Genomic DNA, 57671 nt, shown 5'->3' on the forward strand with positions numbered 1-57671 from the left:
CATTATTGTATTTCCACAGACAGGTCCGCCCTCTAAGCACCATTCTTTTTTTCGAAGCAAAGATTTACTTTCAGATCATCACTTTCACCAATGACAAAATCCATACCACAATCTTCCATATCTTTTTTTCTTCTTACTAAGATATTTATATGCGGCTTTAGGATCTGAGCTTAAAAATAGCATGTTCTCATTATATAAACTCCAACCCAAATAAGGTAGCGCAGATTTAAATCAAACTAGTTATAAGAGCTACTATTTAAAAAATAAAATTTGTATAAGACAAACAATAATCCCTATAACAATACCTATTTTTATAGAAGGATTTCTAAGAAAATAAAAACCTTTTTCCTTTGTTGTATTTTTAAATAAATATTCATCATCAGAATGGATATATGTATCCTCTAAAGAGTTATATGTCTCCCCTTCATCTCCTCTAACTCTAGTACCATCATTTAACTTTTCAGCAATAGAAATTAGCTTTTCTATATGCTTATCATCCGTGGTATTAATGTAATATTCACCTTCAATACCTTCAGTATAAAAAATAGTAAAAGAAGGATCATTTTTATCATAATAGAATTCCAAAACTCCATTTTCATTTAACTCTTCCTTCATATTGAATTTTCTAAATAAAAACTCTCTAAACTTTTCTTTATTCATGATTAGTTTAGAAGAAATATCTTTTTTATCCGTATTAACTAAAGAAACATGATAAGCCATCATTTATCCTCTTTTTTACTGTTATTACTATTTATAATTGTAGTTGGTGCCGATATAGAAGCTCCTGCAAATGGTCGAATTGGATTATAATTAACCACGCCTTTTCCTCTCTCATAAATAATAGGGATAGACGTACTACCAAACCCAGACTCCCAACGATGGCGCGCGTTTCCTAACGCGTGCCAAAAACATCAATTTCGTTTGATTCAGATTTTCACTATTTTTATTAACAACTTCATTCAGTTTGTCTATTTTTAGTTAGATATAAGCACGTGTAAGGAGATGTGTGCTATCTGGCGGCAGATCTTGCCTTTAGAAAAGTACGGTCAATATTCAAGAGATTTTAAAATTCACTGAATATTGACCGCACTTTATATCTTTCAAATTCAAATTGTCATTTGAAAAATACTTACTATCTAATAAAAATACTAATTTCTGGATAAAAATTTATTGTTATAATCAAGTTATCAGATAACTTAAATGACAGAGAATCTCCATTTTCATCTAAATAAAGTTCTAATAGATCCTCTCTATAAAGATCAAATACAAGAATATCATTTCTGTAAAACCGAAGTCTTACAGAGTTTACAGTAATATCAAAACTCAAATTAACTTTCTCATCACCATGCTCAAACTTGAGAATCTGGATAACATCATCCATTTCACAATCGAACCCATAGATAGACATAAAATCATTACAACTTGGAATCACTAATTTAGTATTATTCATTTTAATTTCCTCCTTTGAATATTATAGTAGTAAGACGTCTAGAACCATCATTCATTATCTCAAAATGACTTTCAACTTTTCTAATCCCGAAAGGTCCTGCAATTATACCTTCTATAGCTTCAAACCTTTGATATTTCCCATCTGCATTTTTAGAATATGTATTTATTACACTATTTCTAATTGATAAGGCCTCATTTAACGATTTATTTATTATTTCTCTTCCATTTTTATCATTATAAATCCCTATTGAAGCTAATTGTTGTTGATTTTGTAATGCTCTAGGTGTGTTATGAGGAGCACTCTTAACGTTTCCAAATAAATAATTATATTTTTTATTATCTATTATCAACTTTGGTGCTACAACATAACGTTCATTTTGAGTTACTTTATTGTTTAACTCACTATTAAACTTAGCATTTTTCACTCCTAGATTTGCTACGTCTTTCGAATAATCTTTATTCTCACTATGTACGCTTGTTGCCTTAGGTTTATTTGGTTTCCCTCCCGAAACAGCATTCTCTGCTTGGAAAAATCTCATCACCTTAACAGCCAAAGCAATATGTTTTTCCACATCACTCTTACTGTTTTCTATAGCCTCAAGCGTTTTACTATTTTCTGATTGAACAAGCATATCAACACGTGAACGCTGATCTGCCGGGATTTTCGATAAGATACTACCTATCGCAATAGCCTGCTCTTCTGAAAAATCATTTGCAGCCATTAATAAACTTGGCACTACTTGTCGGCATGCTGCATCACAATCTGCAAGTAACTTATCTCGTTGCTTTTGGCTTAAATGTTCTAAATCACGGAGAACAACTTCAATATCTTCACCATTCAACAAACGTTGATAAGCACTATGAATATCGCCTTGAGTAAGCGCATTATTCTCCACCGCATCTTTCGCTGTTTTAGCTGCAATAATTGCCCCATCAGAGCTATCTGATAAAGTACCACCAGCAATACCTGCTGCTACCTGGCTTAAAGAAGATACCGTACGTTTTTCTTCTTCGCTGAGCTTTTCAGGTGATTTATTGTAAAGTGTCGAGGCAAGGAAATGAGCAGCCACCTCTCCGCCTGCTGCCCCTGCCGCACCAGCAGCAACATTACGGTTGCCCGCATAAGCCTCTACCGCGCCCCAAAGTGCATGAGCAGTCAAATTGAGCGCGGTATTCACATTGCCTTTTGCATCTGTTGTCGCTTTCTTAATTTGATTATTCACCGCAGGTGATAATCCTGAAGCCACCACTTCTGCTGCCGGTCTGCCGGCTAAAGCGGTGCTGATAACATTTAATGCTGAATCAATGACAAGACGTTGATTTCCACCTGTTTCCCATTCTTTGGCTTCGCGACTCGCTGTCTCAAAATTATCTCGTGCTTGTTTGACTAAAGCTTGGTTAATTTCGTTGTTGTTTTATGCCTTGGCTTTTTCTGCTTCTTCTAACGCAATTGCGGCTTCATTACGTTTCGCTTTCGCTTCTTCGCCAAATTTATTAGCAAGCAAACTTCCTGCTTCCGCGACATTTGGTCCAAATTTCTCTGTCACCTCACGTTGGAAATCAAGCTCTTTTTGAACATCATCTTTATTAAAACGATTCTCTAATTTGCCACTTTGACTTGGTGCACTCTCTGTAGTGATATCTGTTTTTATCGCAGCAATTTCTTCTTGTACCGTTTTGCCTGTACGTTTTAATTGCTCAGCTTCATCTTTAATAATGATATTTTGTGTATTAATACCACTTTTTGTTGTGCTAGATTGGCTATCGGAATCTTTACCATAGCCCATGCCATAAGAGAATTGGAGAGACTCCTTGCCTTCAGCCAATTTCTTAGTGTTCTCTTGTCCATCCACTCCTTTAGAATTAACGGTTGTATTGCCATTTTTATCGGTATAAAGCAGATTACCATCTTTATCCGTGGCTTGTTTTGTACTTTGAGCTACACTATTTTCACCAAATGGTGTTTTAAAGTTAGCTGACACACTGCCACTTACACCAAAACTGCTGCCACTATAATTTGAGTGATTTTCAATATCTGAATGAGTAATGCTGCCAGTGCTAAAATGGTTTTTACCATCTGCTTCTGCCTTTTGTGTAGAAGTAATCAATGCACCTTTAAGATCGGTATGCTTATTAACATTAATATCATAACCTTCATCTCCAGCATAAATTCCAGCTTGTTCATTCACGCTTGCATGATCAGCATTGATTTTTGATTTATTGAAACCACCACCTGCGGCAAAACCATAGCCTACTGTCACACTACCACTTGCATTCATTTGTTTACCATGGTAGCGAGATTTATCTTGCAAACTTTCGATATTCAGGTTTTCCGCATCTAATTCGACACCTTTACCTTTACCTTTAACTTGACTGCCCGCAAGAGTGACATCACCACCTGCATTAATCACGGTTTTACTTTGACTATCACCTACATGGCTAGCGATATAAGTAGTTTCATCACCATTACCGTAACCTTTTCCGTAATTACCGCTGAAAGTAGCCCAGCAGCTACACCACTGCCAACTTTAATAGCAACTCCTGCATTAAAACCACTCGATTTATTGGTGTTGCGCTCTTTGTGCGTTTGTTCGGCTGCCGTGATGTTGATGTCGTTCTCTGCCCCAAGAAGGTTCCTTGTTTACCGGACACATCCGAACCGTTAATGGTGATGTTGGATGCTTTGCCTGCCCCTGTAGCAACAATATTTACTTTGTCTCCGGCATTCACTTGAGATTTGGCCGCGGTTTTTCCTTCAGTATGCATACGTGATTCGCTCTTTTGTTGGCCGTAAGTTATTTGTAGTCCCACGACGGAATCCATATTTCTATTTTTCATCGCCTCTTGTCTGGCTCGATAGGCATCCATCGCCGAGTTCGTCGCCGCCATGGCGTTGACTCGGTCATTTTTGCTTTGACCGACGCGCTCAACGGATTTCATCGTCCCTTGCACGTCTTGTAAAGCAGACAGTATCGGAGAAGTAACGGCAAGGGTTACCCCTTTTTGCTCAAAGGTTTGTTTGGTGTGTAAATGCTTGAGTCTTCAGCTAAGTCATAATTGTGCCTGTGGCAGCAGATCTTGCCTTTAGAAAAGTGCGGTCAATATTCAAGAGATTTTAAAATTCACTGAATATTGACCGCACTTTTAAGCACCTTTGTTAATTACTGCCAAGGTTTAACATCAGGTCTGCTGTGTTTTCTTCGCCATTGGATACATATTGGACTATCCCACATTGTTTTTTCTTCACAGATCGGCCCACCTTCTAGATACCAACCTTTTTTCTCTAAACAAAGATTGACCTCCGGATTATCACTTTCACCAATGACAAAATCCATACCGCAATCCTTCATATCTTTTTTTCTTCTAGCAAGATATTTAGTTAAAACATCAGGATCTGAGTTCGGAAATAATGCTGTCTCATTATGTAGCTGCCAATGATCATGTGGTGGAAGTGGTTGAAACCATCCACTACAGCTTGTAAGCAATAAGATTGAGGGTATTAAGAATAAAAATCTTATTTTCATTTTATTTCTCCTTCTCTTTATTTAATTCAAAAATAGTTCTTTCATTACCCATTTTAAGATCTCTCTTCGTTCGATATCCATCAATAACGCATTGTCGTTGCCCTAAGCCATGGCAATTATGTACGGATAAACGTTCATCACTAAACATATCTACTGTTCGCTGTAACCAGCTTTTATTCAGATTATTTTCAGATGTTGTTGCAGGGTTTCCTCCCAATAAAATCGGCATACTACCTACTGGGTCACTAGTATGATTCTCAATCCGAATTGAACCATCTGAAGTGGTTCTTTCTTTACCCGTTTGCAATTGACTTAAATAGCCATCCGCTCTTGTTACATCTTCCGTGATAGTCTGCGTGAGCATGTTTAATACCGGTGCCAACCTCAACTCGAGCTATCGTGCCGGTGCTAAGGTCACTAATTGCCTGATAACCCTGTAAGGCAAGCACCGCGCTGGCGAGCGTCATCATAGGGGATAATAAAAAGTGCGGTTCAATTTTTACGCGTTTGATAAAACACTGCAAAATCTTACCGCACTTTGACGACGCTTAATGTTTATGTTTTGCACGCTATTCGCAAACAAAAACATAAGTGTTTTTTTCCTCCCACTCGACTTTACTATCTAACCCCAAATTCCTTTTCCTTTTTTCTTAAGCATTTGATTAATTCCAGGTTCGATTTTTCTCTTTCCTCTTCAGTATTTTCCGGTAAATATTTTGTTTCTTCATAACAAATATCCCGTATTTTTTTCTTCATCAGATAATTTAGTTGGAATGTTACCATTCCACCATCTGACAAGATAAGAATCTTGCTCTAAGCCGCAACCGGATAAAGTAAGAATATATATAATAGAGAGTGTAAGTTTTTTCATAAAAGAAATCATTATTAATACCTTTTTTCTTTCATACAGCTATCTACATATTCCATACGATCATAGTATCCTTCTTTTTCGTTAGGATATATTTCATAAGCCTTATCAAGACATTTTTTAATTGCACTCATCTTAGATTCGGAAGGACGAATACCATCATTCCAAAACCTAACCATGGGATCATTGACATCTGAAATACAAGAAGTCAGTAATATAAATAAAGGTATTAATATTTTTTTCATTTTCTTACTCATTATTTTATTGCTTGAGGCTTAACTTCAATTGGTAAAGACGGATTTGGATTATTTTTTGTTGGTTGCCACTTTTCCTTAAACTCTTCCCCCACGATGGCGCAAGCGTCTTCGCTTGTGCCTATTAACTAAAAGTGCGGTCACAAAATCCAAAGAATTTTGAACATTGGTTCTCCCAACATTTATGGGTAAAATTCGCAATGTTTTTATTAAACAGCACCAGCGTGGACGCTGGCGCTATCATTGGGGAATTTAATTTTGTTAGCATATTTCTTGAAATATCATCTATACTACCAGTATCCTTCTTGTTCCATGCAAGCTCTTGTATATGGAACTCTTTTCGAGCCATCAGGATCTATTGATTGAGGATACATTTCTTCAGATTTACGTATACATAGACTATATGCCTCCATTTCATTTTGAGATGGCATTACTCCGTTATTCCAAAATCTTTCAATGGGGTCATCAAATAACACTCCACAGCCAGATAAATAAAATATTAAAGGTAAAATAAAAATAACATAAAATATTTTATGCATTTATCCTCCTATTTAGGCTTAACTATTTGGGGTAGTGATGGATTATCATTTTCGTTTATAGGAACCCATTTCTTATTAAATTCTGCACTATATTTATTGGTAACTTTATTATCTTCAGATAACGACTATTCCCTTATCATTGATATACTAACCTTGTTCATTTATTAAGTGTGGATTAGGAACTTCCGCAAAATAACTACTGTGAGAATAAGTAAACCAAGTATTTTCCACTCCGCCTATCGGTTCATTACCTCCTACAATATATTTACTACGCAAACCAATTAATGGTGTTCTTCCCACAAAGTCGGTGTAATGCACTGCGGATTTTACTGTGCCGTTACTTGTTTTCTCTTGGTTATTTTTATCTAAATAGCGATAGCTTCCGTTAACATGTGCAAGTTGATTGGCGTAATCCTGCACATTCGTCCCCACGATGGCGCAAGCGTCCTCGCTTGTGCCTATCAACTAAAAGTGCGGTCACAAAATCCAAAGGATTTTGAACATTGGATCTCCCAACGTTTACGGGTAAAATTCGCAATGTTTTTATTAAACAGCACCAGCGTGGACGCTGGCGCTATCATTGGGGATAATAAAAAGTGCGGCTCAATTTTTACACGTTTGATAAAACACTGCAAAATCTTACCGCACTTTGACGACGCTTAACGTTTATGTTTTGCCCGCTATTCGCAAACAAAAACATAAGTGTTTTTTTCCTCCTACTCAACTTTGCTATCTAATCCCAAAATCCCTTTTCGTGTAAGCAGTTATTTAATTCCATGTCCGCTTTTTCCTTTTCTTCTTTAGTGTTTTCCGGTAAATATTTTGTTTCTTCAAAACAAATATCCCATATTTTTTCTTTTTTATCAGATAATTTAGTTGGAATGTTACCATTCCACCATCTGACAAGATAAGAATCTTGCTCTAAGCCGCAACCGGATAAAGTAAGAATATATATAATAGTTAATATGATTTTTTTCATAATTAATTACTCCGGTGTTACTATTTTAGGTAATGATGGATTTAAATTATTTTTTGTGGGTTGCCATTTATCATTAAACTCCTTGCGATATTCGTTGGCTACTTTATTTTTTTCTTCAACTTTATAACCTTTTTCATCAATATAGTCTCCTTTTTCATTGATAAGATCTTTATTAGGCACTTCCGCAAAATAACTACTATGTGAATAAGTAAACCAAGTATTTTCTACCCCTCCTGTCGGTTCATTACCGCCTACAATATATTTACTACGCAAACCAATTAATGGTGTTCTTCCCACAAAGTCGGTGTAATGCACTGCAGATTTTACTGTGCCGTTACTTGTTTTCTCTTGGTTATTTTTATCTAAATAGCGATAGCTTCCGTTAACATGTGCAAGTTGATTGGCGTAATCCTGCACATGTGTTGCCGTACCATAAAAACGCGATTCTCGAATCGGAATATTGGTTAAACCGTTTCTATTGGCATATTGTAACGCCACACTTGCTGTTAGACCGCCTCGGCTGTGATTACTAAGATCAATTTGATACTTGTTGTCTTTAGCATATTGGTAAAGTTTCACATTCGCTTTTTCTGCTGTCGTTAACGGCAATCTTCCCCCCCAATAAATCATTGGTTTTATCGTAGGCAGCATAAAGCAATTCCGAAATCAGGTTACTTGTAGGTCGGTTATAAACCACTGCAACACCTTCTTTATTAGTTTCCCATTTGTTCTGTTTTATCGCATTTTTTAATGCGTCATTTAAAGGATTCATAATACCGTTATTAGAAATGGTAATAACATTATTTGAATCACTTGGCTTCAATTCGGTAATATCAAAAATTTGACGTTTATTTCCTATTTCTGCCTTACCTTTTTCTGTCGGACGTTTTGACCCATCCTTATTGAAATTAGAGCAATACAGTGAATCTTGTTTACAAGTTGTTAACCAAATTTGTTCAGGTGCGGTAGCGGCTCTGACAACAGGGTCTGAAGCAACAGCTGTTCCGACGTATTTTGTTGCATCAGCATTGCCCCAACCTTGTAAACCTCCAAGTGCCAAATCTACATAAAAAGCAACTTTCTCAAGTTTATTTGCACTATTATCTAATGCCAGAGATTCATCAGTGTTATAGCCTGTTTTACCGTCTTCTCCGCGAGTATTTCTACGGATTTCAACGGCTTCAGCTCGTTTCTTATCTGCGATATTATACAGTTCTTTCTTAATATCTTGGCGGGTTCGGTCAAATTCTTGAGTCACATTTCTTTGTAAATCAATTTCTCTTTGAACCTCATCTTTATTAAAACGGTTCTCTAATTTACCACTTTGACTTTGAGCACTATCAAGCGTGATATCTGTTTTTATAGCAGAAATAGTTTCATTAACCGTTTTCCCGGTGAGAGACTCTTGTGTACTGGTATTACGAATTTCAATATTCTTTGTATTAATACCACTTTTTGTTGTGCTCGATTGGCTATCCTTGTCATAACCAAATCCAACGCTATGTGTTATTTCTACAGAATCCCATCCAGCTGCTAAAATTGGATTATCCGTTTTTACTGTAGTTTCTTTACCGTTCGCATCTCTATACAAAGGCTGGCCTTCCGCATTTTTAGCCTGAACGCCACTTTGTGCTTGACCATCTTTACCAAATGGTGTTTCAAAATTAGCCGATACACTACCACTCACACCAAAACTGCTGCCACTATGGTTTGAGTGATTCTCAATATCTGAATGAGTAAGGCTGCCAGTGCTAAAATGGTTTTTGCCATCCTCTTCTGCCTTTTGTGTAGAGGTAATCAATGCACCTTTAAGATCGGTATGCTTATTAACATTAATATCATAACCTTCATCTCCGGCATAAATTCCTGCCTGTTCATTCACACTCGCATGATCAGCATTGATTTTAGATTTATTGAAACTACCACCTGCGGCAAAACCATAGCCTACTGTCACACTACCACTTACATTCATTTGTTTACCATGGTAGCTAGATTTATCTTGCAAACTCTCGATATTCAAGTTTTCAGCATTAAGTTCTACTCGTTTGCCTTTTACTTGGCTACCAATAATATTGGCATCACCACCGGCTTGAATCACTGTTTTACTTTGGCTATCTCCCACATGACTAGCAACATAAGAGGTTTCATCACCATTACCGTAACCTTTTCCGTAATTACCGCCTACAGTAATACCTGCCGCTACGCCATTGCTGACTTTAACAGCAACACCAGCATTAAAACCACTTGACTTGTTGGTGCTACGCTCTTGATGGTTTTGTTCTGTGGCTTTGATATTTACTTGATTATCTGCAATCAATCTAGTGCCTTGTTTACCAGAAATATCCGAACCTTCAATATTAATGTTGGAATCCTTTCCTGCGCCTGTCGCCATAATATTCACTTTGCCGCCAGCATTAACTTGGGATTTATAGGCTGTTTTTCCTTCAGTATGCGTGCGAGATTCATTTTTTTGTTGGCCATAAGTTATTTGTACACCAATCACAGAATCTACATTTCCTGTGTCACTCATAAATTTTCCGACATCATTTGCAGCTTGTCCGACAGATTGAGCTGCCCGATAAGCATCAAAACCAGCATTAGCTGCTGCCATAGCATTCACACGACCATGCTTACTTGCACCTACTTGTCTAGTTGATTGCACTGCGCCTTGTACTGCTTGAACAGCAGAAATAACAGGAGAGGTAATAGCAATAGTTAAACCTTTTTGCTCAAATTTTTGTTTGGTATTGGTTTCATATTTATCATCTGCAGCTTTAATATCGACTTTTTTCGCCAGAATATTCACATCGCCGTCTTTGATTGCACTCACCTTACTAGCGGTTTGAGTATAAGTGTTTTCTGCAATCATCGTCGTATTGCCGTTTAAGCTGCCCACTTGGCTACCTTGTGCATAAAGCTTAGTCTGATCACTTTCCGTGGTTTGTTTTTGAGAACCAAAGGTTACTCCAATACCACCTCCCAACATGCCTGATTTTTTCTTACTATAATAATCATCAGAATAAACTCGGTTCTCAGCTTCGCGAATATCAATATTATTTGCTTTAATAACCAATCCATTTTCAGCTACAGCATTTGCCCCCTGAATATCGACATTACCATTATTCGAATGAATATAAATTTTATCTGCATCTAAGGTTGAGCCTTGAGCAATATCATAATTGTGATTATGGCGACGAGTTTCTCCTTTTGATTGGAATACACCACGTTTAGTCCATTTCGTCGCCTCCGACAAACTTTCTTGTTGGCGACTTTCACGAATATTAATATCTCCCTCTGAAAGCACGCTCATTGTGCCATTACTTACCGAAGAAACTCCGCTCATTTCAACAGAATTTTTACCCACAAAACGAGCATCGCCTTCAATATTAAACTCCGAACCAACTTCATTACGCTGTTCAAGTTTATAGTAATTATTGCTGTTTTTAATATAGTGCTGCTTATTTTCAGTTTCTACTGTACCAAGAGAAAGCTTGTTATTTGCGTGGAAATTTGCTTGACCTTTTACATCAACTTTCGCTCCTTTAAAAGTCATATCCTCTTTAGCGTGAAGTGATACTTGACCTTGATTATTTTTATCTCCTACATTAATAGAAGCCACTCTATTGATCGATTTATGTTTAAAACGATCATTATCTGCCGTTTCAGAAAGTGAGCTTTCAATATTAATAGTTTTTGCAATACCAACAAGATTATCCGTCGCATTTAATGCACCACCTAAATTATTAATGCGATTTTTTGCGAGCATATATAAATCTCGTCCCTGAAGTGTACCTCCAGTGTTTTCAATATTATTTGCACTCAAATGTGTTAAATTACGTCCAGAAATCACACCACTATTTTTTACGTCACCTTGCGTATCAATAATAACGTCATTTGCTGAAATCACAGCTCCTCTGCTATCAATATCTGCATTACGACCGACAACATAAACCTGTGGTGCAAGTACTTCTGTTTTCGTACCATCTTTTAACGTAACTTCACGTTTCACCATCCATACCATGTCTGAAGTGAGCTGTTTCATCTGCTCAGCCGTCAATGCTACACCAGGAATTAAATTAAGTTTCGTTGCATATTGCGCACCATTATCCATCAAGGCTTTATACTGTTCATAATCTGACGAATACCCCTGAAGGAAACGTCTGCCAGTAAGTTGATTAATTTGTTCATTAACTAAACGTTGTTCATAGAAACCATCCCCTAAACGTTTCAGAATATTTTTCGGGTCGTTATGAATCTGTTTAAACATATAGTCACTGCTAAGCCATTTTGATCTCTGTGTAAAACGCGGATCTGTTTCAACTAAAAACTGTCTAGATGCTGCAGGATTGATTTTATAAAGGCTTGCTTGCGGTAAATTAATATTAGGTAAATGAGTTTTAATACCAAGATCATCTTTGTTTTTAACCACACCAGAAGTTATCGAATCTAGATTCACACGATGCGCATTCAAATCCGTGTTTAAAGGTGTTTTTTCAGCTACAGAAACACCTTGGAAATCAGATTTGCCATCAACACTTACCCCTGTTTTTTCGACTGGTTCAGCAATTGTCAATAATTTCAAACCAAAACTAAAATCTTGGGTTGGATGAACATCAGTAAAATCACTATAATTATGATAGTGATGATGCCCCTTTCTACCGCGTTTACGTCTCACTTTATATTCTTGAACAAATTGACCTTCATCAGTGATATCAATCGTACCGTGTATATCATCATTATCTAATTTAGAAATTGCGCCACTTAAACGTTCATTTGTTGATTGAGTAAAGACCTTATCGTCGAGTAATAATTTTTGCCCTACAAAAATTTGACTTTGTTTATTATTCAGATCTTCACCTGAAAGGTGTAATTCTCCACCAATTAATATTTTTGCTGGATCCTGATGTTCTATTGTTGAAGTAGTAGTTGTTCTCGTATAGCGCCATTCTTTCCAACCAAATCCTTCTATACGTGTTCCATTGTTTAATTGGAAATATGAATTTGGATTACGACTACCATTATTCAGGTTATAATAGCCGTCAACACCACCTCGATAACGATGTGAATCACTTCCTAATGAATATTCATTAATCTGTTCTTTTTCTACTTTTTTACCTAATTTTAAGTGTAAATCTTGGTTTAAAAGATGATGTGTCTTAATCCAACCACTTCCTAAAGCTTCAATGGTCGCACTACCGTTATCAATGCTATTTGCATAACCAGTTGCTTGATTATTTTCATTTAACTGTCCACCAATATAGATATTACCTAAACTCATAATAAGTGAATGGTTACGGTTTACTAAATTACCGACACCTAAATCAAGTCTCTCACGAGCAGCAATAGTGGCTGCAGTTCCATCAGCATTCTCAAGATTATTTAAATTGTTTGCTTGAATTGCAAGGTGCCCTCCATAAATACGTGCCGTACCAATGTTATTTACATCATTGGCTTTAATCACTGTGGTATCGCCATCAATTAAGCCAAAGTTATTTAGCTTATTAGTTTGAATATGTGTATTTATTGAAGAAATTTCTGCATTAGCATTATTTTGAATAGTAGATCCTTCAACTGATGCTGAATTACCTACCACAAGGTTGGAGTTATTAACAAAATCACCTTTTGTTTTAAAAGTAAGATTATTGCCTACACCAAAGGTTTTATTTAGGGTAAAGCTATCATTTAACTCAATGCCTAAATCACCTTTTGTTCTAATCGAACCTTCATCCACTAATGTTTTGGCTTGTAATGTTGTGCCAATCACAGATTCAATTTTTCCTAGTGCATTATTTACAACTAAGGTCAAATTTGGATTTACAATATCAACTCGACCAGCCGATAAAATCTCACCTTTTTGATTATCAAGAGATTGATTAATTGTAAGATTTGCTGATTTTCCTACATAAATGCCGCCAGATTGGTTTTCAATATGATCCGCATTCATTACTAAATTAGCTGTTTGAATACCTTGGGTAGGAGTATCTTGTTTAGATTTTGTATTTTTATTATTTACATTTGTGACATTCAACACCAAACGATTTGTTGCACTGACTAAAGAACCTTTATCATCTTCAGCTTGGTTATCAAGTGCGGTAAAATTTAATGTTGAATTTGCACTTTGAATAATTCCACCTTTGTTATTTAAATCTGTACCATATAATGTTAAATCCTGAGCTGAAATTACACCTTGTGCATTATTTATTGCAGCAGAAGAAATCGATGCTGTTTTCGCTGAAATATCACCTTGTGTATTATTCAAATTTGGGGTTTGAATCGCTAAATCAGACTCTCCCTGAATCACCCCTTTAAGGTTATTTAAATCATTTGCAAGCAATGTCGCACGAGAAACCGATGAAATAATGCCATCTTGATTGTGTAAATTCTCTGTTTTTAACGATAATTGACCCTGGCTATAAACAATACCATGTTGATTATTAAATTGATTGACTGATAAATCCGCACGATTTCCAGCAATCAGTTTTCCATCTTCATTATTAACTTGCTGCGCAGTCAATAAAACTTGTCCACCTAACATTTCACCTTTCTGGTTATTTAATGTTGAGGTACTAATATCAAGGCTATTTTTCCCAAATAAATAACCAAATTGAGATTCAATATGTCCCGCATTCGTATTAAGTTTCACACCTTGGTTTGACCAAATCACACCTTGATTGTTTTGAATTAACGGACTTTGAATAGAGATCAAACCTTCAGCAGCAATCTTCCCTTCAGTATTATCTAACCCTTTTTTCAAATTCAATGAAAAGGCTTCTTTACCACGTTGAATCCAGCTACTCTTCTTATTATTAAGTTGTGCAGTATCTATCACAAAATGCCCTGCATTTAGGTTAGCATTCTCCGCTAGAATAGCGTTTGGACTGATTAATGTGGTATCCCCCTCACTGTATAATGTTGCTTGCTTCAAATTTAAAGGTGAGTAAGTAGATTGGAAAGCAATACTATCAGCTGTTGATTGACTTTCAGATAAATCAAGGGTATCTGCTTTAGCATTAATTTGACCACTCGCTCGATGCTTAGCTTTAGATGAAATAGACTTTTCAGCTGAGAGTGTAATACTAGCACCTTGGGCACTTTGACTATCTAATGAACGAGTCTCACCTTGTGTAGTTTCTTGAGCAGTTACACCTGCGGCAATTAATGCACCTTTACTAGCCTCAATATTCTTCGCTTGGTAAGCAACATTACCCTTCACTACAGTTTCACCTGTTTGAGTGAGATTATCCTTAGCTTGAACTGAGATCCCACCCTGACGCGAAACAATCGAACCATGTTGTGCCACATTAGCTTGAGAGCGTAATGAAACATTACCTTGCTTAGTTTCAATTTTACCTGTATTTTCAATGGATTTTTTGGCGTTAATATCGGCTTGTTGCGTTGAGCTGATAGTGCCAGTATTGATAACTTTTCCTTGGCTATCAATCTTCACATCACCTGCAGCAGCACCAATATGCCCCGCATTACGTACACCAAGCCCCTAACCATTGTCCACTAAATGAATTTTCTCTGCATACATTCCACCTAACTGACCCACATCTACACTGTAAACTTGAGCTTGGTCATTTGTGCTCTCTAAAGTGCGGTCCGTTTCATTCGTATTTTTATCACCAACATAAACCACTGAATCATTGGTACGGTCAACTTTGTTTTTACCTGTGGTAACCTTAACTTTATTACCCCACACACCACCTTTGATTTCAGCCTTATCTGCAATAATATCGGTGTAATCGGCTTTAGAGGTATCCATCCCCTTTTGACCTACAGAGACCTTACCTCCCTGTACGCGATAGCCTTTCAACTCGCCATTTTCTACTTCTGCTTTACCGGTTGTTAGCGTGGTACGTCCAGCATTAATCACACCGCAGCCATCACATTGGATACCACTTGGGTTAGCAATGACGACATCTGCTTTTTTACCAGCCACTTCTACATAACCTTTTAAACGGCTTGGGTTAGCAGAGTTTACCTCGTTAAGAATGACTTTCGCTTCACCGCGAGCAAGATTCGGGTTACCTTGCACCCAGCCCGCCATTTACGTTTGTGCCGCTTTACGAGCATTGTTTAACACAGCGCCTTTTTCTGCCACATCAAATTGTGAATATTGGTTACGTGATACCCCTCCTGCACTTGGTGTTTGAATATTTACTTGCGGTAAACCATTCGCTGTTTGAAGCACCGTCGGTTGTTGATTACCTGGTGCTGATTTATCGGCTCGAATGGCCATATCTTCAGCTTGAACTGAAGGTGAAAGGAACACAAAGCCTAATGCCAGCATTAAGCTAAAATGGATAGGGTTGAGAGAGAGTGCGGTTGAAAACAACCCTGTTTTTTCTTGTTCTGAGCTCACATTTTCACTTTGTGCTTTACCTTGAGATTTTGCCAACTCAGATACCACCACTAGCTGGTTTAATATACGGCTAAAAATCACTTTATAATGACGTTTATTCATTTTTTAATTTCCTTTAAGCTTTAAATCTAAAATCTTGTTTAGTTTTAATTCATTCACTAATCTGAAAGCATAAGCATTAAAAACGGTAGCCCACATTAAACCCGGTTGTCACATGACTGGTTCTAAATCCTTCCGGCTTTTTAATTGGAACACCTACGAAATAATCATAGTTAATGCCCCATAATTTACCGCGAAGTCCAATTACGCCCCCCATTAAGCTATCACCAATTTGAAGCTCTTCTTGGCTAGAGTGCACTTTACCTCGGTCAATCCCTAAATAAAGCTCATGTCCCTTATTGGCGATATTCCAACCTAATTCATTTCGCCATAACCAACCTTTTTCACCGGAAAGTGATAGCTCGCCATCAAACCCTCGCACGGTATAACGACCACCAATACTAAATTTATCTTGTTGTGTTAAAGGTGTGCCGTTCCATTGTCCATTCCAGCTGGTGTTAAAGCGGAAAGGTTGATTGCCGATAGTGAAAGGATAGGTAAAATCAACGCCTGCAGTAAAAATCTGCATGCGGGAAGTCCCTTCACCAAACGCTTCTTCCGGAGCGGGTAAGGATTTATTCCCACCCGTACCACGTTTATAGTTCGCAAACAGTTGTAACACTGTTTCACCAATGTATTGAGTGTGATTAAGCCCCACTTCCCAACCAGCTATTCGACGACGTTGCACTTCAATTTCGGTGTCATTGATATAGTTATGGGATTTTTTCGTCCATAACGCGGCATTCACATAGGTTTTGTGAAGACTTCCACGAGATAATAAGCGACTTAAGTTCGCTTTCATTTGTTGGCTTTCACCTGAATAGGTATAAGACTCAAACGCGCCCGCTACCGTTTGGTGATAAGAATATTTTGAACCGGAAAGGATTAAGAGATAGTTCTTCCAAGGAATAGAATAATAGAGACTAATATTTTTACTACCATAATCCCCTTCTGCATCATCGCTATTACGCTTAAAGGTGCGTGTGCCACTGATATAGAACATATCATTAAGTGTTAACACATTATCCCAAGAAAACGTGGCTGAACCCTGTAAACGACCAGTAGATTTACTGCCTGAGTCATCTAACCCTAAGGTTAAATGAAAAGGTAAGCGTTGCTTATAAGCAATCACCACGTCTGTTTCACCTACCGCATCAGTTGGCACAAGCTCCATATTCGCATCAGCACTCGGTACGCGTTTTAAGTTTTCTAAACCTTGTTCAATATTGCGAATATTTAATATATCCCCCTGCGCCATTGGCATGGCAAACCATAAGGTGCCACGGGTGGCAAACGGAATCGCACTTTGGTCTTGTAATTGAATACGGCCTACTTTACCCGGAATCAGGGTTAACACGAGCATGCCTGAACGCAAATCCTGCGGCTCCACCACCACTCGCGTGGTGACATAACCCAAATCAATTAAACGATTTTGAATACGGCGAAGTAATACGTTAATCCCCTCAGAGCCAATACAGGCAGGCAGCGCAAAATCACGCTCAGCATAAACTGACTTTAACGCCCAAGAGAATCGACTTGGTTGGATTAATTTAAGGGAAGAGGCTGATGAATTTTCTGCTTCAGCTTGATAATCGGTCAGCACCAATTGATTGATAGGAAAGCATTGTGATTCATTCTGAGGGAAGCTAAGCGAAGCCTCTTTTTCACCCTCTAAACGCACATTCGCGGATTGCGTTTACTGCGCTAAAATGGCGGCATCTTGTTCCGCTTGTTGCTTTTGTTGTTGGGCATCAATTTGTTTTTCTATCATTAGTATTTGGCGAGCCTGGCGCTGCCAAAACAAAAGGTGAAATAAATAATAAACTAGAAAGAAAAGCGCGTGGTAAGTTCTTCATTATACTGCAGAGATTAAGTTGTTGATAAATTTGCAATATGATACTAAGAGCTGTTTAAAAAATCTACAAATTTTATATTTTCAATACAAAAAGTGCGGTTAATTTTGAGAGATTTAAAACACTTTGAAAATTGACCGCACTTTGTATCTGGTTAAAGCGTATTCTGTTTAAAATACTTTTGTATTATTTATCCCCAAGGCTTAGGCATCAGGTTTGTTGTGTTTTTTCACCATTGGATACATATTGGCCTATTCCACATTGTTCTTTCTTCACAAATTGACCTCCTTCCAGATACTATCCCTTACTTTCCAAGCAAAGAATATCATTGAAGTATTCTGATCTGACCCCTCCCACCTTTAGGGAAAAGTAGAGAGGTCTATGCTTAATGTGGATTATAAGATTCGCCTACCATAATCCTGTTCGGATCAGTTTGATAATTTTCAAACGAAATTGATAAGAGTAGGACATAATCTGCACCTCAAATTAGGTGTCCAGGTTTTGGGGTGCAGATCACTTTTTGTTTTGTGTTTCTTGCAGTATCATACGCACAATTTACTTGATGAAGGAAAACCTAATGACAACTGATATTCAAAAACTTGATCCCGATGCAGCGATTGATCTTGCTTATGATATTTTCTTAGAAATGGCGGGCGAAAATCTCGATCCTGCAGATATTATGCTATTCAACCTGCAATTTGAAGATCGTGGTGCGGTTGAGTTTGTCGAAACGGCAGATGATTGGGAACAAGAAATTGGGGTATTAATCGATCCTGACGCTTTTGCTGAAGTTTGGGTGGGATTAGTGAATGAGAAAGATGAAATGGATGATGTGTTTGCAAAATTCTTAATTTCACACCAAGAAGAAGATCGTGAATTCCACGTTATTTGGAAAAAATAACTACCCTTCTCGCACATATCAATTCACAAACTAAAACCGGTTTAATTTAACATTAAACCGGTTTTTGCTTAACAGATTCGTGGTAAAGGTTCGTTACGCGGTAAGTCTAACAAGCGACTTTGACCGAAAAGCCCAACAGCACGAACTTTCCCATCAGTCGTTACCTCGCCGATTACGGCCGCATTTTCACCTAATGGATGGCAACGAAGCGCGGTCAGAATTTCAGCTGTTTTTTCTTTATCCGCCACAATCACTAATTTACCTTCATTAGCAAAATTTAACGCATCTAAACCGAGTAATTCGCAAATACCGCGTACTTCCTGACGAATTGGTAATACCGTTTCATCAATTTGAATCCCTACTTTCTGAGCCTGTGCAAATTCATGCAGTACTGCATTCACACCACCACGGGTCGCATCGCGCACGGCTTTCACCCCTTCAATCGGACGAATACAATCAATAAGCGGGGCAAGCACAGCACAATCACTGCGTAAGTCCGTTTGAATACCAAGATTTTCGCGTAAATTCAAAATGGTTGCACCATGATCACCCAAAGTACCACTCACGATAATCTGATCACCTGGTTGAATGCGATGTACACCCCAGTCGAGTCCGTTTGGAATCACACCAATGCCTGCCGTATTGATAAACACTTTATCTATCGCGCCTTTTTGTACCACTTTGGTATCACCGGTTACCACTTGAATACCGGCTGACTGGCAGGCTTTTGCCATAGATTGAATCAATTTTTTTAAAGTTTCTAATGGTAAGCCTTCTTCCAGAATAAACCCACAGGATAAATATTTTGGTACGGCACCACATACCGCTACATCGTTAGCGGTACCACACACGGCGAGTTTACCAATATCACCACCCGGGAAAAAAATCGGATCAATCACAAAACTATCGGTAGAAAATGACAGAGTCCCACCTAAAGCATTCAACTCTTGTAAAGCAATGCGAGCCTGATCTTCGCCTTGTGAAAGTATTGGGTTATCAAATGCCTCGACAAAATAATCGCGGATCAACTCTTGCATTGTGGCACCACCATTTCCGTGTGCCATTGTAATAAAATCAGTCATTGCTTTATTCCCGTCTGTATTGATAATAGGCCGCACATGCCCCTTCGGAAGACACCATCAACGCACCATAAGCATTGTCTGGATTACATTTTTTAGCAAATAATGGGCAATCAGCCGGCTTACATTTGCCGATTAATACATCACCACAGCGAGAATCTGGATCATCAGCAACTTGGTGTGGCTGACAAGCAAAATACGCTTCTGCATCAAAGCATTGATAATCATCTGTCAGTTCTACGCCAGACTCTGCAATTTCGCCCAATCCACGCCATTCGCTGCTGGCTTTCAAGCGGAATACTTCACTGATTGCCTGTTGAGCCAACATATTGCCATGCTGGTGTACAATGCGTTTATACTGGTTTTCCACTTCACAGCGTTGTTCAGCAATCTGTGTTACCAACATTAAAATTGCTTGTAGGATATCTAAAGGTTCAAAACCAGTGATCACAAAAGGCTTATGATAGGTGTCACACAATTCTTGGTAAGGTTCAGAACCAATTACCATGCTGACATGACCGGGCGCAATAAAGCCGTCAATTTTGACTTGTCCTTGCGACAATAAGCTGTGTAATGTCGGGATGATAGTAATATTTTGGCATACCACAAAAAAGTTTTTTACCTGTTGTTTTTTCGCTTGTTGCAAGGTAATTGCGGCACTTGGCATAGTCGTTTCAAAACCAAGTGAAAAGAACACCACTTTTTTGTCTGGATTATTTGATGCGATATTCAATGCATCAAGCGGTGAATAAACAATTCGAACATCTGCGCCCTGTGCTTTGGCTTCTAATAATGAGCCTAAACGTCCGCGTACTCGCATGGCATCACCGAAAGTACAAAAAATGACTTCTGGGCGACGAGCAATCTCAATACAAACATCAATTCGCCCCATCGGTAAGACACATACTGGGCAGCCTGGACCGTGAATAAACTCAATACTTTTGGGTAATAGACGATCTAGTCCAAATTTAAAAATGGTATGCGTATGTCCGCCGCAGACCTCCATTAGATATAACGGATTTTCTGGCGTAAAGTGCGGTTGTTTTTCCATTATTTTTTGTAGTCGCTGCAACAGACTTTTTGCCAGTTCAGGATCACGAAACTCATCAACAAACTGCATTTGATGCTCCTATCGTTCTTGCGCTTTTAACCAGTCTAGCCACTGCTGTAATCCTTCTCCACTTTGAGAAGACAATTGGATGACCTGAATTGTTGGATTCACTTGTTTTGCATAAGCAATACATTTTTCCACATCAAAATTTAAGTACGGCAGTAAATCAACTTTATTTAAAATCATTAATTTAGAAGCCGCAAACATATGCGGATATTTTAGCGGTTTATCTTCACCTTCTGTCACGGATAAGATCACCACTTTGGCGTGCTCGCCTAAATCAAATTCTGATGGGCAGACTAGGTTTCCGACATTTTCAATAAACATCAGACTATTTTCCTGTGGCTGCAATTTCACTAATGCATTACCAATCATTTGTGCATCTAAGTGACATCCTTTACCTGTATTGACTTGAATTGCCGGCACACCGGTTTGACGAATACGATCCGCATCGTTTTCTGTTTGCTGATCCCCTTCGATCACATAACAAGGATAGTCATTTTTTAATGCATTTAACGTAGTCGTCAATAAGGTTGTTTTGCCTGAACCAGGACTTGAAACAAGATTAAGTGCCAAAATATGCTGATTGGCAAAAAAACGACGATTCATATCGGCTAATTGATTATTTGCGCCGAGAATATCTTGCTCTACTTTCAGCAATCGTTGTTGAGTTTCATCTTGTTGTGGAGAGTCTGGCATACGGAAGGAGGAGTGAGAAAAATTAGGCAGTTTTGTTGCATGTTGCGCATTGGAATCATGATGAACATGCGGTAATTCTCCGATTCTGACTTGGTCTGGATGGCCACAGCCACAGGTTGTACACATAAGTCACCTCAATAATTTTTCGTTTATTCTGTAAATACTTAGAATCTATGGTAATTCACATGCGTTAGAATACCATATTCTCTATCTTAAATATATTCTTTGAAGAGAGATAAATACATACTATCAAGTAGTTAGCGTATTTTATATTCAAAAGATCAGGTTAAATTTGCCAATTTAGACGTCTTGCTATTTTACGGCAATTTCTTTCACTCTAAATTCGGTACCACTTCGACGTTGTAAACATGCACTGTGACAATGTGGACAGCAATCTTGATAGGCTTCAATCTCAACTTCCTTTTGACATTGCCAGCACCATGCAATCGCAGGTAAATGAATAAAATGTAACTGACAGTTTTCAGCAACGGTATCTTTGCGCATAATTTCAAAGCAAAATTCTATCGCACTTTGCTCGACACAAGACAGTGCCCCAATTTCTAGCCAAATATCTGTCACTTCATGGATTTCATGCTTTTTCTGTTGTTGATCAATAATTTCCATAATATTCTGACAGAGAGACATCTCATGCATGATTTTCTCCTTAAAATAAAAAAGCAGTCTGTTCCAATTCTACTCTTTTTTGATGTTTATTTTCAGCTTTCCTATGTTTCGCTGTTCGATATTTAAACATTATTTGAAAAATTTTTACTGGTACTCGTGCTAGACATCATTTTAGCGGCACAAAATTAATGCCACTGTGCTCCAATAAAGTGTTCATTAAATCATTATTTTGCTCAAAGTGACTACATTTGCCTTTGAGCTGAATTAAGCGAATTCGTAAATGAGCCAATTCATGGATCCGTTTTGACACTTCTCGAATATGTCGATCTAGCAGCTCATTGATTTCTCTTTCCTGCTCTTGAGTAGCACATTGAGGATTGAGCAACATTTTGATTTCTTTTAGTGAAATATCCAAACTACGGCAATAACAAATAAAAGAAAGTTGTTTCAAATGCTCTTCCGTATAAACGCGAAAATTACCGCTCGTTCGCTTGGCGGGTTCGATTAATCCTTGCTTTTCATAGAAACGTACGGCTTCCACCGTACAGCCAACGATATTGGCTAATTGACCAATTTTCATTTTTTATTAAATTACACTTGACTCTGAAGTTACTTCATATTTTACACTTTATCACAGTATTCACATGTTAGAAAAGGAGAACTTCCATGAAAAAAACAGCATTGTTTATTACTGCACTATTCGGTGCTTCACTCGCTAATGCGCATAATGTTTGGTTGGAGCCTGTTAAGGATGCAAAAGGGCAATATGTGGTTAAATTTGGTCATGAGGAAACTGAAACCTATCCTCAAAGCAAATTAAAAGCAGTACGCCTACTCGATGCTAAGGGCCAATTGCAAAATGCCACAGTGAACTTTAAGGAAGGCGAAGCACACTTTGCCGCACCTGATGCAGCCATCGCATTTATTCGCTTTGATAATGGTGTTTGGTCAAAATTACCAAGCGGTAAATATGTCGAAAAAACCAAACAACAAGCACCTGAAGCTGTACTTAGTGTTAACCCGATCAAATTCGGTAAAGCAATTTTACACTGGGATGCTCAAGCAAATAAATCACACAACATGGATTATGAATTAATCCCTCAAAGTGAACCAAAAGCAGGACAACCACTCGATATTCTCGTGTTAGTAAAAGGTAAACCTGTACAGGGCATCAAAGTAGGTTTAGGCGAAGATCACCCATTCAACTTAACCAATGAAAAAGGTATCGCACAATTCACCCCTAAAGCGGGTTATAACAAAGTTTGGGCTGAATTTGACGAGCCAGTTAAAGAAAACCCTGACTATACCGAACGCAGTGTTGAATATATGCTGACTTTTGATGCGAAATAATGAAAAGAGTTGTATTTTTAACCGCACTTTTCACCTTGCTGTGCGCGCCATCAGCATTGGCTCATAGTTTGCATGTTTTTGCACAATATGATGGACGCACAGTCTCTGGCAAAGCCTATTATTCCGATATGACTCCAGCGGCAGAAACCTATATGGAGATTTTGCAAGCTGGCCAGGACTCCCCTCTATTGGAAGGCAAAACAGATCGAGATGGGCAATTTGCCTATCCTATCAATACCACTGCCGAAGGTGCCATTAAAGTAGTGATAGAAGGTGAAGAAGGACATCGAGCCTCAATTGTTGCCAACAGAGTATCTGCGCAAGCCACTAATAACAATGACAATGCATTGATGTTGGTCCGCGAAGATATTTCTAAATTAAAAGACAAAATTTACCTACACGATATTATTGGTGGTATCGGTTATATTGTTGGCATTTTCGGCTTATGGGCATTGATTAGAGCCTCAAAGATGACACGTGCATCGCAATCTAAGGAAAGATAATATGCATTTATCGGAAGGTGTGTTGCATACACCCGTATTGCTTGGTGGTGCAGCTGTTGCATTAGCCTGCGTAATGATTGGTCTTAAACGTCTTAATTCGCAACAATTGCCGCTAACGGCATTGTTTGCCGCTGCTTTTTTTGTTGCAGGTACCATTCATGTACCAGTTGGCATTGGCAGCGTGCATCTCATCTTAAACGGCATGGCCGGCCTGTTTCTCGGGTGGGCCGTTTTCCCTGCTTTTTTAATCGCATTGGTATTACAAGCCCTGCTCTTTTCCTTCGGGGGATTTGCTGTATTAGGTGTCAATTTATGCATAATGGCATTACCTGCCCTTTTTGTACATTGGCTATTTGCAAAAAGACTTGAAAATGACAATTCCCGTCGAACTCAAATTACTGCAGGTATTGGTGCTGGCCTGATCGGCGTTGGCGGCTCAGCCTTGCTCGCCTCTTTAGTCTTAGCTCTAGATGGTGGTAAAGCTTACAGCGATCTGATCATGCTGCTGGTAATATCACATATTCCTGTGTTTATTATCGACAGTATCGTCAGTGTCGGGGTGGTCTTATTGTTAAACAAAATGTATCCAACAGCACTCAGTGTGGTGAAATGAATTTTCTTGCTATTTTTCAACCGCACTTACGATTAATTTATGTGTTTTTGTGTGGACTTATCGTCAGCACAATGACACATATTTCAACGCTTATTAGCCTTAATCTGATCGTATTCAGCGGATTACTTATTACGCTAATTCGCTATCAAAAATCCCTTGCCGGTTATTTCAAATATTGGCTGAAACTAAATCTCTTTACTCTACTCGTTTGGTTAACCTTAAGCTGGAAAATCACCGAACAAGGCTTAACATTAAATCCAATGGGCATTCAGCTCGCGCTACTCATCACGCTACGTTTCAATTTAATTTTAAGCTTAACTCGCCTCTTGTTAATTGATATGAACGAGAGCCTTTTATTGCAAGCATTGTGTCGTTTGCCATTACCTGAAAAACTACTTCACCTCTTTGTTCTCACTGTGCGCTATATTTCAGTGTTCAGTGAAGTACATAAAAAGATGGATATGGCAATGCGCGCGCGCGGATACCAGCCAAAACTTAACGGCAGAACCTTATTTATCGCCGCGCAACGTGTGGCATTATTATTAATTCATGCTCTCGTTAAAGCAGAAAAAACAGAAATGGCGCTAAAAGCCCGTGGTTTTCAGCTGCATGATGTGAAAAAAACACAGGATAAATCTTGATGAACGTCCTTGAAGTCAAACAATTACAGATCATGCGCGACCAACGCATGATTATTGATAACCTTTCTTTTGAACTCCCTGAAGGTCATCGCCTTTTTTTACAAGGTGATATTGGTTGTGGGAAATCAACCCTATTACACTGCCTATTAGGCTTTATCCCATACCAACAAGGAGAGATTAGCTGGTTCGACAACACCTGCCGCCAAGAAAAAGATTTTGTACCACTACGTGGAAAGGTCGGCATCTGTTTCCAACACGCGAGCGATCAACTTTTTGGTCCAACCGTACTTGATGATGTGGCATTTGGTCCACTTAATCAGGGCTTGAACAGAAATGAAGCCTATCAAATTGCATTACAGCAACTAGAACGTCTAAATATTGTTAGGTTAAAAGATCGCTCAGTAAATACCTTATCTGGCGGTGAACAGAATTTTACTGCGCTAGCCGGTGTTCTGGCGATGCAGCCAAAAGTATTGCTGTTAGATGAACCAACCAATGGACTGGATGCAAAAAATATCGCCAAACTGACTGCACTTTTACGTGAACTACAGTTACCGATGCTTATTGCCTCACATGATTTACGCTTTAGTGAAACACTTGCGGATTCCTGTTTGTCTTTAGCCACAGATAATGATAGCTAAATGCATTCATAATGCGTAAGAAAATAATTCAATAAAAAACGGGCGAACCATTAAGTTCACCCGTAATTCATTTATGACGATAATCAAGCCACAAGTGCGGTTTCTTTTAAGCGATTTTTTAATCTCGCGTATTCAGTTACCACATAGCGTTCAGCCCAGGCTTGGTCTTCGATTTTATCAATACGAACCGCACTGTATTTGTATTCCGGTGTTCTAGAACCCGGGTTCAAATGTTCAGCGGTTAATTCGTTACATTTACCGATCCACCATTGATAGGTCATATAACAAGCGCCTTTGTTTGTACGAGTGCTCACATCTGCACGAGAAATAACTCTACCACGAGAAGAAGCAATCCAAACCAAGTCGTTGTTTTTAATACCCAACTCTTTGGCGTCTTGATCGTTCATTTGTACGAATCCCGGTTCATCCGCAAGTGCCGCAAGTGCACGGCAGTTACCAGTCATTGAACGGCAAGAATAGTGACCCACTTCACGTACTGTAGAAAGTATCAATGGGAATTCTTCAGAGAGATCTTCCATTGGTGGTTCCCAGTCGCAAGCAAAGAACTCAGCTTTGCCGTTTGGACGGTCGAAGATTTGGCCTTTATACAAATATTGCGTACCTTGATCTTCAGGGCCCTCATCAGTACATGGCCATTGGATATAACCCATGCCTTCCATTTTTTCGTAGGTTGCCCCTTTGTAAATTGGGCAAAGTGAACGAAGTTCATCCCAAATTTCTTTGGTATTGTTATAGTGCATTGGGTAGCCCATTGCTGTAGCAAGTTCGCTAATAATTACCCAGTCATCCTTGACATCGCCAGTTGGCTCAACGGCTTTATAGAAACGTTGGAAACCACGGTCAGCGGCACTATACACACCTTCATGTTCAGCACAAGAAGTCGCAGGTAATAAAATATCTGCTTCTGCGGCTGTTTGAGTCATGAAGATATCTTGAACGATAAGAAGTTCAACTTTCTCGAAGGCTTCTTTAACAGCATTAATATCAGGCTCAGTTTGTAATGTATCTTCACCCATAATATAGAATGCTTTAATTTTATCTTCCATGATCGCTTCAGGTACTTCACTCAACGGCACACCTGGTTTGGTTGGAATAGATGGCACGCCCCAAGCTTTCGCAAATTTTGCATTAATTTCTGGATCAGCAAAACTTTGATAGCCTGGTAATGTGTTGAATAACGCGCCCATATCGCACGCACCCTGTACGTTGTTTTGTCCACGCACTGGGTTTACCCCAACATTTGGTTTACCTAAGTTACCGGTAAGCATTGCCAAGCTTGCTAATGCACGCACGGTTTCTACACCTTGACGGAATTGGCAAACGCCCATACCCCATAAGATAGTAGCGGTTTCCGCTTTCGCATAAGTGCGGGCAATTTCACGTAACATTTCAGGTTCAATACCAGTGATATGTTGAGTGGATTCCGGTGTATAAGCTTTCACGGTTTCATAGAACGCATCGAAGTTTTCGGTGTGTTCATCAATAAATTTTTGATCTTGTAATCCTTCTTCTAAAATCACATTCATCATGGCATTCAAGAATGCGACGTTAGACCCGTTAGCAAGCGGCGCATAAATATCCGCAATACGGGCTGTTTCGATTTTACGAGGGTCACAAACAATGATTTTCGCCCCTTTTGCTTTGGCGTGGTTAATCCGACGCGCCACAATAGGGTGTGAAGTGGAGGCATTATAGCCAAAAATAAATACGCATTTGGTATCTTCAATCTCAACAATTGAGTTAGACATTGCGCCGTTACCGACCGATTTGAGCAGACCTGTTACAGAAGGGCCGTGTCACACGCGCGCACAACAGTCAATGTTGTTATTTCCTAATACCGCACGGGCGAATTTTTGCATCACGAAGTTCACTTCGTTACCTGGTCCACGGGAAGAGCCCGTTACCATAATCGATTCGTTACCGTACTTTTCTTTGATTTCACTAAGACGTTTTGCTGTGTAAGAAATCGCTTCTTCCCAGCTCACTGGTGTGAATGGTTCGCCACGTTTGTAGCGGATCATCGGTTGAGTTAGGCGAGGAGTCAGGATTTTTGTGTCATGCACAAAGTCCCAGCCATAATATCCTTTTAGGCATAGCTCCCCTTCGTTTGTTTTGCCGTTTGCACCTTCAGCTCCCACAATTTTATTGTTTTCCACCAAAAGATGGATTTTACAACCTGAGGCACAATACGGACATACGGTAATTACTTTTTTAATAGCCATAGTAACGTCCTTATTTTAGATACAACACGAGGTTAGAGATAGAATTAGAATAATTAATTCTGGGTATATATTACACCCAAAATCAGCTTATAGTCTTACAAAAAACATGGATTTTTTGATATAAAACAGGTTTTCGTAATATTTTTAAATATGTTTAGAAAATCACCCTCACTTTTTCTACAAAACAGGAATCTCTTCAAGCGATCTTCCCTCTTTTAAAAAATCATACATAAATTGCACAGACTCTTTTACGCTTTCTGTCATTGGAAAACCAAAAGAAACCAGATCAGGTTGAAGCCCCACAAAAACAATTTGTTTAATATCTTGTTCCAGTTGCTCGATAAGGTAATTGAGCGGCATATTATGCGTACTCATGAAAAACATTTCCGCAATGCTCTCTTTTTCAATGATTCGAATTTTGCCTGGTGCTAATTCCATATCAGCCGCATCGAAAATTAAAAGCAAATCAGGTTTCATGTCTCGCACAATATGTGCAACATTTTCTGGTGCTGAGCCACCGTCAAGTGCGGTCCAATTTGGCAATGGATTTTCACTCAATAATTGATAGAGATAAGGCCCTGCGCCATCATCACCCATCATGCTGTTGCCAACGGTTAAGATCACATTATTCGTCACGACGTTTCACCATAATATACATCACAGGTTCACGCTGAATTGATGCTAACGTATCCATGAGGATTTCGACCCACTCTTGATGTTCTGGGGTGAAATTGGCTTTGTTTTCATCCATCGCTTTCGCCAATAAATTGACATGGCTAGAATCAATCACTATTTCACCGAATCGCATTAAACCTGCAAATTTACGTTTCGCATCTCCTTCCGGAAAGCTATCTACAAAACGTTGATAAGCATCGTAGTCACAAACCAGTAATTTTTTAAAACAATCAATTACGCCAACATGGTGACCAATCGCCAAAGAGTAATACATCACCTGTTTTGCTTGCTCTGGCACTTGTTCATCGTTTTCGACGAAACGCTCGTTTAATAAATAGAAAAAGACTTTCGTTGTCATAACATTCCCATTTTTATAGGGGCAATCACTTGCCCCATTATTAATTATCCCGAAAACGGCATACTAATCGCATGCAAACGATTGACGATTTCGCTTAAACGCGGATCGGCTTCACGTTCTAGGTATTCACCTAAACGTACACCAAATGGCACTTTATCATTTTCTGTCATCATTGCCATAAATTGGTTAGCGATGTTGCCGCCTTGACGATAACCAGCAAGACGACGTGCTTCACGTTCAAGACTAATACGCAAATCTAACGGAATGGTTGGGAAACGCAATTTAGCTTCTGCGTTAGGATCAGCTTTTTCTTGTTTACCTTTGAGTTTTTGATCAAGCAAACCAAGTGCTACTGCGAATCCATAAATGGTCGCTGCTGGAGTTGGAGGACAGCCAGGGATGTACACATCAATTGGTACAATTTGATCACTACCGCCCCAAACGCAATAAAGATCGTGGAAAATACCGCCGCCGCAACCGCAAGCACCATAAGAAATACAGATTTTAGGATCGGGCGCGGCTTGGTAAGCACGCATAGCAGGCGTACGCATCGCACGAGTAACCGCACCGGTAAACAATAAAATGTCTGCATGACGAGGTGAAGCGACCACTTTAATACCAAAACGTTCCGCATCAAAAGTTGGCGTAATAGTACTAAAAATCTCGATTTCACAACCGTTACAACCACCACAGTCCACACGATAAACATAAGCCGAACGTTGAATATCTTTCAACAGGGTTTGTTTCATTTTGGCAATGTTTTCATCAATGCTAAATGGCGTTGAAATACCGTTTACCGGCATTGGAATTTGTGTGTTCATCGTTTTTCGCCTCCTGCTAAAACGTTAGAAAAATCAACCGCACTTTCTTCCCGTTGTTCAAGCGCTTTTTTGAAATCCAAACGAACTGGCTCTTTAAAGTCGATAAGTTTCATCCGCATATTGGATTCCATGTTGGCAGTTTTTTCCAAGCTATGTTGTCGTTTACAAACTGGACAAGTATGCAACACGGTTAGTTTTTGTTTGACGACTTCTGGATCGCCTAAACTTTGTTTGAATAAATCAATGGTGTAATTCAGCTCTTTATAAGAGATAAACGGTTTACCACACTCTTGACAGCTCACTGTCGAAAAGGTGGTTTCTTGGAAAAGATCCTGTTTATTGGTCACTGATAGTTCAAAGTCTTGTGTTAATCGAATCGCCTTAGTTGGGCAAACCTCTTCACAACGACCACAGAAAATACAACGACCAAGAAATAAGGACCATGTACGTTCACCTGTAACCGGATCAGTTCGCATAGTTAACGCATTGGCTGGGCAGGCAATGGTACAAGCCGCGCAGACTATACATTGATCAGAATTGAGTTCCGGTTTTCCTCTAAAATCATCATCAACTTCATAAGGCTTGAACGGATATTTGGTGGTAACATCACCAGCTTTAAATACCGTTTTTAGTAATTTAAACATTTTCCGCCTCCCCTATTTCAATGGTGAATTTTTACGTTCGATACCGTAGCGTTCAATCTCTTTATAATCCACGGTTTTCGCTTTGCGTTTACGTACATCCACCACGGTGACACGGTCGGTACAAGAATAGCAAGGGTCAAGACTACCAATAATAAGTGGCGCATCAGACACAGTATTGCCACGCAACATATAGCGCAAGGTTGGCCAGTTAGCATAAGTGGCAGCGCGACAACGCCAACGGAAAAGTTTTTGGTTGTCGCCTAGCATTGACCAGTGAATATCTTCACCACGTGGCGCTTCCGTAATCCCTAAAGCAAAGCGTCCTGGCGTATAATTGAAACCTTCTTTTAAGATTTCACCACTCGGCAAATTGTCCACCATGTAATCAATGATATTCATAGACTCAAACACTTCATTAATCCGCACTTTCACACGGGATAATACATCACCATTTGCTTCAGTGAAGAGATTGAAAGGGATATCGCCATAACCGGAGAATGGGTGTACTTTACGCACATCACGCGCAAAGCCAGAACCACGAATCATTGGACCAACAGGACTGAAGTCACGAGCGATATCTTTTGCCAAGACACCAACGCCTACCGTACGTTGTTCCATATTCGGTGTATTTAATAAAATATCGGTTAAGGTTTTGAGTTCTTCACGCATTTCACCGATAAGCTTGATACATTGCTCACGTTGATGTTTCAACATATCACGACGCACACCACCGATAAGGTTAATACCATAGGTTTTACGTGCACCAGTTAGCACTTCAGCCAAGGTCATGGATTTCTCACGAACACGGAAGAATTGCATAAAGCCGGTATCAAAGCCGGTAAAGTGGCTAGATAGACCTAAGTTTAATAAGTGACTGTGTAAACGTTCTACTTCTAACAAAATTGCACGGATCCATTCAGCACGTTTTGGAATTTGAATCCCCAAAGCGCTTTCTACGGAATTAGCATAGGCCACACTATGTGTGAAACCACAAATTCCACACACACGGTCAGCAAGGAAGTTAACTTGGTCGTAATCCATACGGGTTTCCGCCAATTTCTCCATACCACGGTGCACATAGAACAAACGATAGTCCGCATCAATGATATCTTCCCCATCCACGAATAAACGGAAATGTCCTGGTTCATCCGAAGTGATATGTAACGGGCCAAGTGGAACAATACGTGCTTCGCCTTTTTCGTTAATAAATTCGTATGTTTCTGTCGCGGTTGTCGGATCGGGACGTAAACGATAGTCCATTGAGTCTTTACGTAATGGATAAAGATCATCCGGCCAATCATCTGGCAACACTAAGCGACGTTGGTCAGGTAAACCAACGGCTTTCAAACCATACATATCGAATAATTCACGTTCGCCCCAAACAGCCGCTTTGACTTTTGGTGTCACTGACGGAAATTCTAAGCTCACAGGATCAACTAAGGCTTTAATAGTGATAAAAGTTTTCACTTCCCCTTCCATGGAAAGCACGTAGTACACTGCATAGCTGCCATGAATTGAACGCTCATCATTCCCGAATACCAAAGGTAACCAACCTTCATGTTGATAATAAAGGTATTCAACTACATCAGGTAACATATTAGTTTTAATGGTAAGGGTAACCTGATTTGGTGTTGACCACTCCTCATCCAAAATGGTATGTGGAAATTTTGCATTGACTGCTTCAATGTAATTTTTACCAATCATTTTGGCTGGATCGACTGATGTATTTTTAGTTAATTCCATATATTTATTCCTCCTGTCGATCATTGCGCTAAACTTTGCCAAGGTAAAACTAACATTTCACCAAAAGACACTTGTTCAGATCCGAGTACAATTCCGACCGCACTTTTTAATAACTGCAAGATTGGCTCTGCAATATGGATACCCATTACAAACATTAACAACAATAGTATGGCCATTGCCGCCAAAGAGACTTTACTGACTTCGCCTGCTTCCACATTATCAGGTTGTTTGCCAAGCACTGTTTTTAATAGCATTAAGGCAAGTCCTGCAAGCACGATGGTAAGTAAAATTAAGCATAAAATAACTAACCAAGTTTTACCCGCTGTAATCCCTGCGACCACAACACTAAATTCACTCACAAATACGTTAAATGGAGGGATACCGCCCAATGCCAACGCACCACCTGCGAAAAGCACCGCACTCACTGGTGCAACACGCCATAATCCACGTACTTGATTCATATCACGGGTTTTATATTTCAATAGAATATTACCCGATGCACAGAATAATAAGGTTTTCGCAAGGCTGTGGTTGATGGTGTGAAGTAAACCTGCAAATACCCCAATTGGGCCACCAAGACCGAAAGCAAAGCTGATTAAGCCCATATTTTCGATACTTGAGTAAGCAAGCATACGTTTAATATCAAATTGCACGATGATAAATAACGCCGCCACAAGCACTGAAAGTAAACCAAAGATCAACATTAAAGTTTGTGGAAACTCTGCGCCAACCGCTTTTGAAACTAATGTGTAGTAACGCAATACCACAAGCATTGCACAGTTTAATAACACCGCGGATAAAATTGCACTCACAGGGCTTGGTGCTTCACTGTGTGCGTCTGATAACCAAGTATGCATTGGAAATAGACCGCACTTCGTGCCGAAACCAATCAATACGAAAGCGAATGCGATATACATCAACATTGGGTTTAAACCAGTAGCTTGTTGATTTACGACTGACCAGAAAATCGCTTGGCTTGGTTCGGCAAGCACGCCATTTGCATTCGCAAAGGTTAAAAGTGTGCCGTATAAACCGAAAGCGACGCCCACAGAACAGATGATGATGTATTTCCACGCAGCTTCAAGGGATGTTTTTTGTTTGTAAGTACCGACCAAAAACGCAGAGCTTAATGTTGTCGCTTCAATTGCAACCCACATTAAAATTAAGTTATTGGTGATAACTGACACAATCATCGTAAAGAAGAATAAGTGTAAGAAACCGTGGTAATGAGCATAGGTTTTAAAATCAATATGCCCTTCTTCCAATTCTGTATTCATATAACCGATGGAATACACACCAGCAAGTGAACCCACGACAGCAATTAAGCCTAAGAAAATAGCAGAAAGACTATCAACATACACCCAGTTGTTAAATGCACTGATACTGCCTTTTTCCAACACGCCAGAAATGACCTGTACGGAAAAGAACAACATCAAAATTAACCCAGTAATATGGAATGCGGTACAAACTGTCCGATTTTTTGTTCCGCGTAGTGCAAAGCTTTCAAAAGCGATGACTAAAGGTGCGACTAATAACGCAATTATCCATTGTTCATACATAGCGTTACCCCTTCAAACTCATAAGTTGTTTAGCATCAACAGTGTTGAAAGTGCGGTAAATTTTATTCACCAACACAACCATAATGATGACCGCAAAAATCGCATCGGTGGCAATGCCGATTTCAACTAATTCTGGCGCATTGTTGGCAAGTAAAGCCAACGTTAAATGCGCACCGTTTTCCATTAAACAATAACCGAAAACTTGTTTCACAATATTGCGTTGGCTCACAATACACACTAAACCTAAAAGGAAGTGGCTAAGTGATACTGACAACGCTGGTTTTAAATGTTCAACTAACGGTAAGTTCACTGGAATGACAACAAAGTAACATAAGCAAACGATGATAGATGTGATCGGGATCAACCAAGCGACATTCATTCCTGCAGGAGTTTGACTTTCGTCAATTTTTCGTAAAGAAAAGATTAAAATTCCTGGCACTAATAATACTTTCGTGATGAATGCACTAATGGACCACATATAAAGTTCGTGAGCTTGCATTTCAAATGCCAAATAAACGAATAACACCACCAATACAAGAGACTGTAAGCCATAGCACAACGCGGATTTTTTTGCGGTTTTTGCCATAATGACACAAAGCGATGTAATGATGAGTAAACTCGCTAATACATTGATCATTAACATAATTCTCTCCTTAACCCGCAAGGCCTAACCAATAGGCAGCGATAAAGCTAGAACACACAGACATCACCATTAAAATCACTAAAACAAATGTCATAGAGAATGGCAATGGTTGCGCATTTTGCACGTCTTCAGATGGTTTACCGATAACGCATTGACCAAATTTATAAACCAACCAAACAAATGTTGCCGTAGATTCAATCAACGCAATCACCATTAACCAAGTTACCCATGAATATTCTTGTCCAAGGTCGAAACCAGCGGCAAATAATGGGAATTTGCTGAAGAAACCGTTAAACGGTGGCACACCAGCAATAGCCAATGCGGCAATACCAAATCCTGTACCAACAACAGGCATGGTGCGCATAATCCCTTGTAAACGAGGCATTGAACGTGTACCTGTGGCATAGCTCAATGAACCTGCAACCAAGAAGAATAAGCTTTTCGCAAAGGCGTGGTTAAAGATATAAGCAATCGCTGCAACAAAAGCTAATTTAGAACCTAATGCTGCAAGAGAAAGCCCGATGAAAATGTAAGAAAGTTGAGTGATAGTTGAATACGCAAGTAAGCGTTTTAAATCTGCTTGTGGCAAGTACATTAAGAAACCATAAATCAATGTAATCATTGCCATCACAATCCCTACTTCACCCACAATGTGAGGAATTTCACCAGCAGACATCACGGAACGAGCGAAAATATAGACACCTACTTTTACCATTGATGCCGCGTGCAAATACGCACTGACTGGTGTTGGTGCTTCCATCGCATTTGGTAACCAAATTTGCATTGGAAGTTGTGCTGATTTACCCCATGCAGCAAACATCACACCAAACAACACGATAGTTTTCGCTTCTGGCGCAAGATGTTCTAACGCTGTGATAGAGAATGTGCCGGATTGGCTAAATAAATAAGCCGCGGCAAGATATAAACCTAATGAACCGACATGAGTAATAATCAACGCTTTCATCGCAGCCGCCATTGCTTTTTGGCTTTGATAATAGCTGATTAATGCCCAAGAACATCCCCCAGTGATTTCAAAGAAAAGCAACTGACCCGCTAAAGTTGATGAATACACCAAGCCTGCCATTGCACCGATGAAAATCAATAAGAAAGCATAAAAACGAGGTAATCCATTATGCGGATGTTCACGGTTTTTATCGGTTAAATAACCACAAGAATATAAGCAAATTAAGAAACCTAAACCCACAACGGCAAAGGCAATTAATGTACTCACTGCATCTAAGGTCACGCCGAAGATTGCTGTATCACCAAATTTAACTAAATCATAGGTGACAGATTGTGCGCCATTTGCATACCACTGTGCTGCCACAGCAAGTGTGCCAAGGGTAGCAAGTGCGGCAAAAATTGTGGCGATTTTTGGGAAAGATTGTTTGTTCAACCCCACAATAAACGCACCGACAAACGGCAAAATGATTGTAATTAGTGCTAAACGTTCCATATTTCCTCCTTACAATCCTGTGAAGTAAAACACAAACGCCAACACTGAAATGCCGAAACCGACCACAGTTAAACGTCCTGTTAGCATAAAGCGGGTACGCGCCAATGTGTTTTCAAACACACATGCGGCAATAAATACCACGAGCAATTTCACAAAGAAAGAAATGATGCCTAAAATGACCGCACTTACCGTGAACTCTTGTGCTGCACCAAATGGGAAAAGCGTGCTCACAAAGATAGAGGCAACCACCATTGATTTTAAACTCAAACCAACTTTCAATAAGGCGAAAGACGGGCCTGAATATTCAGTAAGTGGGCCTTCTTGAAGTTCTTGTTCTGCTTCAGCCAAGTCAAATGGAATTTTGCCCATTTCAATAAAGATCGCAAAAGCGGCGGCAACTAAGGCAATCACCGTTGCTACAGGATATTGCCAAGGTTGGCTAGAAAGTGCGGTGCTAATAACTGCAAAATTCGTAGAACCTGCAATTAAAGCAATCACAATGAATGCCAACATTAAGATTGGTTCAACAAGTACGCCTAATGTCACTTCACGGCTTGCACCTAAACTTGAGAACGTACTGTTAGAATCCAAACCCGCAATTGAGAAAAAAAAGCGGAACAATGCGAACAAATAAATAACGGTGATTAAATCACTGCCTGCTCCAAACGGTGAATGATGAGTAAACATGGGTAAACTCATCGCAACCACCATAACTGTGCTAATTAACACATAAGGCATAACACGAGATACCCAGCCCGCATTATCTGGCCAAATATTTTGGCGCGTCATTAATTTAGCAATGTCGCGATAATCTTGTAACAAGCCCGGGCCACGACGAGATTGAATACGAGCCCGAATCATCCGTGAAATGCCTGAAAAGAGCGGTGCTAAAGCGAGAAGAATTAACGCTTGCACAATGGCTAAAAGGAACATTCCAGCGGAAGTGGAAATTTCTGAAGGTAATGAAATCATAATTTCCTCCTACATCAACGCAATGGAAAGTAATAACACAACCAAGGCAATCACGAAGTACACGCAATAAACGCGGAAGTCGCCTTGTTGTAGCCATTGAATTTTACGACCTAGCCACGGGATAAAATGCGCAATCGGCATTGTTACTTTTTCTTCCCAGAATGGTTCTGTTTTGGTCGCACCTGAAATTAATGCATTGATACCTTTTGCACCAGCAGGCGCAGGATCAAGCACTTGACGCAAGGTATAAAGTGGCTTGAAGATAATTCGAAGCGGACGAGTAAAACTACCCGCAGATGCTGCCATATCCATTTCGTAAGCATAACCACAAGCCCAAGGATTGCCTTTTGCACGATCTGCCATACGATTGCCTTTGGTATAAGCGTAATACATAAACGGCAACACAAAGAATGCAATCAACATAATGCTCACCATTGGTGTAGAAAGCACCGTATTCGGTGTATTGCTTGCTACCACTACGCCATTTTCCGCTAAATTAAGCACTTCATTATGAGAAAGTGCGGTTGCAATATTGGCAATAATTGGTGTCACGACAGAAGCGCCCACGCCTAAAAGTACGCAGAATAATGCCAAGATTGCCATTGCAATCACCATTGGTTTTGGCACTTCGCGTGCATGTGCTGCTTTTTCGCTGCGTGGTGCACCGCCAAAGCTAATACCATACACTTTCACGAAACAAAGTGCGGCAAGCGCACCAGTTAAGGCAAGCATAATGATTGCAACAGGGCCTGAAATGCGTAATACCACATTATTGTGTTGGCTTAGGCTGAATAAAGATTGATAAGTAAACCATTCACTCACAAAACCGTTAAACGGAGGTAATGCAGAAATTGCCATGGTACCAATTAAGAAACAGAAAGCAGTAAATGGCATTAACTTGCCAAGTCCGCCCATCAAATCCATATCTTTTGAATGTAAACGGTACATTACAGAACCCGCACCCAAGAACAATAAGCCTTTGAATACTGCATGGTTAAGTAAGTGATATAAACCACCAAGTAAACCGACAATAGCAAGTACAGGATTATGGATTGCCATACCAATCATACCGACACCCACACCCATCATAATAATACCGATGTTTTCTACGGTGTGATACGCCAAAAGTTTTTTGATGTCATGTTCAGCTAAGGCATAAAGTACGCCAAGCACAGAAGAAACTGCGCCAAAAGCAAGCACAATCACACCAAACCACATATTGTGTGCGCCAAGTAGATCAATACCAACTTTGATGATCCCGAAGATACCGATTTTAACCATCACACCAGACATCATCGCTGATGCATGAGAAGGTGCAGCCGGGTGAGCTTTCGGTAACCAGCTATGTAATGGAATCATCCCTGCTTTTGCGCCAAAACCAAGAAATGCCAAAATAAATACCGTAAAGGCTAAAGGCATTGAAAGCTCGGTGTGGCGGAAGGCTTCAAATTCAAAGCTACCTGCGTAGCAGTAGAAAATAAAGAAAGCGATCATAATCAACACTGAACCAGCATGAGCAATGAAGAAATACAACAAGCCCGCATTGGTTGCGTTGTCATCTTGTTCGGTAAGGACTAAGAAATAAGATGCCAAAGACATCATTTCAAAGAATACAAGGAAGTAGAACGCATTATCGCTGGTGACTAACGCAACCATGGAAGCGATAAATAAATTCATAAAGAAGCCCATAGAACCTGCGCCTTTACCAATGTATTCTTTCACATAGGAAAAGGAATAAAGAGCGGTGATAATAACCATTAAAGAAATGACACACACCATAAACGCAGCTAATCCGTCAATGCGGATTGAAAATTGGGCGAAGTCGAAAGGGGTTGAAAACACATCAACGACCGTATCGTTGCTGATAAGCACGGGAATGCAGGCAACAATGCCTAACAAGCCACCAAGTACACCGGTCACGCCGGATATATTGATTGAAAGTTGTTCATTTCGTCTCACTGCGAGCGAAATAAACGCACCTACGACATAAATCAACAAGGACGTGATGAGCAAACTGATTGAAGAACTCATAATATCACTCCATTGATTACAAGTTAAACACACTAATTATCTTGGGATAGCTGGCGAAGAAATCATTGCCATTTCACGTTTTCTTTCGTTAGCCTGTTTGATACTCTCATCACTGATAATAAATAACGTTTTAGTTGGACAGGTTTGTACACAAGCCGGACCATCTTCGCGGAAATAGCAAAGGTCGCATTTCACAGCAATAGCTTTCACACCAGGTTGCCATGCCAGCATATTGTGTAAATCTGTATTGTCTGGTGCAGTACGAATATCTCGTTTTACCGCATCAGTGAAGGAGAATCCTTCATAATAGGTTGGTGCGTCAATCGGTGCAGAACCATGTTGGGTAATCGCACCAAATGGGCAAGCAATACCACAAAGTTTACAGCCAATACACAAACCTTCGTTTAATTGAATAGTGTCATTTTCGTGCTTAATTGCATGCACAGGACATACCGTAGCACAAGGTGAATCATCACAATGACGACATAAGATCGGCACAGTAATATCGTCGTTACGCATTACTTGTAACCGCGGAAAGGATTGTAATCCAAAAGCTTTGTGTACTTCGCTGCAAGCAGCCATACAGGTATTGCATCCAATGCAATCTTTCGGATCACCTATAACAAAACGGTTCATATTTTCCCCCAAAGTATGTATAGATAGAAACAGAAAGTAGGTGGAAGGCATTACGCCAATACATCACAATAACCACTCTGGAAATAAGGATACTCCTTCAGAGTTACCCAGACTAGAGTAAAACGATTGTTTTATTGACTGAGATCATAAATTTTTTTATTTTTATCAAAGGGAAAATTTCGTATTGAGATTGACTCTCAATTCAATTTGTTGAAATTGTAAGCAATTGAAACTATTAAACTAATTATTGAAAAACAATTGCTAATGCAATGTTAAAATCCTGTTGGCATTTTCTCATTTAACACAAAAGTGCGGTAGATTTCCCGCAAGTTTTGGAGACTGCGTTGAAGTAGATTTTCATCATAAAAATTCTCTCTTCTAAATGAGAATAAATAAAAAAGACATAAAAAAACACCGCAAAGTGCGGTGTTTTTTCATTATGTTTTCGCTATCAGCTGATTACCATTGGTAACCTACGCCAGCTGCAACGCCAGTTTTACCTTGGCTATTTGCTGTACCAGATAAACGGATAATAATCTTACCGTTATCAGAGATACGAGACATACCTACTGCAAGACCATTTTGACCCTGATAGTTACCAGCTGCAATACCAACTAAGCTCTTACCTGGTGTATAAGCTTGCGGAATATTCGCAGCGGCTAATGCACTTGCAGTACCTGCATCGGCATGTTTACCAACTTTATTGATCTTGTTGTTCAAGTTTGAAGCAACTGCATGTAACTGGCTACCATTTATAGCATCTTTAGAAGTTGCTGAAATTTCACCTGGAGCCACACCTGTAATTTTAGTAGGTGTTTTACCATCTGGACCACTTACGTTGATATTTCCAGCCTTATTAGTGATCTTAGGCCCTTTATCACCAAACTGAACACTGTCAAAGGTTACATTAGAAGCAGTTGCGTAAGTCACTTTACCGTTAGACTCTTGTTTCACGGTCATATTTTTACCTGCAACCATTTCAACTTTTTTACCTGGATTGATCATTTCTGGTGTACCTGAAATTTTCTCTCCACCATTTGCTGAAGTGGTTAATGTAAAGCCTGACTTGTTAATTGCATTTGCTACATCTTGTGCAGTCGCCACTTTATTTGCAACATTTGCAATATTATTTGCCGCATCTGCAACTGCTTTTTTAGCAGCATCAATAACTGCAGCTGGTGCCGTTGGTGGCAAGCTATTTAATGCATTTGTCGCATCTTCTAACGCTTTAGTCATTTCAGGCGTTACTGGACCTTGAACGCTACCATCATCATTATTGGTAATCTTACCAGTATCAATGTCAAACTTCACATTACTTGTTATGCCGTTTGGCGTGGTTTCTACCACAGCCTTGGTACCTTTGCCATCTACAAAGTTAACAGTGTCATAAGGTTTTACGAAATCTTTCGCTTCACCATTATTTTGTAAATTCCAACCCGTATTCAACACATCTGATACTGTTGCCGCATTGTTACCAGCAAATTTAGGATTAGCTTTTCCATCTGCCGTTTTAGGATTCAACAATTCAGCTGCTTCAGCTGCCGTTATCGGCGCAGACTTGTTGTCTTTACCTGCAATCGGATTGCCAGCAGCATCTTTGGCATTCTTATCTGCGTCATTTACAGACGGAAGATTAGATTTCACATTACCTAATGTCGTTGGTGCACCAATTTCATTAGGTGCAGCAGCAGGATTAACCATATTAGTAGTTAAGTCTGCAGGCTTCACTTCTGTTGCAGTCGGATTGCCTTTGTCGTCCACGGTAAAGTATTTGTCGCCCACTTTAGTTACCGGCGTACCGTTCTTGTCTGTATATTGGACAGGCAAACCGGTCACATCGACTTTTACCGTCGTTGTGGTTACTTTATTGCCGTCTTTATCAACAGACTCTTTCGTCGCCAACTTAACTTTCGTGTTGTTGCCGTCTGCAAAACGAAGTTCGTCGTCAGGGTTGACTTTCTCATCTTCGTCTTTGAAGTCTGCCGCAGATAGAGCATCTTTCTGTTTGCCAACCACAAAGCCTGATTTTTGAATCGCAGCAGCTACCTTATTACCTGTTACGTAACCGTCACCCGCATTGGTCGGGGTCGTACCCGCATCAGGAGTTACTGGGGTTACATTGGCTTTTGGTTCGCCGGTTTTCGGATCAATATCTGCCGTATTGTAATATTGGTCACCTACTTTGGTTACCGGAGTATCCGTTCCATTGACTTTAGCAGTAAATTGATTCGGTTTGATTACCTCGCCATCTTTAACGCTAATCGTGATTTCACGGACGCCATCAGTTGTTGTAGTACCTTTGACGGAAATACCAGGACCGCCTTTGAAATCCACTTGGTTGGCGTTCTTCACAACATCGGTATAGCCGTTGCCGTCTTTAGTTGATACTACCCAACCCATGTTTTGCAGGTCGCCTACGGTTGCAGCAGCGTTTTTATTCACCGGTGCATCTTTGGTACCTACTAAGTCAACCAGGTTAGGACGCGCATCACCCGTTGTCGGCGTACCGTTCGGATTGGTATCCACTGGTTTCACGTTCAGAGTAGAGCCCACACCCGTAATCTGGGTCGGTTTGCCGTCTGAAGAAGAGACATTCAGCGCAGTCGTCGGTTGGTCTTCCGCTTTATTGCCGTTATTCGTTGCAGGTTTGGCTTTCTCAGCCTTCATCGCAACTGGTGCCAGCTTGGTCACTTTACCTTCTTCAATTGGCTGACCTTTAGAATCAGTGTAAGTACCGTCTGCATTTTTGGTTACAGGCTTACCGTCTGCATCGACATAAGTATTGTCACCCACATTAACAGTATTGAATGACACATCATCTTTGGTCGAATAGGTCACTTTACCGTTCGCTTCTTGTTTCACGGTTAAGTTTTTACCTGCCACCATTTCAACGGCTTTGCCCGGGTTGATCACTTCGTCACCGGTAGATGCAGCATCTTTTTCACCGCCTTCAACGTTAGAAGTCTTCAGCGTAAAGCCGGATGCGTTAATCATATCCGCAACATTTTGGGCGGTTGCCACTTTGTTCAACGGAGCTGCCGCATCTTGGGCATCTTTCAATGCTTTTTGCGCTTCTGCTTTCTTGTCTTCAGTCGCATCCGCAGGCAAATCTTTCACAGCCTGTTCAGCTTTCTTCAGATCATCTGCAAGTTTCTTCGCGTTCTCTGCTGTCGTTGGACCATTTACCGAACCATTTGTATTGCTGGTAATCTCACCCGTGTCCACATCAAACTTCACGGTGCTGCTGGCCGCATCGTCTGCAGTTTCCACTACAGCAACGGTACCTTTGCCGTTGATGAAGTTCACGGTGTCATACGGTTTCACAAAGTCGCGGGCTTCGCCGTTGTTTTGCAGGTTCCAACCCGCATTCAATACGTCGGAAACGGTTGCCGCATTGTTACCGGCTTTATTGACGATATCGGCAGCTTCTTTGGCTGTAATCGGTGCAGACTTGTTGTCTTTACCGGCTTTAGGCGTTGTGCTGTTCGGGTCGAATGCCTGTTTGTTGGTATCGTTCACCGTCGGCAGGTTGCTGCCGATGTTTGCCAACTGCATAGGTTTGCTTGTGTTGTTGTCGCCATTGTTCATGGAGGCAATCACGTCACCCTTCGGTACTTCTTGGGCATTTTCTTTCGGTTTGCCGTTTACAACATCACCGGCTTTATAGAATTTATCACCGACTTTAACCAGCTTGTCACCAGCCTTATTGGTATAAACCACCGGAGTTTGTGCCGCTTCAACAGTTTTTTGTGCATCCACGTTCACAGTAATGGTGCGGATACCACTCTCTTTATCGGTTTCACCCGTAACGGTAGCCAGACCTGTGCCTTTGAAGTCCACTTGGTTGGCATTCTTCACGACATCTTTATAGCCGTTGCCGTCTTTGGTTGATACAACCCAACCCATATTTTGCAGGTCGCCTACGGTTGCAGCAGCGTTTTTATTCACTGGTGCATCATCAGTACCTACCAAATTAACCAAAGACACATTCGGTTTGTTGGTATTGTCTTTACCTTGTGGTGCAGTAGCGATATCTTGAGTATTCAAGGTTGAACCCACGCCTGTTAATTGCGTTGGTTTCGCTTTGTCGCCTTCACCAGATGTAAAGTTCAATGCTGTTGTTGGTTGATCAGCTCCATTATTTGTTGCAGGTTTAGCCGCTTCAGTCTTCATATTAACTGGCGCTTTACCATCTTTAGCATCGCCTAATTTAACTGTGTTGAACTCTACATCGTCTTTGGTCGAATAGGTCACTTTACCGTTCGCTTCTTGTTTCACGGTTAAGTTTTTACCTGCAATCATTTCAACAGCTTTGCCCGGGTTGATGACCTCATCATCGCCTGAAACTTTCTCACCACCATCCACGTTAGAAGTTTTCAGCGTAAAGCCGGATGCGTTAATCATATCCGCAACATTTTGGGCGGTTGCCACTTTGTTCAACGGAGCTGCCGCATCTTGAGCTGCTTTAAGTGCATCTTGGGCAGCTTTTTTCGCTTCCGGCGTCGCATCCGCAGGCAAATCTTTCACTGCCTGTTCAGCTTTCTTCAGATCATCTGCCAGTTTCTTCGCGTTCTCTACTGTCGTTGGACCGTTTACCGAACCATTTGTATTGCTGGTAATTTCACCCGCATCCACATCAAACTTCACGGTGCTGCTGGCCGCATCGTCTGCAGTTTCCACTACGGCGACGGTACCTTTGCCATTGATGAAGTTCACGGTATCGTACGGTTTCACAAAGTCGCGGGCTTCACCGTTGTTTTTCAGGTTCCAACCTGCATTCAACACGTCAGAAACAGTTGCCGCATTGTTACCGGCTTTATTGACGATATCGGCAGCTTCTTTAGCTGTAATCGGCGCAGATTTGTTGTCTTTACCGGCTTTAGGCTCAGTACTGTTCGGGTCAAATGCCTGTTTGTTGGTATCGTTCACCGTCGGCAGATTGCTGCCGATGTTTGCTAACTGCATAGGTTTGTTTGTTTTGTTGTCGCCATTGTTCATGGAGGCAATCACGTCACCCTTCGGTACTTCTTGGGCATTGTCTTTCGGTTTACCGTTTACAACATCACCGGCTTTATAGAATTTATCGCCGACTTTAACCAGCTTGTCACCGTCCTTATTGGTATAAACCACCGGAGTTTGAGCCGCTTCAACAGTTTTTTGTGCATCCACGTTCACAGTAATGGTGCGGATACCACTCTCTTTATCGGTTTCACCCGTAACGGTAGCCAGACCTGTGCCTTTGAAGTCCACTTGGTTGGCATTCTTCACAACATCGGTATAACCGTTGCCGTCTTTAGTTGACACCACCCACCCCATGTTCGCCAAATCGCCTACCGTTGCCGCTGAGTTCAAAATCTCAGGTGCAAGGTCGGATTTACCTGTAATTGGATTATTACCAAGGTTCACTAAGTTTTGGTTGCCCTCTGTTGCCGGAGTATCCCCTTGTTTACCCGTTGATGTCGGCTGTGCTTTTGTATTCAACACAGAACCCACACCTTTTAATTGTGTCGGTTTCGCATCTGCACCCGTGCCACTGCTGATATTCAACGCCGTTGTCGGATGATTACCCTCTGCGTTGTTATTCGCCGGGCTTGCCTTCTCAGTTTTTAGTGTTACCGGCGCTACTGGACTTACTTTCGCTGCGTCAACTGTGTTACCTTTAGCATCTACGAAAGAACCATCTTCTTTCTTAGTCACTGGGTTACCTTTGTCATCCACATAAGTATTCGCATCGCCACCTACTTTCACTGTGTTGAACTCAACTTCGTCTTTGGTTGCATAGGTCACTTTACCGTTAGCTTCTTGTTTCACGGTTAAGTTTTTACCTGCAATCATTTCAACGGCTTTACCTGGGTTGATGACTTCATCATTACCTGAAACTTTCTCACCACCATCTACGTTAGATGTTTTCAGCGTAAAGCCTGATGCGTTAATCATATCCGCAACGTTTTTAGCCGTAGCAACGCCTTTGTCATTTAAAGCCTTATTTAATTCAGTTTCGGCATCTTTGACTTTTTTCTCAGCCGCTTCTTTTTGCTCAGGTGTCGCTGCAGCAGCCAGCTCGTCTTTTGCAGCTTTTAATGCTTTTTGAAGCTCAGGATTAGTTGATGGCGCAATAACAGAACCGTCTTTGCTTGAAACAAGCTCGGCTGTTTTAACGTCTGGCACATCAATAGTAATTGTGCGTACGCCGTTCTCGGTTTTACCCGATACTTTGGCTGCGTTTTTGCCGACGAATTTCACTTCGTTAGCATTTTTCACTACATCTTTATATTCGCCTGTTCCATCGGTTGTTTTATCAGATGAAACTACCCAACCCATATTTGCCAAATCACGTACAGTTGCCGCGGCATTCAGTACGTTATTACCCAATGCAGTTTGGTTATGACCCGTACCTAAATTAACCAATTTCGGTTGGCCATTGCCTGTTGTCGCTGTGCCAGCAGGAATGGTAGGAACCGCTTCCGTATTTAATACAGAACCCACGCCTGTAATCTGGGTCGGTTTGCCGTCTGAAGACACGTTCAATGCTGTTGTCGGTTTATTTGCCGGATCGTTATTAGATACATCGGTTGCTTTATCTGTCGTCAAGTTAACCGGTTTTTTGCCGTCTTTGTCTTCGCCGACTTTGATAGATTTAAATTCAACCTTATCTTTTGTCGAGAATGTGAATTTACCGTCAGCTTGAGCAATCTTGATGTTTTTATCGGCTTCGAAGGTTACTGTATCGCCTGCTTTAACTTCTTGGTCTTTCTTGCCGGTATTTTCGCCGTTTGCCGTTTTATCAGAAGTAGCCTTCCAAGCAGCTGCTTTAATGGCATCTGCCACGTTGCCTACTGTAGCGATTTTGTCTTTATCGGCATCGGCTACAGTTGGTACAGATGAGGCAGTAATATTGCCGGTATTAACTTTTAAGCCGTTTGCATCGGTTGTAAGGGTGTTATCTGCAGCTTTTACTTTAACTCCGTTATTTGTTACTTCTAAAGAGTTATCTGCCGGTTTAACAGAGATAGTATTTCCAGTCGGATCTTTTTGTAGACCATTACCAGTATTGACACTGTATTTGATTTTGCTGATTTTACCGTCTGTATTTTCAACAGATACAGTTGTGCCGTCGCCGTCAACAAAATTAACGGTGTCATAAGCGGTAACAAAATCTTTTGCCGTACCTTTTTCTTGCAAATTCCAGCCTGCATTCAATACATCGCCTACGGTTGCAGCGTTGTTTTTGATGCCATCTACATTAGATGGTTTGTCTGCTTTAGTTGTCGGCGCAGTTGTATTTGCTTTCGCACCGTCAAGATTGCCGGCTACATTGGTAATCGGATTACCGCCGTTGTCTAAACCGTTTTGGGTTAATGAAACTGAGCTCTTACCTACCGGAGTAATAGTTACACCTTCATTAGTCAGCTTGGTTGTCGGTGCATCTGTACCCGTACCGATAAACTCTGCGCTGGTCAGATTGGTTAATACAGGGTTCAGGCTATAGGCAAAATCGGCTTTTCTGATTTTCTTTTTAACTGTTTTGGTTTTATCAAAATCATCCGGAACATCAATTTCGCCTTCAGTTTCATCACGGTCTAATTTCAAGTTGTTGCCGACTTGGAATTGGACTTTGTCTTCCGAACGGATAGAAGTCTCATAATCGGCTTTTGTAGAGGCGGTATTCGCTTTTTTAGATGTGAATTCGCCTGAAGATCCCGTTACCACATTACCGCTTGTGTTAAAACCTGCTGCAATTTTTTTGGTGATGGAGTTTAACTGGGAGCCGTTGATTGCATCGGTAGAATCTTCTGCCACGCGACCAGCTGCCACGTTTTTCAATTGACGTTCTGCGCCAGAGCTACCGAAGGACACCACGTCCCCTTCAGCGGTATTGGTGCCGCCAGCCCATTTAAATGTATAAGCAATATCCTTTGAGTTATCAGAAACAATATTGCCGTCGCTGTCGTAGTTCACGCTTAATTGGCGTGTACCCACCAACTCAGTTGTGGAGCCCGTACCTATCGCTACCGCATTTTGGCGTGTTGCATGTGCGCCGGTACCTAATGCCACAGAACCAATCGCCTCCGCACGAGAACTTGCGCCAATCGCTGTACCTAAATCACCTTTTGCTAATGCGTGAACCCCTAAAGAAGTTGATGCATGACCGTTTTTATTTATAACAAAATCAAGTGCATCTTTATTCATGTCAAGGCCAGTTAGCTCCTTATAAGCCTCAGCTACTGAGCCATTAGTCTTAGTTGTACCAGCAAAACTATATTCACGTGTAACGTTTTTACCATTAATTTTTTCAGTCACACTTTTAGTTATTGTTTGACCGTTTGCTTTCTCATAGCTTGTATTTTGAGCCGCGGCAGATTCAATATTTGCACCGCCAATCATAATAGAGGAATCGCCTTGTGCATTGGTTGCTCGACCCATTGCAATGGCACCATCTTTACCTGATGCTTTTGCTTGATAACCTAAAGCAATATCGCCATATTCCGCCCAAGATGCAGTACCACCTGCTAAGGCATAGGCACCATTCGCTACGGAACCCATACCGATAGCTACCGCAGCTTCTGCATTTGCTTGTACCGTAGAACCAGCACCGATAGCTGTCGCACCGAAAGCACCCATACGAACTACAGAGTTAGTACCGATGGCTGTACCTAACGCCGTAGTAGAGTGGGCTTCCATACCGATAACAACGGAACCAGATTGACCATAGGTAGATTTATAGGCAGTCGGCATACCACGACCTACTAGCTTTTTATATTGCTCCGCTACTGTATTTGTACTTTCCGTATAGGCTAAATTATAATCATCAATGGTTCCTACATTAGTTTTGTTCACCGCATCGGCTGTTACCACTTGGTATTTATTATTACGCAATTGATCTGTATCATTACCACCTAAGGCAACAACACCGTCACCAGCAACTACCTGTCCACCGATAGCAATAGATTGGTCACCGATGGCACGAGCCTCTGCACCTATGGCAGTCGCTTCATTGATATGTTTTTTACGATAAAAGGTTAAATTATTATTTACATTACCCCCTTGTAATGCTGTTTTCGTGTCTGCAGGAGCGTTCTCATCTAGACCATAACCAGCTTTTACAAGTACCTCTGCATTATTGTCCGCATTGGTTTCATTGCTAACTAATTTATTACCATTGCTAGGATCTGTACGAAGACCAGCGCCAGCTTGGAAACCAAGTGCCGTAGCAGCATTCAAACGATACGTCCCATTTTCACCAAATGCTGTGTAGGCACCACGACCAACCACTGTGTTAGGGCGCCCCCCATTACCGGATCCTTCACTGAATGCATCACGGCCGATAACCACAGTACCTTCCGCATCATTTGTGGTTTTAGCATTTTTACCGATGACAATACTAGTGTGACCTTTTGCCTTAGTATCAGTACCAATCGCAATTGTATCTTGACCACTACTAATTGTTGCCCCTTTACCTATAGCGATAGCACGTGCTTGATTCGCATTTGCCGCTTCACCAAGGGCTACAGCGTTATCAGAACCTGTACCAGCCTGATTCAGAGCTGCATAAGCCGAATGACCGCTTAATAATGCCAATGCGACTGCTGAAGATTTAATAAAATTGCCTGAAAATTTAACCGCACTTTTTTGTGCATTGGATGAACTTTGTTTTTTATGTGCTTTGGTTAATTCTGAAACGACCACCCAAGATTGAGTTGCTTGGCTCCAAACGATACGGAAGATTTTATTCATAAATGTCTCTCTAACGATGTTTAAAAATCCCCTTAATCTCTTATTCAATTAATAAAAGAAGTAAGGCGTAAATAAGGTGGAAAAATTATACAGACTTAGTCATGAAATTCAATTTAAAAATACAATCTTTACGATAATTTACATTTATCAATGTGTAATAAAAAACAATAGCAAACGTTTGCTTTTTTTGCACAAGAAGTAAACAAAAGTGCGGTGAGTTTTAGGGGCGTTTTTATTGGGAAAAAGCAAATATGCTTATCAAAAAACAAAGGCCGCAACGTGCGGCCAATTTTTTTAGAATTCTTTTGAAATTAAACTTTCTGCTAATTACAAATCAAGTGTGAAATCAATATCAATGGAACGATAAGTTGGCATTAAATAAAAACGCATTGGCGCAATAAAAAAGCGTTTTTCTTCAAAGAGACTTTCGATGTCATTAATATAAATTGCGCCATTTGCACGATAAGATTTCGGTAATTTTTGGCGTGGGGATTCAAAATCCGTTAATTCGTGAATAGGCTGAACTTCGGTGCCGGCATGCGCAATAAAGAAATAAAGCAAGCCTGCATTTACGGCATTGTCATCTTGTTCGGTAATCCGAAAGCTTTATGCACTTCACTACAAGCGGCCATACAAGTGTTGCATCCAATGCAATCCTTCGGATCTCCGATTACAAAACGATTCATACATTCCCCTCCTTGTATGTAAATAACGTTTTTACAATAACCACTCTGCCTATAAAGATACTCCTATGAAAAAGTAAAGCTAAAGAAATAATTCGAAAATTTGTGATTAAGATCAAAAGATTTTCACTGCTGTAATATAACTGTTAAACCATCGTAAAATTTAATAATTTTATGTTAAAAAACTAAATAAATTTTAAATAAATATTACCTTTATTATCTTCTAACCTCACTATACAAATTTGTAGGGTTACATGATAAAATTCTCTCATTAAAGTAGGTTTATTGAGATACAATAAACTACTTATCTCATAAATATTACAACTAGGGACAGATTATGTGTTTAGGTATTCCAGGACAAATTATTCAAGTTGCAGACAGTGCATTACAGCTTGCTGTAGTCGATGTGTGTGGTGTTAAAAGAGAAGTTAATATTTCATTAATTTGCCAAGATGATCCAAAGCCTCTAATTGGTAAATGGGTGTTAGTTCATGTTGGTTTTGCCATGACAATTATTGATGAAGAAGAGGCCAAACAGACTCAAGAAGCTTTAATTGCTATGAGTCAGTTAGAACATGAAGTTGGTGACTTTCTTGGGCTAAATCAAAAATAAACAGGACAAGCTCGTTATGAAAGGGATTGAATTACGCATAAAAGGAAAAGTTCAGGGCGTGGGATTTCGCCCTTTTGTTTGGCTTCTGGCAAATCAATATAAGTTAAACGGAGATGTAAATAATGATGGACAAGGCGTATTAGTTCGTTTTGTCTCCCCACCAGCAGATGCACTCAAGCAATTTTTGTCCGACTTGCAAAACAAACTCCCACCGCTAGCACAAATTACTGATATGACTCAGCGCCCAATAGATTGGCCAGAAGCAACCGCTGTAGCGGGCTTTACCATTCGGGAAAGTGAAAACAATCAAATGGACACACAAATTATTCCTGATGCAGCTACCTGTCCACATTGTTTAGCTGACTTATTCGATCCTAACAATCGACGTTATCATTATCCCTTTACCAATTGTACCCATTGTGGTCCGCGTTTTACCATCATCAAGGCAATTCCTTACGACCGAAAAAACACGGCGATGTCTGTTTTTCCGCTCTGTCCACAATGTGAAAAAGAATATAAAGATCCCGCTGATCGTCGTTTTCATGCTCAACCCAATGCTTGTTCTGTTTGCGGCCCCCATATTTGGTTACAAGATCGAGAACAAACGCTTGCTACTCATGAAACTGCGCTAAAACAGACCGCACTTTTATTGCAACAAGGCAACATCGTCGCCGTTAAAGGTTTAGGCGGTTTCCATCTAGCCTGTGATGCAAATAACCAAAAGTCTGTTGATTTATTACGTCAACGGAAACATCGTCCGACAAAACCGTTAGCCATTATGGTGCCTGACCTGCAGTTTTTACAAGATTTAAGTGCTCAAGAAATAGAATTACTAACCAGTAGTGCTGCGCCAATTGTACTTCTTTCAAAACACAAAGTGCCGCATATTGCCGATAACATCGCGCCAAACTTACAGGAAATCGGAGTAATGCTTCCAAGCAACCCACTACAGCATTTGTTGTTACGAGCGGTTAATCGTCCGCTCGTGATGACGTCTGCGAATGCAAGCGGGCAACCTCCAGTGCTGAAAAATGAACATGCTGTAGAACAATTAGCTGACTTGGCTGATGTTTATCTTTGTCACAACCGCGATATTCTACAACGTGCTGATGATAGTCTTGTTCGCGTTGCCTTCGATGGATTAGAAACGCTACGTCGTGCTCGTGGCTATGTGCCAGATGAAATACCACTTGAAACACAAAGCACAAAAAATGTGTTGGCTTTAGGTTCTGATCTGAAAAATACATTCTGCCTGCTACGTCACAATAAAGCCGTACTGAGCCAACATATTGGCGATACAGCAAATGAACAAGTGCGGTCACAATTGAGTGAAAATCTTGAATTATTTCAGCAGATTTATCAATTTAAACCAGACATCATCGCGGTTGATGCTCACCCCGGCTATTTTTCATCTTCCATCGGGAAACAACTTGCTGAACAGCAACAAATCCCATTCATCGAAGTACTGCATCACCATGCACACATTGTCAGTGTCATGGCCGAGCAGCATTGTAATGAACCTGTAATCGGTCTTGCACTAGACGGTATAGGCATGGGCGAAAATGGACAACTTTGGGGAGGCGAATGCCTACTCGTTGACTATCAACATAGTCAATATTTAGGTGGTTTGCCAGCTGTTGCTCTACCAGGCGGTGATCTTGCAGCGAAACAGCCTTGGCGCAACTGGCTGGCTCACCTGCATCAATTTGTGCCACAGTGGCAAGAAATACTCACAAAAACTTGCGCTGAACCGAATTGGCAAATACTAGTCAATGCCATTGAGCGCGGACTCAATTGCCCACCTATATCATCTGCAGGTCGTTTATTTGACGCCGTAGCTTATGATCTCGGCATTGCACCAACCATTGTTTCTTGGGAAGGTGAAGCGGCTTGCCATCTCGAAGCGCTAGCAAACACCTCATCTTTGGCTACCCAAGCACAAAGTGCGGTCAATATTCCAGTAAAAATGCCGCTTATCGACAATAAACTGGATTTGGCTTATTTCTGGCAAAGTTGGTTAAATTATCATGCTTCTGTTGAAGATAAAGCCTTTGCCTTTCATTATGCTCTCGCCCAAGGTTTTGCTGAACTTGCGGCAAACCAAGTTCGCCAACACCAATGCCGTACCATCGTGCTATCTGGTGGCGTGATGCATAACCAACTACTACGTCGCTTATTAAAAGAAAATTTGAGCGAATTCCATGTACTGAGCGCTCATAAATTACCGATGGGTGATGGCGGACTCAGTTTAGGTCAGGCTGTTATTGCCATGCATAGAAACTGATAATTCCTAATATTAAAATATAAGAAAAAGAGTTAATCGGAAAACGACGATTAACTCTTTTGTTTTTATATTGATTTTTATAGCGGAATACTGGAAAAGAAAACCAGTAGTAACGGTGGTAGAATGTTCGTCACAAAGCCGAATGAAATCGCAATGGGCGTCACTTCAATGCCCCCCGCTTTTTGAATAATTGGCAAGGTGCAATCTATTGCAGTCGCTCCCGTAATTCCAATTGCCGTCGAACGAAAATGACGCATAAATAATGGGATGACAAATAAACTCACAATTTCACGGGATAAATCATTAAAAAAGGCAATACTACCCTGCACTGGTCCCCACGCATTAGTTAATACCACACTAGATAATGAATACCAGCCCATTCCTGAGGCAAAAGCGAGTCCTTGGGTAATTGGCATCGCTAAAACGAAAGCAGCAACCACACCACCTAGTAACGAGGTAAAAGTAAACACCATTCCTGTTTGGAAACCACGCTTATTAAAAATAGCCTCTTTTAAAGAAATGCCATTATTTCTTAGTTGAATACCCACAAAGAAAATCAGCACAATCAATACATATAGATTTATACCTGTAGGCAGCATTAAATAGGATTTAAAAAAGAAACCACAAATGGTACCAAACACCACTGTGCCAGAAAGTTTGAGAGAATCGATTAAGGAATACCAGCGAGAATCAATTTTACCTTGTGATTTAAGTGGCTCAGCAGGATTAAAACGATCATAAAGCATCAAACCAATCATATTAGAGCCCAAAATAATTGTAGATAACGTCAACGCAGTTGTACCAATAATTGGGAGTTTATGTTCTAAATCATCCAATTGACCAAGCAAATACCCCATTAAGAAAAGGATGATGTAAAGCAAAAACATGACGATATGATTAATCTTTGGGATATAGGATTTATTATTGACCTTCAGTAGATAGCCTAACACCATCGGTATTAAGACAATTAATAAGCCATTTATCATATCCTGCATCATACATCTCCTTTCTTATCCCATTGAAGCTAGCATACCCCTTTTCTCCCCCTTTTTCAAAGCGCATAAAAAAGTGCGGTCAAAATCGATCGCACTTTTAATCATCTAAAAAAATAATTTATTAGTCATTTACTTGACGACGTGCTATTACTGCATCAGATAACTGTTTTAACACGATTTCTGTATCTTCCCAACCGATGCAAGCATCAGTGATGCTTTGTCCGTAAGTCTGAGCTTTACCATCGACTAAGTCTTGACGCCCCTCAACAATATGACTTTCTACCATGACACCGAAGATCTGCTTTGAACCACCTGCAATTTGCTGGCAAACATCTTCACAAACATCCATTTGTTTTTTGAATTGTTTGCTACTATTTGCATGGCTAAAATCAACCATGACATGTGGAATACGACCTGATTTTTCGATCTCTGCACAAACTTTTGCAACGTCTTCTGCTTTATAGTTAGGACCTTTATCCCCACCACGTAAAATAATGTGGCAGTCTTCATTTCCTTTTGTTGAAACAATAGCCGAATGGCCAAATTTTGTCACAGATAAGAAGTAATGCGAAGCTTCTGCCGCGCCCATTGCATCTAATGCTACTTTTACGCCACCATTTGTGCCATTTTTAAAGCCTACCGCACAAGATAAGCCTGAAGCTAATTCACGGTGAACTTGAGATTCAGTTGTTCTCGCACCAATTGCGCCCCAGCTCATGAAATCCGCTACATATTGTGGTGTGATCATATCTAAGAACTCACCTGCTGATGGTACACCTAAGTTATTGATGTCAGATAATAATTTACGTGCAATACGCAAACCATCATTTAAACGATATGTATCATTTAAATAAGGATCGTTAATTAAGCCTTTCCAACCCACTGTTGTACGCGGTTTTTCAAAGTAAACGCGCATCACCACTTCAAGTGTATCTTTATATTCATCACGTAATACTTTTAAACGTTTGGCATAATCTAAAGCGGCTTTAGGATCATGAATAGAACAAGGACCAATTACTACAAGTAAACGGTCATCTTTTCCATGAATAATATTGTGTGCGTGCAAGCGGGTTTCATGAACTAAATCAGCTGCTTCTTCACTTGCAGGAAATTTTTCTAATAAGGCAATGGGAGGTAATACCTGATCGACTTTTTCAATTCGGGTATCATCATTTGCAACTTTTACTTCGATTTCTTCTTTCTTCGTCGCCATATGTCACTCTCTAAATCTTAAATGTTGTGTTTCAATCTAATGGCGTTACTCTACACCTATTTTTTGTACTAGTAAACTAGTTCATTTAAATTTACATACAATTATTATGTGATTGCGTAAATTTTATACTTCTTAAGCAGTATAAACAGGGCGTTATTAAACTATATTTCAGCCTTAGGTGGCAAGGTTTTTGACGTAAAAATAGGTTGTACCAGCACTATTTAAACAAAATGATCTTTTATCTTTCAAATTGACAAATAGGTTTAGATAAATGCGGGCAAAAAGAACAATTTCAATTTCTACCGCACTTTTAAAAAATATTTTTTCAATGCCCTTGTTTTTACTGAACATCTCCCTCATTTTTTTGTCTGATTGAACACTTATTCACTCATTTATTTTTACTTGGAGAACTTATGAAGAAAAGAAATTTTGTATTAACCGGTATCGCATTAGGTTTAAGCGTATTTGCGACCTCTTTATCCACTCAAGCGGCGATTCCTAATGAGATTGTCGAACAAGGCAGCCTTGCGCCAATGTTAGAAAAAGCGCAGGCAGCAGTCGTGACTCTTTCCGTTGAAGGCAAAGCAAAAGCAAACAGCCGTTCGGCATTACCTGATGATATTCCAGAAGAATTTAAATTTTTCTTCGGTGATCAATTTGGCGAACAATTCGGCGGAGATCGTGGCGCATCACGCAACTTCCGTGGTTTAGGTTCAGGTGTGATCATCAATGCAGATAAAGGCTATGTTTTAACTAACAATCACGTGGTAGATGGTGCGGATAAAATCACCGTAAAATTGCAAGACGGACGTGAGTTCAAGTCAAAACTCGTTGGAAAAGATGAACAATCTGATATCGCTTTAGTACAAATCGAAAAACCAACAAACCTCACCGCAATCAAAATAGCCGACTCCGATAAATTACGTGTCGGTGATTTTACCGTTGCTATCGGTAATCCATTCGGTTTAGGTCAAACTGTAACCTCTGGTATCGTTTCAGCACTTGGCCGCTCTACTGGTTCTGATAGTGGTGCATATGAAAACTATATTCAAACCGATGCTGCGGTAAACCGTGGTAACTCTGGCGGTGCATTATTGAACTTACAAGGTGAATTAATTGGTATCAATACGGCTATTATTTCTCCAAGTGGCGGTAACGCCGGGATTGCCTTTGCGATTCCAAGTAACCAAGCGAACAATCTTGTGCAACAAATCTTAGAATTTGGTGAAGTACGTCGTGGTTTACTCGGTATTAAGGGCGGTGAATTAAATGCCGATTTAGCGAAAGCCTTTAATGTGAGTGCACAACAAGGTGCATTTGTGAGTGAAGTTATTCCAAATTCAGCAGCAGAAAAAGCAGGCTTGAAAGCAGGTGATGTAATTACCGCAATGAATGGTCAAAAAATCTCAAGTTTCGCCGAAATGCGTGCAAAAATCGCGACCTCTGGTGCGGGTAAAGAAATTGAACTCACTTACTTACGTGATGGTAAAACTGACAACGTAAAAGTGACTTTACAAGCAGACGATGGCTCTCAAACAGCAAGTAAAACGGAACTTCCAGCATTAGACGGTGCAACCTTAAACAACTACGATGCAAAAGGTATTAAAGGTGTGGAAATTAGTAAAGTTCAACCAAATTCAATGGCAGCACAACGCGGTTTAAAATCGGGTGATATTATAATCGGTATCAACCGCCAGCCAATTGAAAGCACGCAAGACTTACGCAAAGCATTAGATGAAAAACCATCAGCTGTTGCACTCAATATCTTACGTGGCAAAAACAACTTCTACTTATTAGTACAATAAAATAAAAAAGAGCGGTCAATTTGATCTGACCCCAAAAATTTGGACTATTCACATTAAGGACTGAAGACGATATTGTATCGGACTCAGTCCTTTTAATTTTAGTTGAATCCGTCGATGATTATAGTAATTCAAATAATCTCTGACAGCATCAACTATCTCTTCTTTTGTTTTAAATTCCCGACCATAAAAACATTCTGTTTTTAATCGTCCAAAGAAACTTTCCATTGCGGCGTTATCTAAGCAATTCCCTTTTCTCGACATACTTTGAATGATGCCATGTTCAGCTAAAATTCGACGATAAGCTACCATTTGATATTGCCATCCCTGGTCTGAATGTAAAATGACACTACAAGCTTTATTTAATCCTTTGACGGCTTGCATTAACATGTCCTCTACTTGCGCCCAGTTTGGGGAATAGCTGAGATTATATGAGACTATCTCATTGTTAAATAAGTCTAAAATTGGAGATA

Annotated in this window: 39 protein-coding genes and 5 pseudogenes (1 of these 44 running past the window's edge); 9 read left to right on the top strand and 35 right to left on the bottom strand. The window is 40.2% G+C overall.

What is annotated here, in order from left to right; translation table 11 throughout:
* Positions 1 to 252 precede the first annotated feature (252 nt).
* From DX522_RS00945 to DX522_RS01005, 12 genes and pseudogenes are all read right to left on the bottom strand, one after another.
* Complete coding sequence (locus DX522_RS00945; RefSeq protein WP_115179500.1) at positions 253 to 723, bottom strand: hypothetical protein; 471 nt, start codon at positions 721 to 723, stop codon at positions 253 to 255.
* 409 nt (positions 724 to 1132) lie between these two features.
* The gene (locus DX522_RS00950; RefSeq protein ID WP_115179501.1) at positions 1133 to 1450 is read right to left on the bottom strand and encodes a hypothetical protein; all 318 of its coding nucleotides are present in this window, start codon (positions 1448 to 1450) and stop codon (positions 1133 to 1135) included.
* Positions 1451 to 2285: 835 nt separating this feature from the next.
* Positions 2286 to 4476: pseudogene (locus DX522_RS12030) on the bottom strand (hemagglutinin repeat-containing protein); the annotation flags it as partial.
* Positions 4477 to 4610: 134 nt separating this feature from the next.
* Entirely contained in the window at positions 4611 to 4973 is a 363-nt protein-coding gene (locus DX522_RS00965; RefSeq protein ID WP_115179503.1) for a hypothetical protein, read from the bottom strand.
* Between the two features lies 1 nt (position 4974).
* On the bottom strand, positions 4975 to 5337 hold the full coding sequence (locus DX522_RS11590; RefSeq protein ID WP_262054129.1) for a hypothetical protein: 363 nt from the start codon (positions 5335 to 5337) through the stop codon (positions 4975 to 4977).
* Between the two features lie 521 nt (positions 5338 to 5858).
* Complete coding sequence (locus DX522_RS00975) at positions 5859 to 6098, bottom strand: ErpY protein (protein WP_115179504.1); 240 nt, start codon at positions 6096 to 6098, stop codon at positions 5859 to 5861.
* 287 nt (positions 6099 to 6385) lie between these two features.
* Positions 6386 to 6634 carry a hypothetical protein gene (locus DX522_RS00980; RefSeq protein WP_115179505.1) on the bottom strand — a complete coding sequence of 83 codons (249 nt, stop codon included), beginning with the start codon at positions 6632 to 6634 and terminating at the stop codon, positions 6386 to 6388.
* 147 nt (positions 6635 to 6781) lie between these two features.
* Entirely contained in the window at positions 6782 to 7099 is a 318-nt protein-coding gene (locus DX522_RS00985) for a hypothetical protein (RefSeq protein WP_129110915.1), read from the bottom strand.
* 268 nt (positions 7100 to 7367) lie between these two features.
* Positions 7368 to 7613: a hypothetical protein gene (locus tag DX522_RS00990; protein ID WP_115179507.1), complete on the bottom strand. Its 246-nt coding sequence runs from the start codon at positions 7611 to 7613 to the stop codon at positions 7368 to 7370.
* Between the two features lie 6 nt (positions 7614 to 7619).
* Positions 7620 to 8222 carry a hypothetical protein gene (locus DX522_RS00995; RefSeq protein ID WP_262054130.1) on the bottom strand — a complete coding sequence of 201 codons (603 nt, stop codon included), beginning with the start codon at positions 8220 to 8222 and terminating at the stop codon, positions 7620 to 7622.
* Positions 8170 to 16080: pseudogene (locus tag DX522_RS01000) on the bottom strand (hemagglutinin repeat-containing protein). Before DX522_RS01000 ends, DX522_RS00995 begins: the two are co-directional and overlap by 53 nt.
* A 76-nt stretch (positions 16081 to 16156) precedes the next feature.
* Positions 16157 to 17933 (bottom strand): annotated as a pseudogene (locus tag DX522_RS01005) (ShlB/FhaC/HecB family hemolysin secretion/activation protein).
* A gap of 574 nt (positions 17934 to 18507) precedes the next feature.
* Between DX522_RS01005 and DX522_RS01010 the strand changes: the two are divergent.
* Positions 18508 to 18831, top strand: coding sequence for an HI1450 family dsDNA-mimic protein (locus tag DX522_RS01010; RefSeq protein WP_115179509.1), 324 nt, complete (start codon positions 18508 to 18510; stop codon positions 18829 to 18831).
* A gap of 68 nt (positions 18832 to 18899) precedes the next feature.
* Here the strand turns inward: DX522_RS01010 and hypE are convergent, their stop codons facing one another.
* From hypE to DX522_RS01035, 5 genes are all read right to left on the bottom strand, one after another.
* Positions 18900 to 19913, bottom strand: coding sequence for a hydrogenase expression/formation protein HypE (gene hypE / locus DX522_RS01015; RefSeq protein ID WP_115179510.1), 1014 nt, complete (start codon positions 19911 to 19913; stop codon positions 18900 to 18902).
* A 4-nt stretch (positions 19914 to 19917) separates the two neighbouring features.
* Complete coding sequence (gene hypD / locus DX522_RS01020) at positions 19918 to 21030, bottom strand: hydrogenase formation protein HypD (protein WP_115179511.1); 1113 nt, start codon at positions 21028 to 21030, stop codon at positions 19918 to 19920.
* Between the two features lie 9 nt (positions 21031 to 21039).
* A complete protein-coding gene (gene hypB / locus DX522_RS01025; protein WP_115179512.1) occupies positions 21040 to 21846 on the bottom strand; it encodes a hydrogenase nickel incorporation protein HypB in 807 nt (268 codons plus the stop codon).
* A 186-nt stretch (positions 21847 to 22032) separates the two neighbouring features.
* Positions 22033 to 22374 (bottom strand): hydrogenase maturation nickel metallochaperone HypA, encoded by a 342-nt coding sequence (gene hypA, locus DX522_RS01030; protein WP_115179513.1) that lies wholly within the window; start codon positions 22372 to 22374, stop codon positions 22033 to 22035.
* A 136-nt stretch (positions 22375 to 22510) separates the two neighbouring features.
* Entirely contained in the window at positions 22511 to 22924 is a 414-nt protein-coding gene (locus tag DX522_RS01035) for a MerR family transcriptional regulator (RefSeq protein ID WP_115179514.1), read from the bottom strand.
* Between the two features lie 86 nt (positions 22925 to 23010).
* On the opposite strand from DX522_RS01035, the gene DX522_RS01040 reads away from it, so the two are divergent.
* From DX522_RS01040 to DX522_RS01060, 5 genes are read left to right on the top strand one after another with little or no spacing between them, the layout of a single operon-like run.
* Positions 23011 to 23694 (top strand): DUF4198 domain-containing protein, encoded by a 684-nt coding sequence (locus DX522_RS01040; protein ID WP_115179515.1) that lies wholly within the window; start codon positions 23011 to 23013, stop codon positions 23692 to 23694.
* A complete protein-coding gene (locus DX522_RS01045; protein WP_115179516.1) occupies positions 23694 to 24197 on the top strand; it encodes a carboxypeptidase regulatory-like domain-containing protein in 504 nt (167 codons plus the stop codon). Before DX522_RS01040 ends, DX522_RS01045 begins: the two co-directional genes overlap by 1 nt.
* Before the next feature lies 1 nt (position 24198).
* Entirely contained in the window at positions 24199 to 24810 is a 612-nt protein-coding gene (gene cbiM, locus DX522_RS01050) for a cobalt transporter CbiM (protein WP_075876023.1), read from the top strand.
* Complete coding sequence (locus tag DX522_RS01055) at positions 24807 to 25451, top strand: energy-coupling factor transporter transmembrane component T family protein (protein ID WP_075876022.1); 645 nt, start codon at positions 24807 to 24809, stop codon at positions 25449 to 25451. Before cbiM ends, DX522_RS01055 begins: the two co-directional genes overlap by 4 nt.
* Positions 25451 to 26092 carry an energy-coupling factor ABC transporter ATP-binding protein gene (locus tag DX522_RS01060; protein ID WP_075876021.1) on the top strand — a complete coding sequence of 214 codons (642 nt, stop codon included), beginning with the start codon at positions 25451 to 25453 and terminating at the stop codon, positions 26090 to 26092. Before DX522_RS01055 ends, DX522_RS01060 begins: the two co-directional genes overlap by 1 nt.
* 83 nt (positions 26093 to 26175) lie before the next feature.
* On the opposite strand, the gene fdhF is transcribed toward DX522_RS01060, so the two are convergent.
* The 15 genes and pseudogenes from fdhF to DX522_RS01135 form a co-directional block, all read right to left on the bottom strand.
* Positions 26176 to 28329 carry a formate dehydrogenase subunit alpha gene (gene fdhF, locus DX522_RS01065; RefSeq protein ID WP_081380480.1) on the bottom strand — a complete coding sequence of 718 codons (2154 nt, stop codon included), beginning with the start codon at positions 28327 to 28329 and terminating at the stop codon, positions 26176 to 26178.
* Positions 28330 to 28512: 183 nt separating this feature from the next.
* Positions 28513 to 28971 (bottom strand): hydrogenase maturation peptidase HycI, encoded by a 459-nt coding sequence (gene hycI, locus DX522_RS01070; RefSeq protein WP_005696264.1) that lies wholly within the window; start codon positions 28969 to 28971, stop codon positions 28513 to 28515.
* Entirely contained in the window at positions 28961 to 29368 is a 408-nt protein-coding gene (locus DX522_RS01075) for a formate hydrogenlyase maturation HycH family protein (protein WP_005696265.1), read from the bottom strand. Before DX522_RS01075 ends, hycI begins: the two co-directional genes overlap by 11 nt.
* Before the next feature lie 44 nt (positions 29369 to 29412).
* Positions 29413 to 30189, bottom strand: coding sequence for an NADH-quinone oxidoreductase subunit B family protein (locus tag DX522_RS01080; RefSeq protein WP_070590791.1), 777 nt, complete (start codon positions 30187 to 30189; stop codon positions 29413 to 29415).
* Positions 30186 to 30833: a formate hydrogenlyase complex iron-sulfur subunit gene (locus DX522_RS01085; RefSeq protein WP_115179517.1), complete on the bottom strand. Its 648-nt coding sequence runs from the start codon at positions 30831 to 30833 to the stop codon at positions 30186 to 30188. The genes DX522_RS01080 and DX522_RS01085 overlap by 4 nt, the downstream gene beginning before the upstream one ends.
* Before the next feature lie 12 nt (positions 30834 to 30845).
* Positions 30846 to 32576, bottom strand: coding sequence for an NADH-quinone oxidoreductase subunit C (locus DX522_RS01090; protein ID WP_115179518.1), 1731 nt, complete (start codon positions 32574 to 32576; stop codon positions 30846 to 30848).
* Positions 32577 to 32596: 20 nt separating this feature from the next.
* Positions 32597 to 34135: a hydrogenase 4 subunit F gene (locus DX522_RS01095; RefSeq protein WP_115179519.1), complete on the bottom strand. Its 1539-nt coding sequence runs from the start codon at positions 34133 to 34135 to the stop codon at positions 32597 to 32599.
* Positions 34136 to 34139: 4 nt separating this feature from the next.
* Positions 34140 to 34778, bottom strand: coding sequence for a hydrogenase 4 membrane subunit (gene hyfE, locus DX522_RS01100; protein WP_005626080.1), 639 nt, complete (start codon positions 34776 to 34778; stop codon positions 34140 to 34142).
* Between the two features lie 10 nt (positions 34779 to 34788).
* Positions 34789 to 36234 (bottom strand): hydrogenase 4 subunit D, encoded by a 1446-nt coding sequence (locus DX522_RS01105; RefSeq protein ID WP_115179520.1) that lies wholly within the window; start codon positions 36232 to 36234, stop codon positions 34789 to 34791.
* Positions 36235 to 36243: 9 nt separating this feature from the next.
* Positions 36244 to 37206: a respiratory chain complex I subunit 1 family protein gene (locus DX522_RS01110; protein WP_115179521.1), complete on the bottom strand. Its 963-nt coding sequence runs from the start codon at positions 37204 to 37206 to the stop codon at positions 36244 to 36246.
* A gap of 9 nt (positions 37207 to 37215) precedes the next feature.
* Positions 37216 to 39237: a hydrogenase 4 subunit B gene (hyfB, locus tag DX522_RS01115; RefSeq protein ID WP_115179522.1), complete on the bottom strand. Its 2022-nt coding sequence runs from the start codon at positions 39235 to 39237 to the stop codon at positions 37216 to 37218.
* Between the two features lie 36 nt (positions 39238 to 39273).
* Positions 39274 to 39873, bottom strand: a complete 600-nt coding sequence (locus DX522_RS01120; RefSeq protein ID WP_049363167.1) for a 4Fe-4S dicluster domain-containing protein — start codon at positions 39871 to 39873, stop codon at positions 39274 to 39276.
* A gap of 459 nt (positions 39874 to 40332) precedes the next feature.
* The gene (locus DX522_RS01125) at positions 40333 to 49608 is read right to left on the bottom strand and encodes a YadA-like family protein (RefSeq protein ID WP_115179523.1); all 9276 of its coding nucleotides are present in this window, start codon (positions 49606 to 49608) and stop codon (positions 40333 to 40335) included.
* 327 nt (positions 49609 to 49935) lie between these two features.
* Positions 49936 to 50142, bottom strand: a pseudogene (locus DX522_RS01130) (acylneuraminate cytidylyltransferase); the annotation flags it as partial.
* Between the two features lie 59 nt (positions 50143 to 50201).
* Positions 50202 to 50294, bottom strand: a pseudogene (locus DX522_RS01135) (4Fe-4S dicluster domain-containing protein); the annotation flags it as partial.
* A 334-nt stretch (positions 50295 to 50628) separates the two neighbouring features.
* Between DX522_RS01135 and hybG the strand changes: the two are divergent.
* On the top strand, positions 50629 to 50904 hold the full coding sequence (hybG, locus tag DX522_RS01140) for a hydrogenase maturation factor HybG (RefSeq protein ID WP_049362999.1): 276 nt from the start codon (positions 50629 to 50631) through the stop codon (positions 50902 to 50904).
* A gap of 16 nt (positions 50905 to 50920) precedes the next feature.
* Positions 50921 to 53188 (top strand): carbamoyltransferase HypF, encoded by a 2268-nt coding sequence (gene hypF, locus DX522_RS01145; RefSeq protein ID WP_115179524.1) that lies wholly within the window; start codon positions 50921 to 50923, stop codon positions 53186 to 53188.
* Between the two features lie 77 nt (positions 53189 to 53265).
* Here the strand turns inward: hypF and DX522_RS01150 are convergent, their stop codons facing one another.
* Positions 53266 to 54183 carry a lysine exporter LysO family protein gene (locus DX522_RS01150; RefSeq protein ID WP_186821755.1) on the bottom strand — a complete coding sequence of 306 codons (918 nt, stop codon included), beginning with the start codon at positions 54181 to 54183 and terminating at the stop codon, positions 53266 to 53268.
* Positions 54184 to 54304: 121 nt separating this feature from the next.
* Positions 54305 to 55396 carry a 3-deoxy-7-phosphoheptulonate synthase AroG gene (gene aroG, locus DX522_RS01155; RefSeq protein WP_070713076.1) on the bottom strand — a complete coding sequence of 364 codons (1092 nt, stop codon included), beginning with the start codon at positions 55394 to 55396 and terminating at the stop codon, positions 54305 to 54307.
* 413 nt (positions 55397 to 55809) lie between these two features.
* On the opposite strand from aroG, the gene DX522_RS01160 reads away from it, so the two are divergent.
* A complete protein-coding gene (locus DX522_RS01160) occupies positions 55810 to 57201 on the top strand; it encodes a DegQ family serine endoprotease (RefSeq protein WP_115179525.1) in 1392 nt (463 codons plus the stop codon).
* A 48-nt stretch (positions 57202 to 57249) separates the two neighbouring features.
* On the opposite strand, the gene DX522_RS01165 is transcribed toward DX522_RS01160, so the two are convergent.
* Positions 57250 to 57671, bottom strand: the 3' portion of a protein-coding gene (locus DX522_RS01165; protein ID WP_115179526.1) for an IS3 family transposase. It continues 400 nt past the right edge of the window; the window shows 422 of its 822 coding nt (coding positions 401-822); its start codon lies beyond the right edge, outside the window; its stop codon occupies positions 57250 to 57252.

It is taken from the genome of Haemophilus parainfluenzae (genome assembly GCF_900450995.1).
Lineage (GTDB): Bacteria > Pseudomonadota > Gammaproteobacteria > Enterobacterales > Pasteurellaceae > Haemophilus_D > Haemophilus_D parainfluenzae_O.

Coding starts and splice junctions, on each gene's coding strand:
- DX522_RS00945 (WP_115179500.1), bottom strand. CDS start 723: ATGATGGCTTATCATGTTTCTTTAGTTAATACGGATAAAAAAGATATT.
- DX522_RS00950 (WP_115179501.1), bottom strand. CDS start 1,450: ATGAATAATACTAAATTAGTGATTCCAAGTTGTAATGATTTTATGTCT.
- DX522_RS00965 (WP_115179503.1), bottom strand. CDS start 4,973: ATGAAAATAAGATTTTTATTCTTAATACCCTCAATCTTATTGCTTACA.
- DX522_RS11590 (WP_262054129.1), bottom strand. CDS start 5,337: ATGCTCACGCAGACTATCACGGAAGATGTAACAAGAGCGGATGGCTAT.
- DX522_RS00975 (WP_115179504.1), bottom strand. CDS start 6,098: ATGAGTAAGAAAATGAAAAAAATATTAATACCTTTATTTATATTACTG.
- DX522_RS00980 (WP_115179505.1), bottom strand. CDS start 6,634: ATGCATAAAATATTTTATGTTATTTTTATTTTACCTTTAATATTTTAT.
- DX522_RS00990 (WP_115179507.1), bottom strand. CDS start 7,613: ATGAAAAAAATCATATTAACTATTATATATATTCTTACTTTATCCGGT.
- DX522_RS01010 (WP_115179509.1), top strand. CDS start 18,508: ATGACAACTGATATTCAAAAACTTGATCCCGATGCAGCGATTGATCTT.
- hypE (WP_115179510.1), bottom strand. CDS start 19,913: ATGACTGATTTTATTACAATGGCACACGGAAATGGTGGTGCCACAATG.
- hypD (WP_115179511.1), bottom strand. CDS start 21,030: ATGCAGTTTGTTGATGAGTTTCGTGATCCTGAACTGGCAAAAAGTCTG.
- hypB (WP_115179512.1), bottom strand. CDS start 21,846: ATGTGTACAACCTGTGGCTGTGGCCATCCAGACCAAGTCAGAATCGGA.
- hypA (WP_115179513.1), bottom strand. CDS start 22,374: ATGCATGAGATGTCTCTCTGTCAGAATATTATGGAAATTATTGATCAA.
- DX522_RS01035 (WP_115179514.1), bottom strand. CDS start 22,924: ATGAAAATTGGTCAATTAGCCAATATCGTTGGCTGTACGGTGGAAGCC.
- DX522_RS01040 (WP_115179515.1), top strand. CDS start 23,011: ATGAAAAAAACAGCATTGTTTATTACTGCACTATTCGGTGCTTCACTC.
- DX522_RS01045 (WP_115179516.1), top strand. CDS start 23,694: ATGAAAAGAGTTGTATTTTTAACCGCACTTTTCACCTTGCTGTGCGCG.
- cbiM (WP_075876023.1), top strand. CDS start 24,199: ATGCATTTATCGGAAGGTGTGTTGCATACACCCGTATTGCTTGGTGGT.
- DX522_RS01055 (WP_075876022.1), top strand. CDS start 24,807: ATGAATTTTCTTGCTATTTTTCAACCGCACTTACGATTAATTTATGTG.
- DX522_RS01060 (WP_075876021.1), top strand. CDS start 25,451: ATGAACGTCCTTGAAGTCAAACAATTACAGATCATGCGCGACCAACGC.
- DX522_RS01075 (WP_005696265.1), bottom strand. CDS start 29,368: ATGACAACGAAAGTCTTTTTCTATTTATTAAACGAGCGTTTCGTCGAA.
- DX522_RS01080 (WP_070590791.1), bottom strand. CDS start 30,189: ATGAACACACAAATTCCAATGCCGGTAAACGGTATTTCAACGCCATTT.
- DX522_RS01085 (WP_115179517.1), bottom strand. CDS start 30,833: ATGTTTAAATTACTAAAAACGGTATTTAAAGCTGGTGATGTTACCACC.
- DX522_RS01090 (WP_115179518.1), bottom strand. CDS start 32,576: ATGGAATTAACTAAAAATACATCAGTCGATCCAGCCAAAATGATTGGT.
- DX522_RS01095 (WP_115179519.1), bottom strand. CDS start 34,135: ATGTATGAACAATGGATAATTGCGTTATTAGTCGCACCTTTAGTCATC.
- hyfE (WP_005626080.1), bottom strand. CDS start 34,778: ATGTTAATGATCAATGTATTAGCGAGTTTACTCATCATTACATCGCTT.
- DX522_RS01105 (WP_115179520.1), bottom strand. CDS start 36,234: ATGGAACGTTTAGCACTAATTACAATCATTTTGCCGTTTGTCGGTGCG.
- DX522_RS01110 (WP_115179521.1), bottom strand. CDS start 37,206: ATGATTTCATTACCTTCAGAAATTTCCACTTCCGCTGGAATGTTCCTT.
- hyfB (WP_115179522.1), bottom strand. CDS start 39,237: ATGAGTTCTTCAATCAGTTTGCTCATCACGTCCTTGTTGATTTATGTC.
- DX522_RS01120 (WP_049363167.1), bottom strand. CDS start 39,873: ATGAACCGTTTTGTTATAGGTGATCCGAAAGATTGCATTGGATGCAAT.
- DX522_RS01125 (WP_115179523.1), bottom strand. CDS start 49,608: ATGAATAAAATCTTCCGTATCGTTTGGAGCCAAGCAACTCAATCTTGG.
- hybG (WP_049362999.1), top strand. CDS start 50,629: ATGTGTTTAGGTATTCCAGGACAAATTATTCAAGTTGCAGACAGTGCA.
- hypF (WP_115179524.1), top strand. CDS start 50,921: ATGAAAGGGATTGAATTACGCATAAAAGGAAAAGTTCAGGGCGTGGGA.
- DX522_RS01150 (WP_186821755.1), bottom strand. CDS start 54,183: ATGCAGGATATGATAAATGGCTTATTAATTGTCTTAATACCGATGGTG.
- aroG (WP_070713076.1), bottom strand. CDS start 55,396: ATGGCGACGAAGAAAGAAGAAATCGAAGTAAAAGTTGCAAATGATGAT.
- DX522_RS01160 (WP_115179525.1), top strand. CDS start 55,810: ATGAAGAAAAGAAATTTTGTATTAACCGGTATCGCATTAGGTTTAAGC.